General features: G+C 53.2%; 51 protein-coding genes and 2 tRNA genes (1 of these 53 cut by a window edge). 24 read left to right on the top strand and 29 right to left on the bottom strand.

The features are described 5' to 3' along the window. Positions 1 to 398: the 5' end (the start) of a DUF2652 domain-containing protein gene (locus FOE74_RS20570; protein ID WP_149100530.1), read on the bottom strand. It extends 745 nt beyond the left edge of the window; 398 of the gene's 1,143 nt are visible here — the first part of the coding sequence; the start codon lies at positions 396 to 398; its stop codon lies beyond the left edge, outside the window. A gap of 449 nt (positions 399 to 847) precedes the next feature. After that, positions 848 to 1,048 carry a hypothetical protein gene (locus FOE74_RS20565; protein ID WP_149100529.1) on the bottom strand — a complete coding sequence of 67 codons (201 nt, stop codon included), beginning with the start codon at positions 1,046 to 1,048 and terminating at the stop codon, positions 848 to 850. A gap of 371 nt (positions 1,049 to 1,419) precedes the next feature. Between FOE74_RS20565 and FOE74_RS20560 the strand changes: the two genes are divergently transcribed. Then, positions 1,420 to 1,491: transfer RNA gene (locus tag FOE74_RS20560), tRNA-Arg, on the top strand. Positions 1,492 to 2,424: 933 nt separating this feature from the next. Next, positions 2,425 to 3,018, top strand: coding sequence for a hypothetical protein (locus FOE74_RS20555; protein ID WP_149100528.1), 594 nt, complete (start codon positions 2,425 to 2,427; stop codon positions 3,016 to 3,018). 85 nt (positions 3,019 to 3,103) lie between these two features. Here FOE74_RS20555 and FOE74_RS20550 read toward each other — a convergent pair whose 3' ends face one another. Further along, positions 3,104 to 3,472: a T9SS type A sorting domain-containing protein gene (locus FOE74_RS20550; RefSeq protein ID WP_149100527.1), complete on the bottom strand. Its 369-nt coding sequence runs from the start codon at positions 3,470 to 3,472 to the stop codon at positions 3,104 to 3,106. A gap of 127 nt (positions 3,473 to 3,599) precedes the next feature. Here FOE74_RS20550 and FOE74_RS20545 point away from each other — a divergent pair, with 127 nt between their 5' ends. The 4 genes from FOE74_RS20545 (at position 3,600) to FOE74_RS20530 (ending at position 7,202) form a co-directional block, all read left to right on the top strand. Next, positions 3,600 to 4,745, top strand: coding sequence for an NAD(P)/FAD-dependent oxidoreductase (locus tag FOE74_RS20545; RefSeq protein WP_225840915.1), 1,146 nt, complete (start codon positions 3,600 to 3,602; stop codon positions 4,743 to 4,745). 257 nt (positions 4,746 to 5,002) lie between these two features. Then, positions 5,003 to 6,112 (top strand): type III polyketide synthase, encoded by a 1,110-nt coding sequence (locus FOE74_RS20540; protein WP_149100525.1) that lies wholly within the window; start codon positions 5,003 to 5,005, stop codon positions 6,110 to 6,112. Beyond that, positions 6,105 to 6,830 carry a methyltransferase domain-containing protein gene (locus FOE74_RS20535; protein ID WP_149100524.1) on the top strand — a complete coding sequence of 242 codons (726 nt, stop codon included), beginning with the start codon at positions 6,105 to 6,107 and terminating at the stop codon, positions 6,828 to 6,830. The genes FOE74_RS20540 and FOE74_RS20535 overlap by 8 nt, the downstream gene beginning before the upstream one ends. 153 nt (positions 6,831 to 6,983) lie before the next feature. Next, complete coding sequence (locus FOE74_RS20530; protein WP_149100523.1) at positions 6,984 to 7,202, top strand: hypothetical protein; 219 nt, start codon at positions 6,984 to 6,986, stop codon at positions 7,200 to 7,202. Between the two features lie 78 nt (positions 7,203 to 7,280). Here the strand turns inward: FOE74_RS20530 and FOE74_RS20525 are convergent, their stop codons facing one another. Further along, complete coding sequence (locus FOE74_RS20525; protein ID WP_149100522.1) at positions 7,281 to 8,183, bottom strand: histone deacetylase family protein; 903 nt, start codon at positions 8,181 to 8,183, stop codon at positions 7,281 to 7,283. A gap of 176 nt (positions 8,184 to 8,359) precedes the next feature. On the opposite strand from FOE74_RS20525, the gene FOE74_RS20520 reads away from it, so the two are divergent. Then, entirely contained in the window at positions 8,360 to 8,995 is a 636-nt protein-coding gene (locus tag FOE74_RS20520; protein ID WP_149100521.1) for a porin family protein, read from the top strand. A 150-nt stretch (positions 8,996 to 9,145) separates the two neighbouring features. Here the strand turns inward: FOE74_RS20520 and FOE74_RS20515 are convergent, their stop codons facing one another. Further along, complete coding sequence (locus FOE74_RS20515; RefSeq protein WP_149100520.1) at positions 9,146 to 9,703, bottom strand: type 1 glutamine amidotransferase domain-containing protein; 558 nt, start codon at positions 9,701 to 9,703, stop codon at positions 9,146 to 9,148. A 123-nt stretch (positions 9,704 to 9,826) separates the two neighbouring features. Between FOE74_RS20515 and FOE74_RS20510 the strand changes: the two genes are divergently transcribed. Continuing rightward, entirely contained in the window at positions 9,827 to 10,306 is a 480-nt protein-coding gene (locus tag FOE74_RS20510) for a TlpA family protein disulfide reductase (protein ID WP_225840914.1), read from the top strand. A gap of 4 nt (positions 10,307 to 10,310) precedes the next feature. Then, a complete protein-coding gene (locus tag FOE74_RS20505; RefSeq protein ID WP_149100518.1) occupies positions 10,311 to 10,937 on the top strand; it encodes a thioredoxin family protein in 627 nt (208 codons plus the stop codon). 87 nt (positions 10,938 to 11,024) lie between these two features. Here the strand turns inward: FOE74_RS20505 and FOE74_RS20500 are convergent, their stop codons facing one another. Beyond that, a complete protein-coding gene (locus FOE74_RS20500) occupies positions 11,025 to 11,378 on the bottom strand; it encodes a hypothetical protein (RefSeq protein WP_149100517.1) in 354 nt (117 codons plus the stop codon). 288 nt (positions 11,379 to 11,666) lie between these two features. Between FOE74_RS20500 and FOE74_RS20495 the strand changes: the two genes are divergently transcribed. From FOE74_RS20495 to FOE74_RS20485, 3 genes are all read left to right on the top strand, one after another. Next, on the top strand, positions 11,667 to 12,308 hold the full coding sequence (locus tag FOE74_RS20495) for a C40 family peptidase (protein WP_149100516.1): 642 nt from the start codon (positions 11,667 to 11,669) through the stop codon (positions 12,306 to 12,308). A 286-nt stretch (positions 12,309 to 12,594) separates the two neighbouring features. Next, positions 12,595 to 13,473 (top strand): YkvA family protein, encoded by an 879-nt coding sequence (locus FOE74_RS20490; protein WP_149100515.1) that lies wholly within the window; start codon positions 12,595 to 12,597, stop codon positions 13,471 to 13,473. Positions 13,474 to 13,677: 204 nt separating this feature from the next. Continuing rightward, positions 13,678 to 14,430 carry a M48 family metallopeptidase gene (locus FOE74_RS20485; protein ID WP_149100514.1) on the top strand — a complete coding sequence of 251 codons (753 nt, stop codon included), beginning with the start codon at positions 13,678 to 13,680 and terminating at the stop codon, positions 14,428 to 14,430. Between the two features lie 974 nt (positions 14,431 to 15,404). Here the strand turns inward: FOE74_RS20485 and FOE74_RS20480 are convergent. The 8 genes from FOE74_RS20480 to FOE74_RS20445 form a co-directional block, all read right to left on the bottom strand. Beyond that, a complete protein-coding gene (locus FOE74_RS20480) occupies positions 15,405 to 15,662 on the bottom strand; it encodes an acyl carrier protein (protein WP_149100513.1) in 258 nt (85 codons plus the stop codon). 34 nt (positions 15,663 to 15,696) lie between these two features. After that, positions 15,697 to 19,074 (bottom strand): efflux RND transporter permease subunit, encoded by a 3,378-nt coding sequence (locus tag FOE74_RS20475; RefSeq protein ID WP_149100512.1) that lies wholly within the window; start codon positions 19,072 to 19,074, stop codon positions 15,697 to 15,699. A 67-nt stretch (positions 19,075 to 19,141) separates the two neighbouring features. Continuing rightward, positions 19,142 to 20,272: an efflux RND transporter periplasmic adaptor subunit gene (locus FOE74_RS20470; RefSeq protein ID WP_149100511.1), complete on the bottom strand. Its 1,131-nt coding sequence runs from the start codon at positions 20,270 to 20,272 to the stop codon at positions 19,142 to 19,144. A gap of 33 nt (positions 20,273 to 20,305) precedes the next feature. Then, complete coding sequence (locus tag FOE74_RS20465) at positions 20,306 to 21,784, bottom strand: TolC family protein (protein WP_149100510.1); 1,479 nt, start codon at positions 21,782 to 21,784, stop codon at positions 20,306 to 20,308. A gap of 3 nt (positions 21,785 to 21,787) precedes the next feature. Continuing rightward, positions 21,788 to 22,402: a TetR/AcrR family transcriptional regulator gene (locus tag FOE74_RS20460; protein WP_149100509.1), complete on the bottom strand. Its 615-nt coding sequence runs from the start codon at positions 22,400 to 22,402 to the stop codon at positions 21,788 to 21,790. 343 nt (positions 22,403 to 22,745) lie between these two features. Continuing rightward, entirely contained in the window at positions 22,746 to 23,489 is a 744-nt protein-coding gene (locus FOE74_RS20455) for a LytR/AlgR family response regulator transcription factor (RefSeq protein ID WP_149100508.1), read from the bottom strand. Then, the gene (locus FOE74_RS20450) at positions 23,486 to 24,511 is read right to left on the bottom strand and encodes a sensor histidine kinase (protein WP_149100507.1); all 1,026 of its coding nucleotides are present in this window, start codon (positions 24,509 to 24,511) and stop codon (positions 23,486 to 23,488) included. The genes FOE74_RS20455 and FOE74_RS20450 overlap by 4 nt, the downstream gene beginning before the upstream one ends. 50 nt (positions 24,512 to 24,561) lie before the next feature. Continuing rightward, complete coding sequence (locus FOE74_RS20445; RefSeq protein WP_149100506.1) at positions 24,562 to 25,362, bottom strand: LiaF transmembrane domain-containing protein; 801 nt, start codon at positions 25,360 to 25,362, stop codon at positions 24,562 to 24,564. Positions 25,363 to 25,678: 316 nt separating this feature from the next. Here FOE74_RS20445 and pheS point away from each other — a divergent pair, with 316 nt between their 5' ends. The 3 genes from pheS (at position 25,679) to FOE74_RS20430 (ending at position 27,607) form a co-directional block, all read left to right on the top strand. After that, on the top strand, positions 25,679 to 26,704 hold the full coding sequence (pheS, locus tag FOE74_RS20440) for a phenylalanine--tRNA ligase subunit alpha (RefSeq protein ID WP_149100505.1): 1,026 nt from the start codon (positions 25,679 to 25,681) through the stop codon (positions 26,702 to 26,704). A gap of 204 nt (positions 26,705 to 26,908) precedes the next feature. Next, positions 26,909 to 26,982: transfer RNA gene (locus FOE74_RS20435), tRNA-Asn, on the top strand. Positions 26,983 to 27,238: 256 nt separating this feature from the next. Beyond that, positions 27,239 to 27,607 carry a hypothetical protein gene (locus tag FOE74_RS20430; protein ID WP_149100504.1) on the top strand — a complete coding sequence of 123 codons (369 nt, stop codon included), beginning with the start codon at positions 27,239 to 27,241 and terminating at the stop codon, positions 27,605 to 27,607. Between the two features lie 541 nt (positions 27,608 to 28,148). On the opposite strand, the gene FOE74_RS20425 is transcribed toward FOE74_RS20430, so the two are convergent. Next, positions 28,149 to 28,550 carry a GlcG/HbpS family heme-binding protein gene (locus FOE74_RS20425; protein ID WP_149100503.1) on the bottom strand — a complete coding sequence of 134 codons (402 nt, stop codon included), beginning with the start codon at positions 28,548 to 28,550 and terminating at the stop codon, positions 28,149 to 28,151. 596 nt (positions 28,551 to 29,146) lie between these two features. On the opposite strand from FOE74_RS20425, the gene kaiC reads away from it, so the two are divergent. The 3 genes from kaiC (at position 29,147) to FOE74_RS21645 (ending at position 32,390) form a co-directional block, all read left to right on the top strand. Continuing rightward, on the top strand, positions 29,147 to 30,598 hold the full coding sequence (kaiC, locus tag FOE74_RS20420; RefSeq protein ID WP_149100502.1) for a circadian clock protein KaiC: 1,452 nt from the start codon (positions 29,147 to 29,149) through the stop codon (positions 30,596 to 30,598). Between the two features lie 67 nt (positions 30,599 to 30,665). Then, positions 30,666 to 30,968, top strand: a complete 303-nt coding sequence (locus FOE74_RS20415; RefSeq protein WP_149100501.1) for a circadian clock KaiB family protein — start codon at positions 30,666 to 30,668, stop codon at positions 30,966 to 30,968. 729 nt (positions 30,969 to 31,697) lie between these two features. Next, complete coding sequence (locus FOE74_RS21645) at positions 31,698 to 32,390, top strand: helix-turn-helix domain-containing protein (RefSeq protein ID WP_149100500.1); 693 nt, start codon at positions 31,698 to 31,700, stop codon at positions 32,388 to 32,390. A 163-nt stretch (positions 32,391 to 32,553) separates the two neighbouring features. Here FOE74_RS21645 and FOE74_RS20405 read toward each other — a convergent pair whose 3' ends face one another. From FOE74_RS20405 to FOE74_RS20380, 6 genes are all read right to left on the bottom strand, one after another. Next, positions 32,554 to 33,828, bottom strand: a complete 1,275-nt coding sequence (locus tag FOE74_RS20405) for a DUF58 domain-containing protein (protein WP_225840913.1) — start codon at positions 33,826 to 33,828, stop codon at positions 32,554 to 32,556. 270 nt (positions 33,829 to 34,098) lie between these two features. Further along, entirely contained in the window at positions 34,099 to 35,094 is a 996-nt protein-coding gene (locus FOE74_RS20400) for an AAA family ATPase (RefSeq protein ID WP_149100498.1), read from the bottom strand. Positions 35,095 to 35,102: 8 nt separating this feature from the next. Further along, positions 35,103 to 36,287: a DUF4350 domain-containing protein gene (locus FOE74_RS20395; protein ID WP_149100497.1), complete on the bottom strand. Its 1,185-nt coding sequence runs from the start codon at positions 36,285 to 36,287 to the stop codon at positions 35,103 to 35,105. Continuing rightward, positions 36,284 to 37,009: a DUF4129 domain-containing protein gene (locus FOE74_RS20390; RefSeq protein ID WP_149100496.1), complete on the bottom strand. Its 726-nt coding sequence runs from the start codon at positions 37,007 to 37,009 to the stop codon at positions 36,284 to 36,286. The genes FOE74_RS20395 and FOE74_RS20390 overlap by 4 nt, the downstream gene beginning before the upstream one ends. 3 nt (positions 37,010 to 37,012) lie before the next feature. Further along, positions 37,013 to 37,903, bottom strand: coding sequence for a hypothetical protein (locus FOE74_RS20385; RefSeq protein WP_149100495.1), 891 nt, complete (start codon positions 37,901 to 37,903; stop codon positions 37,013 to 37,015). Then, entirely contained in the window at positions 37,884 to 38,846 is a 963-nt protein-coding gene (locus FOE74_RS20380) for a stage II sporulation protein M (RefSeq protein ID WP_149100494.1), read from the bottom strand. The genes FOE74_RS20385 and FOE74_RS20380 overlap by 20 nt, the downstream gene beginning before the upstream one ends. Positions 38,847 to 38,915: 69 nt before the next feature. Between FOE74_RS20380 and FOE74_RS20375 the strand changes: the two genes are divergently transcribed. Beyond that, positions 38,916 to 39,644: an RDD family protein gene (locus FOE74_RS20375; protein WP_149100493.1), complete on the top strand. Its 729-nt coding sequence runs from the start codon at positions 38,916 to 38,918 to the stop codon at positions 39,642 to 39,644. 219 nt (positions 39,645 to 39,863) lie between these two features. Here the strand turns inward: FOE74_RS20375 and FOE74_RS20370 are convergent, their stop codons facing one another. Together FOE74_RS20370 and FOE74_RS20365 are read right to left on the bottom strand one after the other, a co-directional pair. Then, positions 39,864 to 41,480 carry a family 43 glycosylhydrolase gene (locus FOE74_RS20370; protein ID WP_225840912.1) on the bottom strand — a complete coding sequence of 539 codons (1,617 nt, stop codon included), beginning with the start codon at positions 41,478 to 41,480 and terminating at the stop codon, positions 39,864 to 39,866. A gap of 578 nt (positions 41,481 to 42,058) precedes the next feature. After that, positions 42,059 to 43,498, bottom strand: a complete 1,440-nt coding sequence (locus FOE74_RS20365) for an arylsulfatase (RefSeq protein ID WP_225840911.1) — start codon at positions 43,496 to 43,498, stop codon at positions 42,059 to 42,061. Between the two features lie 495 nt (positions 43,499 to 43,993). Here FOE74_RS20365 and FOE74_RS20360 point away from each other — a divergent pair, with 495 nt between their 5' ends. The 5 genes from FOE74_RS20360 to FOE74_RS20340 all read left to right on the top strand — a co-directional run bounded on the left by FOE74_RS20360 (position 43,994) and on the right by FOE74_RS20340 (position 52,741). Continuing rightward, entirely contained in the window at positions 43,994 to 47,143 is a 3,150-nt protein-coding gene (locus FOE74_RS20360; protein ID WP_149100492.1) for a glycoside hydrolase family 2 TIM barrel-domain containing protein, read from the top strand. Between the two features lie 471 nt (positions 47,144 to 47,614). Beyond that, the gene (locus tag FOE74_RS20355) at positions 47,615 to 48,649 is read left to right on the top strand and encodes a LacI family DNA-binding transcriptional regulator (protein WP_149100491.1); all 1,035 of its coding nucleotides are present in this window, start codon (positions 47,615 to 47,617) and stop codon (positions 48,647 to 48,649) included. Positions 48,650 to 48,774: 125 nt separating this feature from the next. After that, the gene (locus tag FOE74_RS20350; RefSeq protein WP_149100490.1) at positions 48,775 to 50,412 is read left to right on the top strand and encodes a sodium/sugar symporter; all 1,638 of its coding nucleotides are present in this window, start codon (positions 48,775 to 48,777) and stop codon (positions 50,410 to 50,412) included. 62 nt (positions 50,413 to 50,474) lie between these two features. Then, positions 50,475 to 51,677, top strand: a complete 1,203-nt coding sequence (locus FOE74_RS20345; RefSeq protein WP_225840910.1) for a galactokinase — start codon at positions 50,475 to 50,477, stop codon at positions 51,675 to 51,677. A gap of 38 nt (positions 51,678 to 51,715) precedes the next feature. Next, the gene (locus FOE74_RS20340; protein WP_149100489.1) at positions 51,716 to 52,741 is read left to right on the top strand and encodes a UDP-glucose--hexose-1-phosphate uridylyltransferase; all 1,026 of its coding nucleotides are present in this window, start codon (positions 51,716 to 51,718) and stop codon (positions 52,739 to 52,741) included. Between the two features lie 302 nt (positions 52,742 to 53,043). Here FOE74_RS20340 and FOE74_RS20335 read toward each other — a convergent pair whose 3' ends face one another. The 6 genes from FOE74_RS20335 to FOE74_RS20310 form a co-directional block, all read right to left on the bottom strand. Further along, complete coding sequence (locus FOE74_RS20335; protein WP_149100488.1) at positions 53,044 to 53,682, bottom strand: class I SAM-dependent methyltransferase; 639 nt, start codon at positions 53,680 to 53,682, stop codon at positions 53,044 to 53,046. 58 nt (positions 53,683 to 53,740) lie between these two features. After that, positions 53,741 to 54,112 (bottom strand): VOC family protein, encoded by a 372-nt coding sequence (locus tag FOE74_RS20330; RefSeq protein WP_149100487.1) that lies wholly within the window; start codon positions 54,110 to 54,112, stop codon positions 53,741 to 53,743. A 136-nt stretch (positions 54,113 to 54,248) separates the two neighbouring features. Continuing rightward, entirely contained in the window at positions 54,249 to 54,671 is a 423-nt protein-coding gene (locus FOE74_RS20325; protein ID WP_149100486.1) for a hypothetical protein, read from the bottom strand. A gap of 83 nt (positions 54,672 to 54,754) precedes the next feature. Then, complete coding sequence (locus tag FOE74_RS20320; RefSeq protein ID WP_149100485.1) at positions 54,755 to 55,213, bottom strand: hypothetical protein; 459 nt, start codon at positions 55,211 to 55,213, stop codon at positions 54,755 to 54,757. Positions 55,214 to 55,313: 100 nt separating this feature from the next. Further along, positions 55,314 to 55,841 carry a hypothetical protein gene (locus FOE74_RS20315; protein ID WP_149100484.1) on the bottom strand — a complete coding sequence of 176 codons (528 nt, stop codon included), beginning with the start codon at positions 55,839 to 55,841 and terminating at the stop codon, positions 55,314 to 55,316. Positions 55,842 to 55,937: 96 nt separating this feature from the next. Next, the gene (locus tag FOE74_RS20310) at positions 55,938 to 56,669 is read right to left on the bottom strand and encodes a hypothetical protein (protein ID WP_149100483.1); all 732 of its coding nucleotides are present in this window, start codon (positions 56,667 to 56,669) and stop codon (positions 55,938 to 55,940) included. Positions 56,670 to 56,818: the final 149 nt, after the last annotated feature.

Below are 56,818 nucleotides of genomic sequence, written 5' to 3'. Positions count from 1 at the left end.
ACGCTGATGCGGCCGTAATGCACCACTATTTTAAGGGTGAGTTTGTTGTCAGAGAGCTTGGGGCCAGAGAGGTGATCATCGCGGTCCATGATGCGGAGGTAGTTCTGGAAGTCCAGGAAGATCTGCTTGCACTGGCTTACCAGCTGTTCAATGGCGGGTGGGTCGCCCAGTTTGTAGAACAGAATGGCGTCACCCTGAATCTCGCACACCTCCATGTTCAGGATATTGGCCTCAATGATGATCTCCAGCAGGTCAGCAATCAGGTTACGGCTGTACTGCACGCCGTTTTCATGCATGAAACGCGTAAAGCCGCTAATATCTGGAATGAACAGCAGCGCCGGCTGCGAATCATCCGCTCCCTGGGGTGCTAAAGAAATATTGGTTACTGTTGACTCCATGTAAAACAAACTAGGTCAGAAGCCGCTCAGTTGACATATTCAACCAATGCCCTCTTTGTTGGGTTACCTGCCAACGCCACATATACGTGAATAAGAACTATTCATTTGCCTTTCTGGGGCACTTGTTACAAAAATATTGCCGGCTTTCCGGCAGCCCCCCTCAGAAAAGGCGCCGGCCTCTGGCAAGGGAATGTAATAAGCGCACAAACCCCTTGTTTCCCAAACGGACCCTAGCGAGAAATGGCTATAAAAATACAGGTCATTCTCTCGGGCGCTGCCCGAGAAAGAAACACTTCCCGCACAACACTCTGGCCGAATATCGACTTTTAGGCTACACCTACTACCTCGGCCAAGGCTTTCCTCCAGCGGGTTAATTGGGGCATAAAAAAAGGAGGGAAGGAACCGTCACCGGCTATCCTTCACTCCTTTATGTGAAAGCAGGCTACTGCTTAGGAATTACCTTCTGCGTTCTTTGGCTTGCGGCCTCTTTTAGCGCCTTTTGGTTTGTTCAAAGAATCTGGAATTTGGTTCAGAGCCTCGTTCATTTGGCTGAAAATACCCAGCATCAATTGAACATCTTCTACGTTCTGGCAGTCACGGATTACCTCCATCTGCATTTTATCAAGCTTGCTTTTGAGTTGATCTCTCATAGTGATAAGGTGGTTATAGAATTAAGTGGGTGCAAAGATATAAATTCCGGTTAATGTTCAGCTATCAGCTGGCAATTGTTCCAATTAATTTATACTACGATAGGCTCTGAATTAATGGTGCCTTTCTTTAAAAATATCAGGGCTATTATTATTTATAATTACCTACTATTCTTTTAAAAAGCAAGCGCAGTTTACCTTATTAGCGTAATTAACAAATAGGTTTCTAGCTTAGCCTTTGCTCCCGGAACAAAAAGCAGGTGGCAGGCCGGGACCTTCCGGTGCACCGATGTTTTAAATAATAGCCCCTCTATTTCCTGGCACAGAAATTTGCTTTACTTTTGTACACCACGCCAAACTGCCTTGGAAAGCCTGGCCTTGTAGTTCAACGGATAGAATAGACGTTTCCTAAACGTTTGATCTGGGTTCGATTCCCGGCGAGGCCACAGAAAAGCCCTTTAGTCATCTACTAAAGGGCTTTATTTTTTTATCAAGGAAAAACTTAGCGCCTCGGCCCGTTAATGCATGCCGCGCCGGTTCCCGAATTCCGGTAAGCTCTTCGTCGCTGATTCACTTTACCTAACAGAGGGCCTCCTGTTTAATTCCCGCAAACCAACGGTTAGCATCTGGGTTGCCTTGTGCGCAAAACGTCTGGCTTAAGGCCGTTCTTCGCTATCCATCTTATTTCTGCAGAGGTCATTTAACGCCTTCCATTGAGAGCAGGTAATCAAAGCTTTCGTTTGGGCGAAGGCTTGGGCGCGGCTCAGTATATTTCCGCACCAGATCCGGTTCATTTCAGGCTGCTTTTTTCAGAATAAGGCAAAAACCGCCATCCAATTTCCCGTTGCCCCCCTATTTCTAATTTGGAACGAGAGATGGAATTACCAGGGTGTAATCTTTAAAACGCATGATCTTAAGCCAGGGCCAGCAAGAGTTTATTCCTGGGGTTACCATGTCTTGGCTTCGCCTCTATAGTTATTGTACCCATTCCAAGGAAACTGCTAATACAGCTGACTAAAATATAACCATACTGGTGCATAACCTTCTGTTGAACCTGTTTTCCTGTAATTAATATAACTATCTCTATTCCTCCTGCATTAAACTACTCATTACTAGAAGATTGACTAGCCTTTTTAAGTATCAATTCACCGCTTTTACTTTTGTTTACACCATGCTTTTGTCTTCGTTCTAATAGAACCATTGCTTTGGGAACAGAGGTTTTTAATGCTGTATCTGCATGATGAAAATCCCTTCCTGGGCTACTCTTAATTCCTCCCTCCTTTCCTTGAAAAACCTTGTAATAAAAGAGGCGCAACCGTTAACTAAATGAAAAACAGCTCGTTAGATTTATAAATAAAGGTCAATTAATCCTTAAAATTATGAAAACACCTTTACTCTTATTGATGTTAGTGCTGGGCACCGCCATAGGCTCGTTCGCCCAGACCATTACACCACCGCAAAGTACGGCGCCCGTGGCAAGCACCGCGATTCAGAAGGGGAACTGGGTGGTGGGTGCTGATATTGGCTCTATTGGCCATAACTTTAAATCAGAGACCTTCACGTTGGACATAAGGCCCAGGGCCGGGTTCTTCATCAGTGACAACGCGGCCGTAGGCACCCAGGTGCAGCTGGGACTCCAGCTCTATAACGGCGGCGAAGTGTTCAGCTATGGCCTTACTCCGTTTGTGAGGTATTACTTTCCTGAAGGGGCCGCCCCTACCCACCGCTGGTTTGGCGAGGCGCTGGTAGGGTTTGCGGGCAGCAACCTCAAAGACAACGAAGGTGATTCCTTTTTTTCGTCTGTGTATGGCGTGAGGGCCGGTTACGCACACTTCGTTGCCACTAACGTGTCTCTGGAAGGAACCCTCAACCTCACCCGCAGCCACGCCAACATTGATGTGGGTTCAGGCACTACCGGGTTGTCTTTGGGCCTGGCCTTCCAGATCTACCTTCCCGCCGGGGCTAACCGCTAAGGCAGCCGCTTCCTGCACAAAACAAACAGAAAAGGCAAAGCCTCTGCAAGCTTTGCCTTTTCTGTTTTTAAGGGGAATTAGGGAATTACCGCAAGATGACTTTCCGCACCTCGCTGTAAGACGGGGCTTCCAGTTTCACGTAGTACAGACCTTTGGCCAGTTTGTTCAGATCAATGGTTTTGAGGTAATGCGGGTCTGGGTTCTGGATCACTTCCCGGTACACCACATTCCCAATCACGTTCATGATGCGTAAGTCTGTTTTCTTCCCCTCAAATCCTTCCAGGGAAATAGTGATAACACCGCTAGAGGGGTTAGGGTACACAGACATAGACTGGTCTTCTACACCTGCCTTTGCCTCACTCTTCTGTTCTGTGGGGAGCGGCCGGGGTTTCACCTGGGCCGGTACTTTAGAGAAGCTGAGACAAATAATCACTAAGAGTATAAAGTGTTTCATGTGTTTTCTTTAATCTTGACTAAACTGTAAGGTGGTCTGGTACATCATCTTAACGAGCATAGGAGCACCTTGGTTTTGGATTTTATACGAAACCATTCACCAAAATTACGGTTTTAAAGTAGCCCAATTGAATAAATTGAACATTCTGCCACCCATGCACAACCGCAGCGCCATTATCATTGGAGGAGGATTAGCCGGTCTGGTGAATGCGTTGCAATTAGCAGGCCAAGGCGTGCAGGTAACCTTGGTAGAAAAGAAAAAATTTCCTTTCCATAAGGTCTGCGGTGAGTATGTCTCCAATGAGGTGCTTCCTTTCTTGAAGAGCCTGGGGGTAGAGGTAGAAGCCTTGCACCCCGCCCACCTTACCCATTTCCTGCTGTCTTCGCCCAAGGGGCGCACCCTGCAGACCCCGCTGGACCTGGGTGGCTTTGGCCTTAGCCGATTCACCCTGGACCACCATCTGTTCCAACTGGCCCAGCAGCGGGGCGTCACGTTTAAGCAACAGGTAAGCGCCACTGCGGTCTCTTTTGCCCAGGAGGCCTTCACCGTCACCCTCTCTACCGGTGAGCAGTTGCAGGCCCCGGTGGTGATTGGCGCCTACGGCAAACGCAGTGCCCTGGACCGCCATTTCAACCGCGGTTTCTTTGAGCAGCGCTCACCGTACCTGGCGGTCAAGTACCACCTACAGACCCAACTGCCCCGGCACGTCATCTCCCTGCATAATTTTGATGATGGCTACGCAGGCGTGTCGGCCATAGAGGAAGACCGGTACTGCTTCTGTTACCTCACCACCCGCCAGAACCTGAAAAAGCATGGCACCATTGCCCAACTGGAGGCGCAGGAACTCAGCAAGAACCCCTGGCTGCGGGACCTGCTGCGCAACAGCCACTTCCTTTACCCCCAGCCCGAGGTGATCAATGAGATCTCCTTCGCCCCCAAGGCCTGCGTGGAAGACCACGTGCTCATGAGCGGAGACGCCGCCGGCCTTATCACGCCCCTCTGCGGCAACGGCATGGCCATGGCCATCCATTCGGCCAAGCTGCTGTCTGAGCAGGTGCTGCTTTTCCTGAACGGGCACCAAACCAGGCTGCAGATGGAGAAGAACTATGCTAATCTGTGGCAGCGGCAGTTTGGGGCCCGGCTACAGACCGGTCGTCTGGTGCAACGCTTGTTTGGGCACCCAGTACTGTCTGAGGTGGCGGTGGCCAGCCTTAACCTGATACCCGGGGCCGTCAAGGCCATTATGCGGCAAACCCACGGCAAGCCCTTTTGAATTCCCCTGGCCTGGCCGTTTAAAGGCTCTTTTTCAATAACCGCCCCAGAATCATGGGTCTGCCTGCCAGAGGAAGGTTGGGCATAGCAGCAGCCCAGCTAGATGACTTGTGGCCTGGCCGAGGCTATAGATAACCTGAACCGCAGGTTAGCAGTATGAAAATAACAGCTGTGCCTCAGGGCTTTTCTTCTCAAAACGCCTGAAAAACATACCTGCCCCGTTAAACATCTTGCTGCTTTTTTGTTTATACTTAACATATGAAGAGTTACCTCTGCGCCATCGGCACGGCTAATCCACCGCATGCTTTCCCTCAGCAGCAAATTGCTGACTTCATGGCCGAGGCCCTTCAGTTAGGTGACCAGGACACCCGTAAACTGAAAGCACTGTACCGGGTCTCAGGCATTGACCAGCGCCACACCGCCCTACCCGATTATGGCCGCCAGAACGGCGAGTATGAGTTCTACCCCAACACGCCCGGCCTGGAGCCTTTCCCCACCGTGGGCGACCGCATGCAGCAGTTCCGCAAATCGGCGCTGCCGCTTGCCACTGAGGCGGCCCAGAAATGCCTGGCCCAGGTACCTGACCTGCCCCTTTCCCACATCACCCACCTGATCACCGTGAGCTGCACCGGCATGTACGCGCCGGGGCTGGACATTGAGCTGGTAGAGGCGCTGGGCCTGCCCACCCAGGTAGAGCGCACCTGCATCTACTTCATGGGCTGCTACGCGGCCTTCAACGCCCTGAAAGTGGCCGACACCATCTGCCGCGCCCACACCCACGCCCGGGTGCTCATTGTCTGCACCGAGCTTTGCACCCTCCATTTCCAGAAACAGGTCCAAAACGACCATCTGGTCTCCAACGCCCTCTTTGCCGACGGCGCCGCGGCGGTGTTGGTGAGTCCACAACCTTTGACGCCCCTGTCGTTGCGCGTAGATGCATTCCACTGCGACCTGGCACCATCGGGGCAGAAAGAGATGGCCTGGCACATCCATGATTTCGGGTTTGAGATGACGCTGTCATCATATGTGCCGGCCTTGATCAAGCAAGGCATTGGGCAACTGACCCAGTCGCTGTTGCAGAAACTGAACCTGAAGCTGGAGGAGGTGGACCTGTTTGCCATTCACCCGGGCGGGCGCAAGATCCTGGAGGTGATTGAGCAAGCCCTGGGGCTTACAGCCAAAGACAACCGCCACGCTTATGAGGTGCTGCGGAAGTTCGGGAACATGTCGTCTGCTACGGTGCTGTTTGTGCTGCAGGCCCTGTGGCACGAACTGCAGCCCCACCGCCATGAGGCCCCTATCCTGAGTTTCGCCTTCGGCCCCGGCCTTACCCTGGAATCCATGCTGCTCTCGGTGCACTATGTTTAGCCAGCGGTCTACCCTACCGGAGCTGATGGATGACCTCACGCTCGCCAGTGATGACCTGCGCCGGAACCTGCAGGAGTTGGAGTTCATCAACGAGTGGCTGGGCGGCCATGACGTGGTGCGCAACGGGCTAAACCAGCTTTTGAAACACCCGCTTTCCGTCTCTTTTCCGGAAAAGAAGCTTAAAATAGCCGATCTGGGCAGCGGCGGCGGCGACACCCTGCGCATGGTGGCCCGTTGGGCCCGCCGCCGGAACCAACCCGTGGAACTGGTGGGCATAGACGCCAACGCCTTCATGTTAAACTACAGTGCCGCCCATAGCCAGCCGTACCCAGAGATCAGCTACCGGCAAGCCGATGTCTTCTCCCCGGAATTCGCCCGCCAGGAATATGACATTGTGATCTGTAGTCTTTTTCTGCACCATTTCCCAGACCAGGCCCTGGCTTCTTTGCTGGCCCAGCTGCAAGGGCAAGCCCGGGTAGCGGTTTTGGTGAATGACCTGCACCGGCACCCGCTGGCGTTTTATTCCATCAAAACCCTGACCCAAGTTTTCTCCCGCTCGTATCTAGTCAAAAATGATGCGCCTCTCTCTGTACTGCGCGGCTTTTCGCGGGCCGACTGGCAGCGGATTCTGGAGCTGGCCGGCATCAGGAGCTACCGCCTGCAGTGGAAATGGGCGTTCAGATGGCAGCTGGTTTTCGGGCCATTTTGGGAGAAATAGCACCAAAAGAGAAAATATTTTGTAACTTACTAAAAAAGAGACACCTACCTTTTGCCTTCCCTGATTCACCGGTAAGAAGGCCAAGGCTCTTTGCCAGCGCAGGACCTCCCTATGGGTGGCACCCTGGCTTATTGTTTCACCAAACTTTTACCCATGGGCCGAAGTTCCTCCAAACACTCTATCCAATTCTGGCTACTTCTGGTAGCGTCTATCCTTTTATCAGCCATGGTCATCAGCCTGTTCCTGCACGTCATGAAGGTGATGATCTACCTCTTACTGGTGCTCTTGCTGGTACCCATCATCTACCTGGCGCTCAAGCGCTCGCTCCCCCTCTTCCGCAGCCCGGACACGAAACTCAAAACCCGAAATTGATATACCGTATCACGTAGCAGGTAGCACGTAGCAAGAATTTGAGAATCCTGATACGTGCTACCTGATACGTGAGACAATCTAAAAGAAGATCTGCTGCGCCAGCCGGAAGGTATTGGCGTGCGCCTCTACAATATCTGCGATGCGGGTGGAATAGCCGCCGCCCATGCTGGCTACTACAGGCACCCGGTTCTGATGGCACAACTCCAGCACCAGGCGGTCGCGTTCTTTGCAGCCGGCGTGGGTAAGGCCCAGCTTGCCTAGCTTATCGGTGGCCAGCACGTCTACCCCGCACTGGAAAAACACGAAATCAGGCGCCACCCGGTCAAAGAGGGCGGGCAGGTGCGCATGCAGGAGCTGGAGGTAGGCCGCATCTCCTATGCCATCGGGCAGAGGCACGTCCAGGTCAGAGGTTTCCTTGTGCAGGGGGTAGTTGTTGCCGCCGTGCATGCTGAAGGTGAACACCCGCGGCTCCTCGGCAAAAATCTGTGCGGTGCCGTTGCCCTGGTGCACGTCCAGGTCCACAATGAGCACCTGCTGCGCCTTGCCCTCGTCTAAGAGGGACTGCGCAGCCAGGGCATTGTCGTTGAGCAGGCAGAATCCCTCGCCCCGGTCAGTGAAAGCATGGTGGGTGCCGCCGGCTATGTTCATGGCCATGCCGAATTCCAGGGCATACGCGGCGGCTTCCACCGTACCCCCCATGATGATGATTTCGCGGTTCACCAGCTCCCGGGACAACGGAAAACCCGTCTTCCTGACTTCTGAGGGACTCAGTTCCAGTTGCCGAAGGCGCCGCCAGTAACCGGGTTCATGCACCCGCTCAATAACGGCATCTGCCAAAGGAGCGGGTTGGAAGAAGTTCTCCTGGGTTACGGTACCCTCATAGAGCAGCTGCTCTGGCAGCAGTTCATACTTGAGCATGGGGAACCGGTGGTTCTCTGGGAGGGGGTGCGCGTACTCTGGAGACCAGGCTATCTTAAGCATACCGGGGTATAGGTTCTTTTAGGATTATTTTTACTTCGCCGCCTGGGCGTTGATGGGCGCACCTACTGGGGCTCATGGCGCTACCTGCAACATTATAGGCAGGAGACAGTATAAGAGGAACAACCCGTTTTCTTGTAAAGGGTTTTCTTTTACCCAACCCAAATGTACTACCTACTATGAAAAAACTATGTTTACTCTTTATATGTGCTTTCCTGTTTGAGGCTGCTCAGGCCCAGGAACGCGTATTGAACAGGGGCATCATTAACCACAATGAAGAGTCTGGCGGCGGTGAACGCGCCAACAGCGGCTTCGGGGTGAAAGGTGGCGTGCTGTTCAGCTCCCTTCAGGGCGATGGCAAAGACATGCTGGACAACCTGAGAAGCTCCACCAACTGGCACGCCGGTTTTTACTCGCAGTTCAGCCTGGGCCAGGTGTTCTCCATTCAGCCAGAGGCCCTGTACACCCGCCGCGAGGTGAACGCTGATGACGCTGACCGCCGATTTGATTATATTGATGTTCCGGTACTAGCCGTGCTGAACCTCACAGACAATATCAGCGTGCATGCGGGACCGCAGGTGGGCATCATGCTCACGGCCAAACAAGACGACAAAGAGATTGACAAAGAAGGCCTGAACACGTTTGACTACGGGGCAGCCGCCGGGGTAGAAGCCAAGGTGTCTATCTTCAGGGTAGGCGGGCGTTACTACCGCAGTTTCTCAGACCTGGGCAAGTTTGATGCCGCCAACGCCAACCGCGCACTGAACGACATCAAAGCCGGCAACTTCCAGGTGTACCTGGGCTTCGGTTTCTAGGTCGTTTTAGCAAAACCAGCAGAAAAGGGTGCTTCTCTCCAAGAGGCACCCTTTTCTGTTTTGGGTCTCTTTTGGTAAAAAGGGCCTAAAACGGTCGGGGCCGGCAGCAGTACTGCCGGCCCCGACCGTTCTGGTTAGCAGAAGAACCGTTTAGCTTCGGTCGTGCTTGCCTTCGGCGAATTCCTCAATCATTTTCTTGTTGAAGGCCGGAATGTCCTCTGGTTTGCGGCTGGTGACCAACCCCTGGTCTGTGACCACTTCCTCGTCTACCCACGTGGCCCCGGCATTGGTAAGGTCGGTTTTGAGCGAGGGCCAGCTGGTCATCTTTCTTCCTTTTACGGCCTGGGCCTCTATCAACGTCCAGGGGCCGTGGCAGATGGCGGCAATGGGTTTGCCCGTGTCCTGGAAGGCTCGCACGAAGGCCACGGCCTGGGCATTGGCCCGCAGGTAGTCGGGGTTCATGACGCCGCCGGGCAGCAGCAAGGCATCATAGTCAGAGGCCACGGCCGCTTTCAACTCCTTGTCCACGGGGAATTCCTTTCCCCAGTCGGTCATGTCCCAGGCCTTGACGGTGCCCGCCTGCGGCGAGATAAGGTGGGTTTCCGCCCCTGCTTCTTCCAGGGCGGTGCGGGGCTTTTCCAGCTCCACCTGCTCAAATCCTTTTTCTACCAAAATGGCAATTTTCTTACCGGCTAATTTCTGTGCCATACTCTTCAAATTATCTATATGTTAAAATCGTATATTATTGTACATTGGGAGGGAAAGATTCGTTACATTGATATGAAATACCGGAAAAGTATGTTTTTACGCCTACCACTCTTCCTTGGCTTTATGCTATTCAGCGTACTGCTGACTGCTCGCGCCCAGGCGCAGGCGCCCAAGGTGCCGGCCGTGAAGCTGGCGCACCTGCAGAAATACCTGAATTCTACCGCAGACACCACTTACATCATCAACTTCTGGGCCACCTGGTGCAAACCCTGCATAGAGGAGCTTCCGCACTTTGAGGCCGTGCAGCAACAGTCTAAAGGCAAACCGGTGAAGGTGATCCTGGTGAGCATGGACTTTGTGAAAGACCTGGACAAGCGCGTGGTGCCGTTCGTGACCAGGAACAAACTGAAAAGCATCGTCTTCCTGCTGGATGAACCAGACCAGAATGCCTGGATTGATATTGTGGACCCTTCGTGGAGCGGCGCCATTCCGGCTACGCTTTTTATAAACAATGCCCGTAAGCAGCGGCTTTTCCTGGAGAAGCCCATGACCCTGGCCCAACTGCAGCAGCACCTAACCTCTACCCTCTCTAAAACCCCTTAACCTTATGAGAAAACCTTACTATTTCCTGCTCATTCTGAGCGTGCTCACTTTGCTGGGCACCTCAGCCTACCGTACAGCCGAAGGCGGCTACCAGGTAGGCGACACCGCGACTGACTTCAAGCTGAAAAACGTGAACGGCCAAATGGTGAGTTTACGGGACCAGAAAGAGGCCAAAGGGTTTATTGTCACTTTCACCTGCAATACCTGCCCCTACTCCAAGCTCTATGAAGACCGGCTGGTTCAGCTGCACCAGAAGTATGCCCCCAAAGGCTATCCTGTCATTGCCATTAACCCCAATGACGTGACCATCTCACCCGGTGATTCCTATGCCCAGATGCAGAAGCGGGCCAAAGACAAGAACTTCCCGTTTGTGTACCTGCATGATGAGACCCAGGAAGTGGCCAAACGCTACGGCGCCACCCGCACCCCGCACATTTACCTGCTCACCCGCAACGGTCAAGACCTGAAAGTCAGCTACATAGGCGCGATTGACGACAATTCTGGGGACCCTGAAAAAGTGCAAAAGCGGTATGTAGAAACGGCCTTGGACCACTTGCTCACCGGCAAGCCCGTACCCCAGACCAGCACCAAAGCCATTGGCTGCACCATCAAATGGCGTAACAACAGCTAAGGTACCTACCGGTAAAAGAGGGGCGCCGCTTCGGGTTTGTTTTTCATAAAACAGACCCGAAGCGGCGCCCCTCTTTTATGCACCCGCCTACCCTTGATGACCGGTAGATGCGCCTGATTTAGTTTTGGCCAGATGGGCTTCTTTTACCCCCGCCATACGGGCCTCCACCTCAAATTTGTTGTGATAATAGCCCATTCTAGCTGATTCAAGCAGGTAGAGCCATAAAAACCTCAGGTAGCCATGCTCCTGGAACTGACGCACATGGCACAGTTCATGGGCCACCCAGGCCGAGTCGCGCAGAAAATTTTCTTTGGAAACTCCGCTTAAGTGTATAGTTTTGCCCAACACCATGGCCACGTTGGAGCTCTTCAAGACCCACCGGGCAATGCGCGCAAACGGTGACCGCTCCACTATTTTCAACTTTTTTTCAAGGGGCTCCATCTTTTTTCTTTTGCCACTTTATACGGCATTCCGCTTTCTCAAGCTACATTCTCCCTCTTTCTGCTTTTTTCTTTTCCTGCCAAAATACTAAAAGGCGCCTTATACGAGTTTGGTTTTAAAAGGTTTCATATCTACCTTTGACTTAACGAGTTTATGTTGCCATTCAACTAAACTCCCAGTAAAAGGGCTTTCTTCCTGTTTTTCGGCGTCTTTGGCGCTTACAGTTGGAAGGGCCGCGAGTGGTCTCTGCTGCAGCCGGTACCACCCGATGTTTCACCATTAAAACAGATGATGAAAAGTTACATTCTGTCTGCACTAGCCTTAGGCTCTGCGTTTCTGTCCTTCTTCTATGAAGTACAACCTTCTTCAGCCAACACCTACTCTGAAGAAGCCTTCAACACTACCCCATCAGAACAAATCCAGGAATGGGCGTTGGAGCACAATCAATTCAATTTTTCTGAACCCGCCAATGAAGTGGCCAGAGAGAAGAGCCTCACCTTCAAAGACTCTCTCTTCTACAACTACTACTCCCAGTCATTGGGCCTGCAGCTTGATTTTGACGAGGACAAGGAACTGCTGGAAACCGTAGCCAACTGGATTGGTACCCCTTACCGCTCTGGCGGCAGCTCACAACGCGGCACCGACTGCTCCGGGTTTGTGAGCAAAGTCTACAAGCAGGTGTACGGCATCTCGCTTACCCACAGCTCCCGCTCCATGTTCCATCAGGTGAACAGAGTCTCTAAAAGCGCCATGGAAACCGGTGACCTGGTTTTCTTCCGCCGTGGCCCAGGCCAACCCATCTTCCACGTGGGCATTTACCTCAAAGACGGCAAGTTCATCCATTCCGCCTCTAACGGTGGGGTAATGATCAACTCGCTCATGTCGCCTTACTACAAGAAGAATTTCTACGCCGCCGGCAGAGTCATCTAACCACCGCGGTAATAGCCTATATCAAAGCGCCTGTTCCTTTTGCTGGAACAGGCGCTTTTCTTTTGCCCCTCCTTTTCTGAAAGCCGGCCTAAACGGACAGAAATACCTATTCCCACTTCTAACTATTTCCGGTAAAACCTAGTATAGAAAGTGTTACAGACCAGCACTGCGGCCGTCTGCTGCCCCAGGCAAATTCTTGTCGGTTTGCATCTCCTTTTTTTCGTTACTTCGTCCGGGGGCTGAAAGCCTCTGGACTTTACACCTGTTATTAAACGTCAATTTTTATATGGAAAACGAAACCCAAAATAAACAGAACGTGCATGAATCCTCGTTCTTCAAGCGCTTCCTGCAGAAAGCAGAAGAGTACATCCGGCAGCCGTTGCGCATCAAGCAACTCCTGAATGATGCCTATCAGAAGGCGAGCGAGAAAAAAGACTTCGGCACTATTGCCGCCGAGGTCATGGAGAGCGTGGGCACCCTTACCCGCATGATCAAAGCCGCCGTTTCCGGCGAATACAAAGGCATTCCCAACAACACGGTGGTGATGGGAGTGGCCGTGCTCATCTACTTCCTGTCGCCTATTGACATGATCCCCGACTGGATCCCGGTGATCGGGCTTTTGGATGACGCCACGCTGTTGGCTTGGTTCATGACCAGCATCAAAACCGAGATGGACAAGTTCCATGCCTGGGAGGCTACCCAACCCACCCGAACTACTGCCCAAGACCCGGCTGCTTCTGCCCCTCTGGCCCTGAGTGCTGATAACTCTGCCCATAGCCCTAAATACCAGAACGAGGCGGCGGGCCAATACGGCACCAGCACCCCCACGGCACCGTCTACCAGCGGCATAGGTTCTTCGGCGCAACAGCAGCACCACGGGCAAGGAGCAGGCAATATGCAGATGGGCAATGAGTCCTCTGGCTCCCAAGGCTCTACCGGGGGCATCATCTCTACCCAGCAGGACATTCCGGTGACCAGCCTCCACTCAGTGGAAGGCACGCCCATTCAGGAGATAGACCCCACCGCCACCCATGATGCCGCCCCTACAGATCATGGTGTACCAACCGGTTACGGAGAGCCCAATGTGCGCGCCTCTACCACCGACGGCACCCGGGTTCCCAACAGCAACAACTATGACATGGACCACGGCGGCAACGTGCGCTAGGTTTCATTGGGAGAATGAATGATTGAGAGAATGAATGATTGAGAGAATGGTAAAATGAAGGGGGATAATTTTCCTTCAGACTTGACCTAAAACCTATAAAAAAGACGTCTCTAGCGGGGCGTCTTTTTTATTGTTTTCGGCTTTGCAAAGCCCTGCTGTTGAATAAGGAAAAATAGCTGGGCAGGCTGTATCTTTGTTCTAGCTATGGAGAGGAAGAAAAGTACCCCCGCCCTTACCAAGGGGATTCTGGAGAAGGAGATAGATACCATTGGCCTGGTGCAGTTTGTGCCCAGCGCTACTGCCAAATACGTTAGAATCAGCATCAAGCCGGGACAGGGCGTACGGGTGACCCTGCCCAAACGCGCCACCCTGGCCCAGGCCGAAACTTTTGTGCAGGAGAAGGCTCCCTGGATCAGGAAGCACTTATCAAACCAGCAACAGGAACAACAGAAAAAGACGCTTTTCTCCCCGGACGTAGAGTTCAAGACCCGGTTCCACCAACTGCTGCTGCTCCCCCATCCCTTACCACAGGCCAAGAGCCGCCTCAAAGATGGTATCCTGTATGTGTGGTACCCAGAGCAGGTGGGCTATGAACACCCAGACGTGCAGGAGTACATCAAGCAAAGCGTGGAATACACCCTACGGCTGGAGGCCAAGCGCTATCTACCGCAACGCGTGGCGCACTTTGCCCAACAGTTCGGGTTCTCTTACCAGCAGGTGGCCATCAAAAACGCCAAGACCCGCTGGGGCAGCTGCTCCTACACCAACAACATCAACCTGAACCTCCACCTCATGCGCCTGCCGCCCCACCTCTGCGACTACGTGATCCTGCATGAGCTGGCCCACACCGTAGAAAAGAACCACGGCCCCCGTTTCTGGGCCCTTTTAGACAAAATAAGCGGCGACGCCCGCGGCCTTGACAAGCAACTGAAGGCCTATAGGCTGCAGGTGTACTAGATAGAGTTCTGAGTCTTGAGTTCTGAGTCTTGAGTGGGGAAAGAGGAAACCGTTTCGGCTCTGTTTTCTGGAGAACGGCCCTGAAACACCATTAGCTACTCCTTAGAGGAGGGAAATTACGGGTACGCCAACCTCTTCCTATCCGCAATACCGTCTGCTCAAAGACCTCGCAGCGTCCGGAGGTCCTGCGAGCGTCTGCGCCCAAGGCAGAAGAAGCCCTTGCCTGTGGTACGCGTTCTTTACGGCCGAACTATTGAGACAAGGCATGCCTTGTCTCTACCATCAACAAACGACGAGCACCAGGTAACAGCGGCTTTCCCCACCAGTCCGCAGGACGAAGGAAGGCATTGCAACCTCTCCCAAGCAAGCATTTCACTTGTGGCAGGGCGGGATGAAGGCCTACGTGAGGCCGAGGGACGTCCTGCCGCACGTGACGAACGGCTCAAGCTAGTTAGACGCAAGTTTCCTATGAAATAAAAGACGGTTGCCAGGTGGTACCGCACCGAAGCCCCGCCTGTCTGAACGTCAGCGAGTTCGGGGCTTCTTGATTCTTTTGATTAGGTTGAGCATCAAGGAGAAAAGTGACAAACCTCCAAACGGAGGAACAAGCGGTAGAGATCAAGTAAGAAGGTAATGAGGGGTAAAAGCTTTGAACTAAAGGAAATTACTTGCTGATGCTAAGCCCTTGACCGCCTTTCCTGAGGCTGTCGCCTCACTGAAGTTGCAAACTTCAGATCATTTTAGGTCCAAGTCACAGACTTGAACCAGGAGAGCAAATGGAAGAAATTCCCCCTTGTACCTAAATTTCCTAAAGGTTTCAGGGCCAATTTTTCTAAAATTGGGCTAAAATGTCGCTCACCCTTTTTCGCTTCCGCGGCGTCTCTTAAACCCACCTCCTCCTACATGAAGAAAGGCAGAAGGAAATTCCCCCTGCCTTTCGAGATCAAAAATGAGCAATCTTATAAATAAAGGGGTTAGCTGGCTTGGCGAATGGTGTGGGTAGAGACGTAGTTTACAAAATCACCCACGGTGTTCAAAGGCACTTCATCTGGGATGACAATCTTGAAGCTCTTTTCCAGCTCCAGGATAATGTCTACCACATCAACGGTGTCAAACCCAAACTCTTTGCTGAGGTCGGCAGAGACCCGCAGGCGCGACGGCTTGATCTCTTTGGTCTTACTGATGATTTTAACGACTTGCCGGGTAACAGATGGGGTATGTGCAGTAATCATATAGGTAAAAAATTAAAGTCCTTGGTCAAACAAATCAGCTTACTAAAACCGCCTTTTTGGCGCGGCGTTCAGGAAGCACCCGGTTCTTGATTCTCTCATTGATCAGGTACATCATAGGCACTACCAACAGGGTCAGGAACGTGGCAAAGCTCAAGCCAAAAATGATGGTCCAAGCCAGAGGTCCCCAGAAGGTCACGTTCTCGCCGCCCAGGAAAAAGTGCGGGTCAAACTGGGTGAACAGGGTGAAAAAGTTGAAGTTCAACCCAATGGCCAGCGGAATAAGACCCAGAATGGTAGCGGTGGCGGTCAGCATCACCGGGCTCAGGCGCGTTTTACCGGCCATCACAATCGCCTCCTCCAATTCCATTCCCTCTCCCAACAGCACATCAGTGAATTCCACCAACAAAATCCCGTTTTTCACCACTATCCCGGCCAGGGCTATGATCCCAATTCCGGTCATCACAATGGACATATCCATATTGAAGACAGAGAAACCTAGCAATACCCCTATCACCGAGAAGATAACTTCTGATAAAATTATGAGCGACTTGGAAACGGAATTGAACTGCGTCACCAACACCAAGAATATCAAGCCCATAGAGGCAATACCGGCCAACGAAAGAAAATCCATGGTCTCTTTCTGGTCTTCCTGCTCGCCGCCCATCCTGATCTCATAGCCCGCCGGCGTAGGGAAACGGTCCAGCGCCGTCTGGATATTGGCCACCACCTCATTGGGGTTGTAGCCACCCAGTACGTTTGAGGAAAGGGAGATCACGCGCTTCAGGTTCTTGCGTTTGATGCCGCCGTAGGTGGTGGAATACTTGATAGTGGCTACCGCCGACACCGGCACCTGCCGCACCATGCCTGCCGCGTCTCTAAAGGTGAGCACCATGCCCATGAGCTGGTCAATGTTCTTGCGGTACTGCTCGGCTAACCTGATCTGGATGGGGTACTCGTCTTCGTCTTTCTTGAATTTAGAGGCTTCTTTCCCGAAAATAGCCGTTCTAAGCTCAGCGCCAATCTGGGCTGTACTCACGCCTTCGCGGTTGGCGCGCACGCGGTCAATCTCAATGGTGATCTCTGGGTTCTTGTCCTCCAGGTCGGTGCGCAGGTCTTCTACCCCGGCAATCTGCGCCGAATCTAGGTACCGCTGCACGTTCTTGGAAACCTGGATCAAGCCGGCAAAATCTTCGCCCGCGATCTCCACCAGAATAGGCTTGCCCACCGGCGGGCCGTTCTGCTCCTGCTCCACCGTGATCTCAGCCCCGGGAATGCCCTTTACCGCCTCCCGAATATCATCTAAATACCTGGCGGTGCTCACGCCCGGCTCCCGGTCTTGATACTCCACAAACGCCACCGTCACCCGCCCCTTGTTAGACTCGGCCTGCCTGCTGCCTGCCATGGGGTCACCCGCGCCCACCGCCACGTTGGAGATGATGGATTCCACGTTGGGATTCTTCTGGCCTACCACCTGAAACACCCGCCGCTCCACCACCCTGGTAATGGAATCCGTCACCGATTGGTCTGTTCCCACCGGCATGCTGATGTAGGTGTAGATAAAGTTAGGGTCACCCTGCGGGAAGAACACCACCTTGGGGGCTCTTAGGGCGGTGATGATAAAAGACCCGAAGAGCAGCGCCACCACCAACCCCAGCACCTTGTAAGGGCGCCGGCCAATCAGCATCCAGCGTAGCAGGCGCTCATACCGACTCATGAAGGCGGGCAAGACCTTGCGCTGGAATTTATTGATCCAGCCGGTGAACACGAACTTGTTCAACGCCACAAACGCCATGAGCACCACCACCAGGTTGCCAATACCCAGCCAGCCCACCAGATAACTCAACAGGGCCAACCCTCCCATAATCAACATAGACAGCCGGAACGTTTTCCTCTGCTGCGCTGGATTGCTCTCGCGGCGCATAAAAGACACCGCAAACACCGGGTTGATGATAAAGGCCACCACCAACGACGCCATCAAGGTGATGATCAAGGTAATGGGCAGGTAGAACATGAATTCACCCACAATACCCGGCCAGAATGCCAGGGGTAAAAAAGGCGCCACCGTGGTGAGCGTTCCCGCCAGCACCGGCAGAAACACCTCACCGGCCGCCATCTTCGCTGATTTGGCAATGTCCCAATTGGTCTCATGGTAAATGCGGTGCGTGTTCTCAATGACCACAATGGCGTCATCTACCACAATTCCCAAGGCCAGCAGGAACGAGAAGAGCACGATCATGTTCAAAGAGAATCCGATCATGGGCATGATCAAAAAGGCGATGAACATAGAGATGGGCACCGACAGCCCCACAAACAAGGCGTTGGTAGTCCCCATGAAGAACATCAGGATCAAGGTCACCAAGATAAACCCGATGATGATGGTGTTGATGAGGTCATTGAGGGTATGGCGCGTGCTGGTAGACTGGTCACCGGTCACCGTGATTTTGAGGCTCTCTGGTAATTGGGTGCCGTGGGCCTGGTCAATGATGGCGTTGATCTTGTCAGAGGCCTCAATCAGGTTCTCGCCGCTTCGTTTGACCACGTTGAGTGTGATCACAGGGTCATTGTCTAGCCGGGCGAAGCTCTCGCGTTCCTCAAAGGTGTCAGTTACCTGGGCGATGTCGCGCAGGTAGATGTTGCCGCCGTCCAGGGATTTCACCACAATGTCGCCAATGGCGGTGGGATCGGTGTACTGGCCCACTACGCGCACGGCCCGTTTCATGTCGCCTACCCGCACGGTACCGCCTGAGATGGTCATGTTCTCCGTGGCAATGGCCCGCTCAATGTCCATGAACGTAACCCGCGCCACCTGCATCTTGTACATGTCCAGGTTCACCTGCACCTCCTGCTCCAGCGCGCCCACAATGTCTACGCGGGTGATCTCCGGCAGAGCCTCCATGCGGTCTTGCAAATCCTCAGCGAACTGTTTCAGTTTCTCGGCACTGAAATTCCCCGAGAGGTTCACGTACATGATGGGCATCTCAGAGAAGCTGATCTCCTGCACATCCGGCGCCTGGTCTAAATCGGTGGGCAAATCGGTTTTGGCTTTGTCTACGGCGTCTTTCACGCGCTGTTTGCCTACTTCCACGTCTACCCCGGTGTTGAACTCCACGGTGATCATGGCAAAATCCTGCATGGAGGTAGACGTCACTTTCTTCACCCCGTTCAATGACTTGATCTGCTTCTCAATGGGCCGCGTGACCAGGTTCTCCATGTCTGAGGGCGAGGTACCGGGGTACACCGTGGTCACGATCATGGTGGGGATCACAATGTCTGGGAAATTCTCCTTCTGCAGGCGGTTGTAGGCCAGAATACCCACCAGGGCAATGATCAGGGTGATGATGTAGATACTGGTGCGGTTGTCTATGGCCCAACTGGTAGGCTTGAATTCCTTGCTATTGTTTGACTGTTCCATAGGAATGAGATTGTAGGAAGCCCTAAGGTGCCGCGGCACGTTTTAGCCCCTTTTTTTGAAAAACTCCTCAGAAAACCACCGGCTGACCCTCGTTCAGGTTCTGGGCCCCGGCCCGGATGACCTGGTCCTGGGCGTTGAGACCCGTGCTCACTTCCACTTTGCCGCCGTAAGAAGCACCGGTGGTGATGGGGCGTTTGACTGCCACCCGCTGCCCGCCTTTCTGTTCGGCCACGTACACAAAGTTGCCTTGCTCGTCTTTCTGCACAATATCCAGCGGCAGCGAGAGGGCGTTCTCTTTCACGTAGTCCTGGATGCGCACCACGGCCACCATGTTAGGCCGCAGGTTCACCTTGCCCTGGTCGGCCGGCTTCACGCCCAGTTCCACCGTGAACGACCGGTTATTCGGGTTGATGTTGCTGCCCACCACCCGTACCGTAGTCCTGATCTCCTGGTTCAGGTCAGGAAACATGACCAGCGCCTCATCCCCTTTCCTGATCTTGCTGGCATACGCCTCAGAGACCTCGGCCACGATCTTGCCGCTGTTGGCATTCACCAACCTGATGATGCCCATACCGGGCGCCACCGCCTCCCCGGACTTAGGCACCACCTGGTCTACCTCCCCCGAAATAGGGGCTTTCACAATGTACTGAGCCCGCGCGGCCTGCATGGCAGCCAACTGGCGCTCCAAGCTCTCCACGTTGTTCTTGGCTTGCAGGAACTGGATTTCGGTGCCGATTTTCTGATCCCAGAGGTTTTTCTGCTTTTGGTAGATAGTGCGGGCCAAATCCAGGTTAGGGCGAAGGGCAGCTATCTGTTGGTCCAGCGGGCCGGCGTCAATGGTGGCCAGGGTCTGGCCACGGCTCACTCGGCTTCCCGGGTCTACCCGCAGGCTGGTGAGCACGCCTGGCACCTTGGGGCTTACCATCACGTTCTGGTCGAAGTCCACGCGGCCCTGCACTTCCAGGTAATGGCGGAATGTCTCAGGCTGCACGGTTACCACCGTCACCGGCACAGCGGTTACTATGGGGGCACTGCCCTTGCCTTCCTTCTGCAGTTCGGTTTCCAATTGGGTTATCTGGCTGGCTAGTTCGGCCTGCTGCTTTTTCAGATCTGCCAGTTGCGCCGACTTATCTTTCTCGCCACAGGCGGAAGACAAAAGCGCCATGGCGACAAAACCGGCAATGAGATGCGTTTTCATAAGTCTAAAGATGAGATGAAGAGGCTTCTTAAGTTATTTCAGGAGTAAGGCCCCGGTAGCCCGGTCAGCGTCTACCTGGGCAATAAGGGCGTCATAGAGGGCACTGTAATAGCTGGTCTGGGCAGCCCGCAGGTCGGTCTCGGCGGTGATCACTTCCAGGTTGGAGCCTACGCCCTGCTGGTACTTGATGCGCGAGACCCGGGCGATCTCCTCAGCTAGTTCCAGGTTCTGGCGCTGGGCCCGCAGCACGCTCAAGGTATTTTCCAGGGTCACGTCTGACTGCCGCAACTCCAGGTCTATGGCTTGCTGCAGCTGTTCAAAGCCCAGCTTCACGTTCTCCAGCTGGATCCGGGATTGCTGCACCTGGTAACTTTTGCGCAGGCCGTCAAAGAGGGGTACCTGCAAACTCAGGCCCACCACGCCGAAGTCAAACCAGTTGCGGGTGGTGGTGTTATTGGCGCCCGCCCGCACGTCTAACAGCCGCGAGAACGTTCTGCCCACCCCGTTGTAGCCGTAGTTCGCGTTGAGCAGCAGCCGCGGCCAGTACCCTGCTTTGATGTTCCGCTGGTTCAAAAGCGCCAGATCCCGCTGGGTTTCCAGAATACCGTATTCAATGCGGTTTCCGTACGCGAACCCGGCGTAGTTGCCCATGGGTTTGGCGGTGGCCAGGCTGTTCTCGTTCAACTGGTCGGTGAGCAGGATGGGCTGCGCCTGCGGAAAGCCCATCTGGAACTTGAGCAACTGTTGACTCAGCGCCAGCAGCCGCTGTGCTTTGTCATGGTCTATCTTCAGGTTGTTGTAGCTGACCCGCAGGCGGTCTACGTCCAGTTTTTCCACAAACCCGTTCTGGTTCATGATGATGGTCTGCCGCAGCAGCGTGTCCAGGCGCCGGAGGTTCTGGTCTAGCAGCTTGATCTGCTCCCCGGCCACCAGCACACTGTAATAGGCCTTGCTCACCTGTTCGGCCACCTCTATCTCGCCTTGCTGGGTATTCTTTTTAGAAAGCTGGGTATAGGTAGAGGCGGCCCGCAGGCCGATGAGGTACGACCCGTCAAACAACAGCTGGGAAGCAGAAAGGGCCGCCGCCCCCGTCCAGGGCTGCACGAACGTGATGGCCTGCGGCCCGGGCACGCTGTCGGGTGCGGAGTAAGAGGGCGACAAGACAATGTCCTGCCCAGACCTCAGCTGCTGCTGCGTGATGGTGAAGTCGTTGAGCTGCGAGGCTCCGCCGAACTCGCTGAAATCCACGATGGACTTCTGCTGAATGAAGTTGTTGTTGATCTCTACCCCAGCGTTCACCTGCGGCAGCCCGGTTGCCCGCACCTCGCCCACCCGGGCTTTGTCTATCTGTTCCTGGTTGCGCAACGTTTTGAGGCTGGGCCGGTTCTGGAGCGCGTACTGAATGGCCTGGGGCAACGAAAACGCTTGTTCCTGGGCCGAAACCAAATGGGGCGCCTGCAAGAAAAACAGCCAGCTTACCAGAAGCCAACTGACGTAGATGCGCTTTTTCATACCTTATTCGTCTTCTATGATCTGTTTGTATTGGTTCACCAATTTATGTCCTTTGAGCGTAGCTAGGCCCAGAATGAAATGCTCCAGCAGCGCCACCTGTACTTTCTGCAGGTCAAACTGAGTTGCCGGGAAGTTCTCTGAGTCAAACCCCAGCTCCACCTCGGCCAGCCGCAGCCGGGCCAGGATCTCCACGTCTATGTCTTCCCGGAACAGTTTTTCCCTGATGCCCCGCTGCATGTGTTCTTTGGTCTGCTCCAGGAAGAAATTGTTCTTATGCTCCTGCCAGAGCCTCCAGGCGGCCGGGTGGTATTTCTGCAGGTCATAGAAAATGCTGGGGTGCATTTGCCGCATGATGTCCCGCACCATCTCCACAATCTGGAACATGGCCTCCATGGCATTGGCCGCCGACGCAATGGCCTGGCTACAGGTACCTTCCACCGCCTGGATGTACTGCTGCATGCTTTCCAGCACCACCTCATCTTTGTTGGCGAACCATTTGTAGAGGGTTTTCTTGGACACCCCCAGGTGCGCCGCCACGTCATCCATGGAGACCGCTTTGATGCCTTTCTGGAAGAAAAGGGCCCGGGCCTGGTGCAGGATCCTGTCTCTGGTTTCCATGGTTTTTCGACGATTCTGGGCCTAACCTAAGGAAACATTCAGTGTTTCCAAAGTTTCCAAACCAAATACAAAAATCATGTTAACACATTGAATTACAACAAAATAAGATTCGTTTGATTTCTAAAAAAGCAGCCAATAAACCGCCTAAACTCTGCACTATTCCCAGCGTTTTTCTAACCCGAATGCTGCAGGCAGGAAGTTGAAGAGGAGAATTCCTGGCTGCGGCTTTTCCTGTTTCAGGGCTGGTTTAGGAAAAAGGGGTGCTAAAGGGCACAGCAAACCCGGCTTCCGCCGAGGCCCGGCAGAAAGGGTACAATTCTGTTTTTTTATTTGCGTTTAGCGGTTAGATTCCTAAAACGGCCTTCAATCTGGCATACCCGGTTTTGCTGAGGGGCAGGCGGGTACCGTTGCGCAGCAGGGCCACGTGGGTTTCTTTCTCCAGCGGCTCAATGCGGGTGAGCTGGTCCAGGGCCAGCAGGTACGAGCGGTGCACGCGCACAAACTTGCTCTTCTCCAGGGTTTTCTCATAGTAGCCCATGGTTTTCTTCTTCAGGTAGCAGCCAGAGGCCGTATGGACTTTCACATAATCGTCATAGGCCTCCAGGTAGTGGATGTCGTGCACGGGAATGATCCGGATGTCGTTGTGCACCTTCACCACAATGCGCACCTGTTCTTCGGGCTGCTTGGCGGGGACTTCCTCCAGCACCTTCACCGCTGCCTCCGGTACCGGCTGCTGCTGTTTCTGCCGCCATTTCTTTAAAGCGGCGTCAAAACGCTCCTGGGTGAAGGGTTTGAGCAGGTAGTCTACGGCGTTGGTCTCAAAGGCTTTGATGGCATACTCATCAAAGGCGGTGGTGAAGATCACGCCGGGCACGGCCTCTACCAGTTCCAGCATCTCAAACCCGTTGATCTTAGGCATCTGAATGTCCAGAAACACCAGACCGGGCTGGTGCTGCAGAATGGCTTTCACGCCCTCGAAACCGTTGCTGCACTCCTGCACGATCTCCAGGTCTGGGTGCTTCTGCAGGTACTCGCAGACAATGCTGCGGGCCAAAGGTTCGTCATCAATTACCAGGCACTTGATCATGGCTTCTGTGGGATTTTAACCGTGGTGATAAAAACGTTGTCTTGCTGATGGGTAGAAAGCAGGTCTGTGCGGGCGTACAACAGGTACAGGCGTCGGCGCACAGACTCCAGCCCGAATCCGGTGCCCTGCTTGTGTTGCAGCAGCGCCGAGTCAAAAGGGTTCTGGGTGCTGATGACCAGCAGGGAGTCCTGCCGGGTGGCAGTGATCTGGATGAGGATGTCGTCAATGGTGTCATAGAGCCCGAACTTGATGGCGTTTTCCACAATGGGCTGCAGCAGCAGGTACGGCAACTGCAGCGGGAGACTCTCCTCCTGGTAGTCCACCTGGGTCTGCAACCGGTGCCCGAAGCGTACTTTCTCAATCTCCAGGTAAATCTGCAGGTGCTGCAGTTCATCCGCCAAGGGTACCATGGTCTGGTCGTCTTTGCGTAGCGTGCCCCGCAGGAAATCTGAGAGTTGCTGCACCATTTTCTTAGCCTGGTCGGGCTGGGTTTTCACCAGTGCACTGATGGAATTGAGGCTGTTGAACAGGAAGTGCGGCTGCAATTGCTGGCGCAGGTTGAACAGCTCCGCCTCGCGGGCCAGTTTCTCGGTGGCGGTTTTTCGCTCCTCGGCTTCCTGCTTTTCAAGGGCGTAGAAACAGAGCCAGTTCTGCAGCACAATGAACAGGATCATAAGCCAGGCAAACGCCAGCCGCACAAAAAAGGTCTGTTCTACGAAAGCCAGATACGCTTCCTGCGGACTTAATAGGTACTCCATTCCTGTTTCCCAAAGCACCAAGCTGATCATGGCCACCCCCAGGCTCCAGCCCATCAGGTACACCACCTGTAGGCCCCCCGGCCGGTAAAAGCGCAACGCCAAAGACATCACGTAGCCGCTGCCCACCACCAGGCCACTGCTCAGGGAAGCGTCTTTCCAGGCCAGGCCCACCGGGTAACCGGCCTCTTGGATCACCAGGGTCTGCACCACCGCCCAAAGCAGGGCCCAACCCAGGTACAGCAGAATCACCTTAAGAGAAGACATACACGAGACAGCTTTTTGAAAACAGGTGGAAAGACAGGTAGGTAAGCGGTTTAATAACTTTTGAGCTCAATACCGCCAAAGAACACGGTTCCCTTGAGGATCAATACTTTGTCAGATTCCAGGGCTGCCTCTACAAAGGCTCGTTTGTCGTCAATCCCGCCAAACACCGTCACCACCTCAGAACGCACTTTCCAATGCGGCGGAATGATGAGGCTCACTCCCCCGAACACCTCATTGATGTTAATGATGACTTCGCCCTGCAAGTCAGCGTGCGTGAGGTTGTATTCGGCGCCGCCGCAGAAGGTCACAATGTCCCCCCCCTTGAAGTCTTTCGTGAAAACGTTCTTTTTAATGCCCCCGAAGATGGCCGTGGCTTTGAGAAAATCATCATGGCTGGCGGTGGCGTTGTAGGGGGCACTCTGGGGCGGAGGCTGGGGTCCGCGGAACCTGGTTCCCATGGGTCTTCTGTTCCTGAAATTCTCCTCAAACGGATGCCGGGGCTTGAAAATGAGCCAGAGTCCTCCGGCCATGATAATGGCTGGCCAGATGTACCGCTTGATGGAGACGCCCGGCAGCAGGTCTTCCAGCAGGAACACACCGCCAATGAGCACCGGAAAGATCCACCCCGGGTTGCGGAAAGAATGCCGGATTCCGGAAATCAATCCTATCACGATGATCAAGACCTTCCAGGAGAACACCCACCGCGGCAACACAATCGCGTTTAGCTGGTAGGCCAGCAACACAGCCCCTATGCCTACCACCAACAACCCACCGGCTACCCGGCCTCCTCGGGTGGTGGTGCCTCCCCATCCCTGGCAGCTCCCGGTTCTTTTTATGTGTTGATTTTCCATAACCTTGTTCTGAAGTATGTCCCAAAAGTAGAGGGTCGCTTGTCGTGGCACAACGGGAAGTAGGCCAAGGCCCACAGAAAGTAGGTGAACGGCCGGTTGCCGTAGGTGAATGAAGAAATTGATTCCGTTTACCTACCATCTTACTTCAAATTTTGAGCGTATTCTCTGACTCAAAGAAAGCATTTTACGGCTGATTTTCAGAAAATTAGCCTAAAAGGATGGTGCTTGGCGCCTTCCGCCCGCGGGCGAAAACCCAGCCGGAAGGTCTTGCCTACAAAACGGTACACAATCTCTATTACTTCTTTATCTTTGCGCCATGCTATTGGAGAACATCAAACGCCTGACCCAAGAGGTAGAGGCTTATGCTATAGAGAACAAAGAGCACCTGGAAGCTTTTCGGAACACCTACGTGAGCCGCAAAGGCCAGATTGCCGCCCTGTTTGACGAGATGAAGACGGTGGCGCCGGAGCAGCGCAAACAGGTAGGCCAGGAACTGAACCAGCTCAAGCAGCTGGCCCAGCAGAAACTGGACACCGCCCAGGAAGCCCTGGAGCAGAACGCCACGCCAGACGCCCTGGCCGGCCTTGACTTCACCCTGCCGCCGGTTCCCCATGCGTTGGGCGCCCGCCACCCGCTGTCGCGCGTGCGCGAAGAGATCATCCGTATTTTTGAGCGCATCGGGTTCAACGTGTCTGAAGGCCCCGAGATGGAAGACGACTGGCACAACTTCACGGCCCTGAACTTCCCCGAGAACCACCCCGCCCGCGACATGCAGGACACGTTCTTCCTGAGCAAAAACCCTGACATGCTGCTGCGCACGCATACCTCAACCGTGCAGGTGCGCGTGATGGAGCACCAGAAGCCGCCCATCCGTACCTTGTCGCCGGGCCGCGTGTTCCGCAACGAGGCCATCTCGGCGCGGGCGCACTGCATGTTCCACCAGTTTGAGGGACTGTACATAGACCGCGGCGTGAGTTTCAAAGACCTGAAAGACACCTTGTATTACTTTGTGCAGGAGCTGTTCGGACCAGACACCAAGATCCGTTTCCGGCCTTCTTTCTTCCCGTTCACCGAGCCCAGCGCCGAGATTGACATTACCTGCCACATCTGCAAAGGCCAGGGCTGCAACATCTGCAAGCAAACGGGCTGGGTAGAGATTGGCGGCTCGGGTATGGTAGACCCCAATGTGCTGGAGAACTGCGGCATTGATTCCAAAGAGTTTTCCGGCTTCGCCTTCGGCATGGGCATAGAGCGGATCACCATGCTCAAATACCAGATCAAAGACCTGCGCCTATTCACCGAGAACGATGCCCGGTTTTTGCGGCAGTTTGAGGCGATCTAAGGCGTTTCAGATACGGGGAGAGGAGCAGTAGCCAGGGTTTACCGACTGTTTTTCAAAAAGTGGCCGGTAAACAGAAATTTTCTGGTTTCATTTTCAGAGACTTATCAAAAAAGATAAAATTTTTCTGACTCAACACTTGCGTACTACGCCTGCGGCCCCTACTTTTGCATCATCATTTAAGGCTACCCGCCTAGGATGATAAACTCCTCCTTAGCTCAGTCGGTTAGAGCACATGACTGTTAATCATGGGGTCCTTGGTTCGAGCCCAAGAGGGGGAGCGCTGGAAATAAGCCACTTACGAGATAAAACTTGTGAGTGGCTTTTTTTATTTGCCTACAGAAGCCCTCCACCGGGAAAGCAAGGTACTGGATAGAGCAGGACTCAACTCCACTATAATGACTCCTCTAACATAAGAGAACCCAAGCCAAGCCTCACAAAGCTAAAAGAATTAGCAAACCACAAGCTTTTTCAATATTATTCAGTAACCAATGGGCTTAATATGCGTATTTTATTAGCAAACAAAAGGAAAAGAATATGAAACTGAAGATAGAAGAAAAGCCCTTTTTGGCGGAAGGCCGTCACGTAGTAACGGTAACGGAGGTGGAAGAAGGAAAGAGCGAGAACAAGGATATCCCCTTTATCAACTGCCGCCTGGAGAATGAGGAGGGTTTCGTGAATCAGCGCTTCTACCTAAGCGAGCCGGGACAGCCGATTCTGGCTTCCTTTCTGAAAGCCCTGGGGATAGAAAAAACTGAGGTAGACACGAAGGAGTTGAAGGGAAAAACCCTTTCAGTAGAGGTGGAGGAACGCTCTTATGAGGACGCCGAAGGGAAAGGGAAAACCATCAAACAAGCGACGCACTTTGAACCGGCAGGAAAAGCCAACACCTCAGACCGCATCTGACAACTCCCTTCCCAGGGCTTTCCTAATAATTTCTTGCTTCAGGCAGGGTAAACAAGCAGCTCTAAAGCAGTAAAGGGTAATTGTCATTCTCCGGTGACATAGGCAGCAAAGATTGAAGAAAACTTTAAGGGGCAACTACTGCGGTGGTTGCCCCTTAATCATTTTGCGCTGTAGCATTTTATGGGGTTGAATTACGCTGGGTAGCCTATTCAACAACGAGCCACGGCCGGCCTCTTCCCTACCCTTGGCTTCCAGGTAACGGACACAACATGTTCAAACCTGACCCAAACCTAAGTATAAAGGTCCAACGCAACCAAACCTCAAAACGGAGATTCTTATTGGAGGGGGAAATGGACCATAAAGCCCCAAACTATCTCTTTAGCTGGTGCCGCATCAGAACCATCCCTGTCCTAGGTGATAAGTTGTAATCGTTGGTTCAGCCTATTTACCATAGCCTTTTATTACAATTCAGTTAAAAACAAAAAGGCCCCTCAAGTTGAAGGGCCTTGCCAGAGGAAGATAACCTCAGATCACACTATTGTTAGGAAATGGCCTTCCTACCGGCCTCGGCCACCGTATGGTCATTCTCCACCGTGCTTCCAGACACCCCAATAGCTCCAATGACCTCTCCGTTTTCCCCCATGATCGGGAGCCCTCCGGGAAAGGTAATGAGTCCGCCGTTGGAGTGCTCTATGTGGTAGAGCGGACCGCCCGGCTGCGAGGCTTGCCCCAGGTCGCCGGTGGGCATGTCAAAATACCGAGCCGTTCTCGCCTTGCGGATGGCGATGTCTATGGAGCCCAGCCAGGCACCGTCCATACGGGCGAAAGCCGTCAGGTTCGCCCCGGCATCCACCACGGCGATGTTCATCTTCAGGTTCAACTCCTGGGCCTTCTCCAGAGCTGCCCGTATGGCCTTATCGGCCTGTTCCAGTGTTATACCCATAAGAATGCTGTTTATTTAGTTAGACAGATAATTCAGATGCATGATCTGATATGTACTCCCGGCAATGGGAAAGGTTGGTGAAGACAGGGTTTTAGGTAAACACCCGGCTTTTCTGCTAAGAGGGTTACACAAAAACTGGGGAAAACATCTCCTTCCTCTTTTCAGGAGTTTCGTTATCAGAACAAGGGGAAATCCTAAGAGGCCCTTTTTCTAAAAATCCAACTTAAAAGCAGGTCCTCCATCCTTATTCTTACTACAGAAACTACCCTTGCCCACACCTAAGCTCTCCCTCCTTTAAAAAACACGCTGCCCCTTGCGGCTGAACTTATCTCTGGAGGCCTTTATTAGCCTAACCTAGCATAACTTACTTAAAGCATCCCCTTTCTATCAAGGCAAAGAAAACCCTCCCTTCTTCAAAAATCCCGGACTGGAAGCGCAGCCTCTTTCCTCAGTTCTCCTCTCTGCGAAGCTTCCCTAAATTCTGCTGCTTTTCTTTTATTGGCGTTCCTTTCCTACTTTTACCTCCAGACACGGGCAAACCAGTCCGTTTACCCCTTGCCACCTCACCCCCAGCCTTCACTTTTAGCCATCCATTTATGAGCATTCCCAAACTTCAGACAGGTATTGACGCCTTTGACCTTATTTCAGAGGGTGGTTTGCCTGTGGGCCGCACCACCCTCTTAGCTGGCAGTTCTGGGAGCGCCAAAACGTTGTTCGGCGCTCAGTTTCTGGCCATGGGCATTCTAAAGTTCAACCAGAAAGGGGTATTTGTGACTTTTGAGGAGCAGGTAGAAGACATCAGGAATGACCTGAAAGGGTTTGGCTGGGACATAGACCAATGGGAGTCTGAAGGGAAATGGACGTTTATAGACGCCTCTCCCAAGGAAGAAGATGTCATTACCATTGGTGAATTTGATTTAAGCGCTTTCAGGATACGGCTGGAAAGGGCGATCACTAAAAACAATGCCCAGCGGGTAGTCATTGACTCTATTGGCAGCATCTTCACCCACTTTCCTGAGCATAACATCATCAGGCAGGAAATGTCTAAGGTGACCATGACGCTCAGACGCCTGAAAGCCACCGCCCTCATCACCACGGAGCGCACAGAGGAATATGGTTCCATTTCCCGGTACGGGGTGGAAGAGTTCCTGGCCGACAATGTCATGATTCTGCGCAATGTACTCACCAATGAGCGGCGCAGGCGCACCATTGAGATCCTCAAATTCAGGGGCAGCAACCACGTGAAAGGCGAAAACCCTTTTACCATTGTTCCCCACCATGCCATTGTGATCGTTCCTATCTCAGCCATGAAGCTAACCCAGCACGCCTCCAACCTGCGCGTATCATCTGGGGTACCGGAACTGGACCAAATGTGTGGCGGCGGTTTCTTCAAAGGTTCTATTATCCTGGTCTCTGGGGCCACCGGTGCAGGCAAAACGTTATTGGCCGCTAATTTCATAAACGGCGCCAAAGAGAAAAAAGAGCGCAGCCTGCTCCTGGCTTTTGAAGAAAGCAAGGAGCAGATTTTCAGAAACGCCCAAGGATGGGGCCAGGACCTGGAGCAGCTGGAGGCAGATGGTTTCCTGAAGGTGGTCTCTACGTATCCGGAGGTTTCCTCCCTGGAAGATCACCTGATCTCCATCCAGGAGCTTATCAAAGAGTTCAAACCTGACCGCATTGCCCTTGACAGCATTTCGGCCTTGACCCGGAATCCGTCAGAGAAGGGGTTTCAGGAGTTTGTGGTGGCGCTCACTAATTTTCTGAAGCACGAAGGAATCACCACCCTGTTCACCGCCACCACCCACATGCTCACCGGCGGCGCTTCTATCACGGAAGGAGACATTGCCACCATCACAGATACCATCATTCTATTGAGATACGTGGAACTGACCGGTGAAATGCAACGGAGTATCACGGTGCTCAAGATGCGTGGCTCCAGACATGACGCCTCTATACGGCGGATTTTAATTGACGCGGAAGGAATGCAGATTGGCCAACCCATTACCGGCATAAGCGGCCTGCTCTCACATACCCCAATAGTAGCCTAGCCAGGCTCTCTTATTGAGAGACAACATTGGTCTGAGAGAAACTGCGAAGGCCCTAGATGAAGAAATAATGACTAATTATTGGATACAACTGTATATAAATAGAAACAGCACTACCTCTGTAGGCGCTGAAGAAAATTTAAATGCTATCCTTAAAAAATACTTCCCCGGTGATTTCCAGCTTGAGATAATTGACATTCAGGAACACCCAGACAAAGCCGAAGAGGCGGGCATTCTGGCCATTCCTACCCTGATCAGGAAATGGCCACAACCAGAGGTGCGCTTAATTGGCGCTTTAACCGTTCAAACCCGCGTATTGGCAGGCTTAGGCATTGCCAATGTAGACCATTTGCTTAAACAGAAAGAAGAGTAGTGCACCATAGTTCTAGACTATTGTGCCAGGTAGGCAGACCCGGCTTTTGCAAAAAAAACCACCCTTTTTAAACAGCCCAGAAACAGCGTTTTCCTGCCTTTATAATGGAATTTAGGCCTTTCCTGCTTTCGGTTTCTTAAGGATTCATTGGCCAGGACCAAAAGGAGCATAAAAAAGAGCCACTACAAGTAAAAACTGGGAGTGGCTTTTTTTTACGCCGTTTCCTTTTCAACCCTTCCATCACCTTTGAACTTGTTCTGAAAGGGCAGCATTGGTTTGACTAAGGCCCTAGCATACGGCACTTTCGTCACGCTAAGTTTGGAACCGATAATTCAGGTGGCCTCCCATCTGCCTGGGAGCTCTTCGTGACCGGTATTCTACCTCCTCTATCCAGACAGGACAAACCTTCCTCCTAAAGACTATATTGGTTAAACCTTTGACTCAGTACTGTTTATTATTTAATATATAAATTTTATTATATCTGATGACTGCTTTATTAAGCAGTTCCTCTTTTAAAAATATAAGTAAAGATTCAGCTTCACTGGTCATTTTACCCTTACCTGCACAGACACCATAAAGGATAGGCCATAAAACATGCATTTTTCAGAAAAAGCCTCTTAAACAGGTATTTTCAAGGTTTATCTCGCATATAAATTATAAATTTACTTTGATTAAATTATATTAAATCCCTTCTTTGTACCTCAGGAACTTAATAAAAGGAAGAGCAGCATGAAAGATCCTCAATCATTGTGTCTTCAGCAGGGAATCAAAGAGAGGATAGCAACCATAGCGGCAATAGCCGATCACTTGCCAGGAGTGGTGGTGGTCCACAACATCAGGAACAACCTTTCTGTGGAGTATATGTCGGCCAGGGGATTGCAGCAAATCGGGGTCACGCTAGACCAGTTGCAGGAGATGGGCCGGGAGTTCCATTCCCGCTTTTTCAATCCCATAGAGTCCGCAGACTATGTTCCTAAGCTGCTCCATGGCCTGCTTACCAGGAACGACGAAGACGAGATCATCTCCTTTTTCCAACAGGTGCGGTTCCAGGAGCAGGAAGATTGGATGCTGCACCTGAGCACCATCAAGATCTTCATGCGCGACGAGGAAGGCCTCCCGTTGCTCACCATCTCCCTGGCCATCTGCCTGGACCCCATGCACCACATCACCGCCAAGGTTAACCGGCTGCTGGAGGAAAACTCGTTCCTGCGGCTGCATTACCAGAAATTCGCCCAACTGGGCCTCCGGGAGCGCGAGATCCTGAAACACGTCTCCTTAGGGAAAAGCTCCGTGGAAATAGCCGAGGAACTGTTCATCTCAGAGAAAACCGTGAACACGCACCGCCGCAACATCAAAACCAAACTGGGAGCCCATTCGTCATTTGAGCTGTCACAGTACGCGCGGGCCTTTGACTTGATTTAAACCAGCTGACCTTTCGCTGATTTCCCCTCCTTTTTAAGAAAACGCCGTGGAATCGGCTGACAAGCAAGCAGGTGCTTGGAACCAAAGCCCCGTTCCCTGAAGATTACTGTAGATAAGCCAAGGGAGGGTTTGGAAGCCAGGGCTTTTTCCTGAACCATTGGTTTTACAGCAGCCCCCGCGCTTTGAACTCCAGGTATTTGTTGATGGCGTTCACGGTGAGCTGGTCGGGTGGGGTTAAGATGGAATGGATGCCGTGCGCAGTGAATTCCTTCACAATCTGGCGCTTCTCATAGGCGAATTTCTCCGCCATGGCTTTAAGATAAATCTCCTCCAGGTCCTGGGCCGGTTTGGCGAGCAAGTCATTGGTTTCTGTGTTCTCGAAGAAAACCACCAGCACCAGGTGGTGCCGGGCCAGTTTGCGCAGATACGGCAATTGGCGCTGGGCCCCGTTGAGCGTCTCAAAGTTGGTGAACAGCAGCAGCAGGCTGCGCTGCTTTATCTTGCTCCGCACGGTCACGTACAGCCGCTGGAAATCCGTTTCCTGGAACTTGGTGGTCTGGTGGTAGAGCACCTCCAGAATCTTCTGCAACTGGGAAGTTCGGCGCTCGGCGGGCAACACAGAACTGATTTGGTCAGAGAAGGTGATCAGGCCCGCTTTGTCTTCCTTGCGCAGCGCCACATTAGATAACACCAGGGTGGCGTTGATGGCGTAGTCCAGCAGGCTCAGGCCGGCAAAAGGCATTTCCATGACCCTCCCCTTGTCTATGAGGCAATATACCTGCTGTGCTTTCTCGTCCTGGTAATGGTTCACCATCAGTTCGGCTTTGCGCGCCGAGGCTTTCCAGTTGACGGTGCGCGGGTCATCGCCGGGCACGTAGGACCTGATCTGCTCAAACTCGGCGCTGTGCCCCACCTTGCGCATTTTTTTGATGCCCATGGCTGAAAGGTGCTGCGAGGCGGCCAACAATTCATACTGCCGCATCTGAATAAACGACGGGTACACCGCCACCTCCTGCCCCTGCCCAAACCGGTACCGGCGGCGCGCCAGTTGCAAAGGGCCGTTCACCAACACGTTGGTGGCCCCAAAGGAATACACCCCGCGCCGAACCGGCCGCAACTGGTACTCGATCACGTGCGTCTCGCCGCGGGGCACCTGCACGGCAAAGCTGGCATCGCGCTTCTGGAACTGGAACGGCAATTCCTCCAGCACCTCCAGCCGTACCGGGAAGGCATAATGGTTCTCTACGTACAGGTACACCGGGTTCTCGCTACCGTTGGAGAGTTTCTCCTGCATACTGCGGGAGGCCATGATCCCCTGCCGGGGCTGGAACAAGGCCACCAAGTCCAACAGCACGCACAGCACCAGCACCCCCAACAGCACCTTCACCAGAAACAGGAACGCCGGGAAAAAGAAGGACAGCACAAACAAGCCCACCACCGCAGAGACGGCGTAGAAAAAGTACCTGGTGAAATAGAGGCGGTGGAAGAAGGCTATCAGGGCTTTCAGGTGAACGGCGTTTTAGGGTTGATTCAGGGAAAACGGGTTAAAAACAGGCTGGATGTTTCAGCTTGGCAGTAGAGGTTTATTGCTCTTTGAGACGCCTTGTCCTACCCCTTTGAAGGGGCACGGAATGCGTATCTATTGATGTAAGGCATGTCTGCCGATTCAAGGGGAAAAGAGCAAAATATGCAGCGAAGCGGATCATCGTTACCGGGGCACCTCAATCTTCTGGATAATCTGTTTGATTACATCATCTGGGGTAGCGCCTTCCATCTCCCGTTCCGGGGTAAGCAAGATCCGGTGCCGCAGTACCGCCGGGGCCAGTTCCTGCACGTCTTCGGGGGTCACGAACGAGCGGTTACGCAGGGCGGCCAGGGCTTTGGCGCTGCTCAGCAAAGCCAGTGAAGCCCGCGGGGAAGCCCCCAGGTACAGCGACTTGTTCGCCCGGGTCTGCACCACCAGTTGGGCAATATACTCCAGCACGTTGGCCGCCACATGTACCCCTTGCACCTGCTCCCGCAAGGCGGAGATTTGAGCGGCAGAAAGTACGGGCTGCACCTGCTCCAGGCCCTGCTGCGCCGACGGCCGGTGGTGGTGTACGCCCAGAATGGCCACTTCTTCCTCTAATGACGGGTACTGCACCAGAACCTTGAACATGAACCGGTCCAGTTGGGCCTCGGGCAGCCGGTAGGTTCCCTCCTGCTCAATGGGGTTTTGGGTAGCCAGCACCATGAACGGGGCATCCAGGTTGTACTGGGTACCGTCATGGGTGATCTGCTGCTCTTCCATCACCTCAAACAACGAGGCCTGCGTTTTAGCCGGGGCGCGGTTGATCTCGTCAATCAGAACGATGTTGGAGAAGATGGGCCCCTGCTTGAACTGAAACGTGGCCGTACCCGGGTGGAACACAGAAGTGCCCAGCACGTCAGAGGGCATGAGGTCTGGGGTGAACTGGATGCGGCTAAAATCTACGGCCAGGGTGCGGGCCAGCAGTTTGGCGGTCAAGGTCTTGGCAATACCCGGCACCCCTTCAATGAGCACGTGCCCTTCGGCCAGCAGGGCCACCAGCAACAGTTCTATCAAGGCTTCCTGCCCAATGATCCGTTTGCGGAGCTCGTTCTTGATCTGCTCTACAGCTTCTTGCAAGGCCGAGAAATTGGCCGTGGGCTTCAAGTCTAACGCGGTGTCTTCTTGTGGTTCCATATAGTAGGTTAGCGGCTGGCTTGCCGGTAAAAGCTTTCCAAATGTTTGTTCAGTTGCCACAAGGGCTGTTCTTTCAGGCGGTCAACCGCACGGGCGTAGTGGATGAGGCGGAACAGCTCGGCCACGGCCGATAGCGCAACCCCAGACTTGGCCGCTACCCGCTCCTGCAGTTCTTCGTCCAGCACGTTGGTGGTCTCATGGTAGTGCAGGCGCAGGTACTCCAGAAAGTAGTTGATCTTCTTTTCGGCAATGACGCCGTGGTCACGGTAGTTAAAATACAGGTTGCCCATGACACGCACAAACTCCAGGGTGGTGTTGCGGGGTTTCTCCCAGACCGGAATAATACGCTGGGTGCGCTTGCTCTCAAACAGCACAAACAACAGCAACCCAGCCAGCGTGATGTAATACGCCCAGGCCAGCGGCTCATGGCTCAGCAACACCCGGAACACCGATTTGTCCCCCACCGGTCCCTGCTTCTGGTATTCATCCCACCAGACGGCCTGCACCGGCAAATGAGACAGCGCCTGGGAGGCGTAGGCGGTCTGCGTAGGGGCAGGGACGTGGTAATTGGTGAAGGCCATAGGCGCTGAGTGCAGAAAGAAACTGCCCTTCCCGAAGGGGATCTGCACGAAGTTGGCGTCACCGGTGGTGTTCTGCCCCAGCACACGCGCCTGGGTGCCGGCCTTTATGACCAGCGTGTGGTTCACCTTGGCCCAGGCATAGAGCACGGGTTTGTTTTTCTGCAATTGCGGGTGGGTGAAGGTGAGCCCCAGCGCCTCCCCTTTGTCCTTGGGCGAGGTTTCCGTGGTGAAGCCCAGGGTATCCTGCAGCCGACGGGAAAAGGAATGGGCACTGATGAACGCGTTATTCCCTTTACCCACAAACGTCAGTAGGGCCCGCAGGTCCAGCGAGTCTACCCGGAAAGAGGCGTTCACAAACACGTAATTGGTGGGTTGTTTTTGGGAAGCCTCCTCTTCTACCTGGTTCATCACCGGCAACCGCACGGGCGTCACCGGCTGGCCGGGGAACAGGTCGGGCAGCAGGTCAAAGAGTACGTAGGTGCCGTACGGAATCTTGTCTTTGTTGGAAAAGGTCTCTTTCCAGTCAATAGGTTTGGGCCGGTAATACTCCACCACCACAAAACCGGTGAAGAGCACCCCTAGCAGCAGGGCGTAGAAGCGGTATCCTTTCATGCTGCTTTTGGTAAAGAACCGTTGAAATCATGGAACAACCGCCGCACCGCCTCAAAGGTGGGCTGGTCAACCCCTGCCCCACCGTACCACACGTACTCAAAGGACTGGGTAAGACGCTCAAAGGGCTTCCGGTAAGGGCCCTGGGGAATCTCAGAGACGTAGCTCCGGTTCGTTTTCCCGGGCCTCCAGTCAATGAGGCCCTGGTCGGTGAGGGCTTTGAGGGTACGCAGGTAGTGGAGCCGCACGGCCCGCCGGTAATCGCCCTGCGCCTCGGCCTCTTCCAGAAGGGTCTGGAAGTCTATCTCATGGATGTTCTCGCGGTAGGTCTCATAGGCCAGCGCGGCAGGGGCGGCCTTGCGCCCTAGAAGGCCGGTGAAATCCACCTGCAACAGCTTGAGCACCACAAATACCGTGGTCCCGATGGCGATGGCGTATACTACGTATTTCCAGAAACCTTGGTAAGAAGTACCCGCCAGCAGGTTAGACAGGAATTTCCCAATCCGGCGCCAGAAACGCTCCCAGAGCGATCTGTCTGGCCTGACATCCTGTTGGTACTGGAACTCCCGTTTCTCCCGGAGGGCTTGCAGCCGCTGCGGGTTTGGGTGGCGCACCTCTAAACGAGGTGGTGCGGCCGAAGATGGTACCGGCACCACCGCCCCCGTGGCGAAGGCCAGGAAACTGCCCCAGAACAGCAGCAGGAAGATGAGAATGGTGGACCGCACGTTTTACGCCTGGTTTTGGGGAATGTCTGAAAATCCGCTGGCCGGGCCGCCTATCTGGTTTACCTTCTCCAGCAGGCCCAGCCCGTCTTTGCGCTCCACCAGGTCAAAATACAGGAACCCGATGGCGGTAATGGCAATCACGTACAAGACCAGGCCTACAATAGTGGTGAAGGAACTGGCCAGAATCAGGAGCAGGTCGCTTTCGCCGCCGGGCAGGTGCAGAATCCGGAATACGTATACCACCAGGGCGGGCAAGGAGGCGGCAAACCCAATGATGCCCTGCAGCATGAACGTGATCAACAGAAACCCAAAGCTGGCCCACCACCGGCCCTTGACCAGATGGAAGCAGCGTTCCAGGGCATCCAGGAAATTGACTTCCTCGGCCAGCATGACCACCGCGAACAAACTCAAGGGCACCATCACGTAAATACCCGGCAGCACCAACAGCAAGGCAGCCACGCCGCAAATCACTGCGGCGCCCACCGCAGAATACAGCAAGGGAATGAAGTTCCCCTTGATACGTTCCCAGATAGCAACATTTTCCACCTTTCCGCCCTGGGCCAGGTACTCCAGCATGTAGGTATACACCGTGATACACAGCAGCACCAAGCTGACCAGGGTAAAGAAAATACTTACCCAATAATGGCCAGAGTTTATGGTAGAAGCAAAGGCATAAGCCCCCAGAGAACCATACCGCACATTCCCTGACAGTTCTGCCAGCTGGGTACTCTGGTAAATACCCGAGAAGATACCCGCCAGAAGCGCGAAGGGCACCACGTACAGCAGAATACAGCGGGCGAGCGGTCTGTAGTTCTGCCGCAGAAACGCAAAGGTGGCGTTCAGTTTCTGCCCCAGGTCCCGCTCTTCGCGCAACTCAATCAACTGGTCTTTCATCAGATGCTTTGGCCTGCAGCCAATAAGGGTAATAGATAAAGTAAAACACAATGAGCGCGGCAGACCCCAGAATGATGGACAGGCTGGCGTACAGCGGCATATCAGTGTGGCGGGTCACAAAACCTTCCAGGAAGCCGGCCATAATGAAGATGGGCACCAGCCCCACCACTATCTTGAGGCCGTCTTTGGCCCCGCGCCGGAAAGACTCCATCCGGGAGAAGGTCTTGGGGAAGAGCAGGCTGTTGCCCATCACAAAGCCCGCGCAACCGGCAATCACAATAGCGGAGATCTCCAGGGTGCCATGGATCCAGATGGTAAGCACCGAGGTGGCCAAGATCCCCTGTTTATAGAAAAAATACTGGAATGCACCCAGCATGATGCCGTTTTGCAGCAGGATCCAGAAGGTACCCACAGACAGCAGCGCCCCCATGACAAAGGCGGTGAAGGCTACTTTGATGTTGTTAATGGTGATCATCAGGAACATGCTGGTCTCCCCGGTCTGCTTGTAGACGGCCATGGGATCACCTTTCCTGATGTTGGCCAGGGTCTGGTTCACGTAATTGTCGCCCAGAATGAGGCGCACAAACGTGTCATCCTGCGAGGCCGAGATAGCGCCTATGAAACAGGCGGCCAGGAAAATCAGGAAGGAGAAGAACAGCTGCCGGTGGTACTGCAGAAACAGCAAGGGCAGCTCCTGTTTCCAGAAAAGCACAAAGCGGTTGCCTTTCTCTTTCTTATTGCGGTAAATGGCCTGGTGCACCTTGCCCGTGAGGGTGTTGAGGTACTCGGTATTGTCTGACTGGGGGTAGAAGGTGCGGGCGAACGAGAGGTCGTCGGTGAGCTCAATGAACCGGTTGGCCAGTTCATCTGGGTTGGCCGTGGGCTCTGTAGCGTACCGTTTCCATTTTTGGGCGTTCTGTTTGATGAAAGCGGCCTCGCGCATGCCTCGTGCTTTTGTGTTCTTCCAAATATATCTAACTTAGAGAAGTAATTAAAGCAGATTCCCTTTTAAATGGACACCCTCAAGATCAGGACCACGCAGAACGTGGAGGTGGAGTACCCCATTGCCAGCGTAGGCGACCGCATACTGGCGTATCTGATTGATGCCGTGGTATGTTTCGGGTGGATGTTGATTTGCATTCTGGCCTTTGTCACGCTGCTGGCCCCTTCTTCACCCAGTACCACCACCATCGTGGTAGCCGTGGTAGCAGCCATGCTGCCCTACCTGTTCTACGACCTACTCTGTGAGATCTTCATGAACGGACAGACCTTGGGCAAAAGGGCCAAAGATATCAAAGTGATCAAGCTCAATGGCCAATCGCCCAGCGTGGGAGACTATCTGCTGCGGTGGGTTTTCCGGATTATTGATATCACCTTTTACGGCATTGTGGCCATTGCCTCCATCGTGATCACGGGCAAGGGACAACGCCTGGGCGACCTGGCCGCCGGCACCAGCGTGATCAAAACCACGACCGTGAAAAGACGCAACCCCTTTCAGGTGCAACTAGAGGAAGACTACCAGTTGGTGTTCCCTGAGGTGGCCGCCCTCTCAGACCAGGACATGGCCCTCATGCGCAAGCTTCTGGCCAAGGCCATAGAGCACCAGAACGAGGCTCTCCTCTCTAGCATCGCAGACCGCGCCAAACAGGTCATGGGCGTACAAACCCACCTGACCGACCGTGATTTCCTGAAAACCGTCATCAAAGATTACCACCACCTCACGGCAGGCATGGAGGCCTAAGCCACATTCCCGTTTTTCACCCGTTTTGGGGAAAGAAGCCTAAAAGCGGCGGCGCATTGCCATTTTCAACCCTTCTGACCTGGTGGAAGAAGCCAGCCTTTCAAGGTTTATTTTGCGCCCTAGTTGAACAGCAGCGGCGTCTGAAGTTTGTTTCTTGGAAAACAGGCTTCAAACGCCGCTGGTTATTTCTGCAGAAAAATGGTGGGTACCGCCTACATTTTAGTGCTCCAGCCGGAACCACTCATACGCCGCGGTGGCCCCCTGTGGGCCTTTGGCAAGAAGCCCTACCCGCACACCCCGGTCCCAGGGGGGCAGAAAATCCCCGTTGATGGGGTTTCCCTCCTGGAGGGGCGTCCAGGTGGACCCGTCTGTGCTCCAGGCGAAGCGCAGTTGGTCGCCTTTGGTAGTAGTGAGTTTGAAGTAAAGCAGGTCAGCTGGCGGGGCCGCTACTTTGGCGTGTACTGTTTCCTTGCCGTCTTTCACCGACCAGAGGGAAATCTCCTGGTTCTGCACCCAAACCCCCACCGCATTCCTGGGATCTCCTATCGCGGCCAGGCCGGCCGCCACCCCACTGCCCAGCTGCCGCTGGTGCAGGGCAGCCGTAGCGGTATAGTCCGCCTCTACGGTGCGTTTGCCCAAGACCGTTCCCACCTTCTCTGGCGAGGCCTGCAAGACCAAACGCCCGCCCTGCCCCGATTGCAGGGTATATTTTGGCTGCTGCTCCACAAACCACTGCCAGGTAGGAGCCAGTTGGCGCGTAGTGAATTCATCCCGGATGTCCAGTTCGTCTTTGGCGTTGGTACGGTAAGGAGCCAGCGCCGTCACGGAAGGGGCATTCCCCTGGAAGGTGGGCCACCCGTCGGTTCCCCAGATGACCTCGTCCAGCAGCCCCTGCCGGCCCGGGTATACCGTAGCATTGGCGCTGTAGGCGTGGTAGAGGAAAAAGTCGCGGCCTTTCTCATCGGTGACCACAGTGCCGTGGCCCGGACAGGCCCAGGTCTCGTTTTTCTTCATGATGGGGTTTTTAGGGTCCTTCTCCCAGGGCCCCCGCAGGTCTTTGGCCCGGGCTACGCCTACGCCATAGGTGCAGGCGCGGCCGCAGCAGGCATCGCCGGCGTAAAAGAGGTAGTAGTAGCCGTTGCGCTTCACCAGGGCCGGGCCTTCCACCAGGCCGCCTTCCCAGGTACCCTTCTCATTCCGGAAGAGCTCAAACTTCTCGCCGGTGAGGGCGGTTCTTCCCTCGTTCATGCGCTGGCCCCAGAGCGGGGTGGGCTTGCCTACGCTGTTGCCATCTTCTTTCCAGATGAGGTACAGCTCGCCTTTTTCATCCCTGATGGGGAAACCGTCAATAGAACCCACTTCCTGGCACACCAGGGGGCCATGGTCGGTGTAGGGACCGGTGGCTTTGGTGGCGCTGGCCACGCCTACGCACAGGTTGCCGCCTTTCTTTTTGGCGGTGTAGTAGATATAGTACTTGCCGTTGTCATAGGAGATCTCCGGTGCCCAGAAGTGCGCCTCGGCCCAACCGGGCGATTTATCGGGGAACACATGGCCCACCGTTTCCCAGTCTACCAGGTTGGTGGAGTGCAGAATGGGGAACAGGGGCGCCCACTCAGAAGAGGTGGCCGTGGCCCAGTAGTCTTTGCCCACGCGCACCACAGAAGGGTCTGCGTAGTCGCCGGGCATGACGGGGTTTCGGAAGGTGACGGCCTGGGTAGTAGTGGCGGCGGGAGTGCCGGAAGTTGTCTGAGAAATGGTGCCCCGGTCTACCTGGCAGGAGAAGGCCAGCGAACAGACCAGCAGGAAAAAGGAGATCCGGTTCATAGTTCCATTCATCTGGCGTGTCTGTTTTCCTGAAGGTTTACCGGCAGCTTGTGCTGTACCATAACCTAGTACCATCTTTGAATCCGTTCCAGGTTTACTTTTTAAAAATAGGGTTTTATGCAGACTTTGTTTATCAAGTCGCCAATAATTTACCACTAGAGGAGCTCTAGCTTTCCTAATTTTGAATTGCTTTAGTGACTCACTTCACCCTCAAGATAAGTTAAAGAAGCAAGCAGAGATGGGCCAAAGAGGAGGTTTTACCATGCTGATGGGGCTTATCAAATAAAAGCAGGAAAGCGCTTAGAGAAGGGCTTCATTCCGGTAGATGAAAAAGGTAACTAACCCCGCCTATCTCTTTTCTTCCTGGATCTAGAAAACAGGCGGGAAACGCCCTTCTTGTAGCTGAGGCCCGGAGCTGTTTTACCAGAAAACCAAGCCAGGAAGCATAGTCGCTGGTTCGCAGAAACCAAAGCGGCCCGCCAGGAAACCCGTCTCTTTGGGTTCTCCTGGCGGGCCGCTGGGTATTTTCCGTTTCCCGGGCTATTCTCAAAAATGGCCCGGAAACAAAGGGTCAGACTTCTGCCTGCGATTTACTTGATCTGGAACAGGCTGTTCTGGGGCGTGGTGTGCTGCTGGTCCATGAGCGCTTCCATTTCCTTTACTTTCTGGACATTGCTGGCTGCCAGATCCTGTTTCTCACCCAGGTCTTTGTCCAGGCGGTACAGTTCGGTGCGGGTGGGGCGGCCGTCTTTGTAGAACCGGATGGCCTTCCAGTCGCCCTTCCTGACGGCCTGCTTGAAGCCGCCTTCACCGAACTCCCAGTACAGCACCTCGTGCTGCTTTTTCATTTTCTTGCCCAACAGGTCTGGCAGGAACGACAGTCCGTCTATTCCGGCCGGCGTGGGGGCACCCGCCAGGGCAGCGAAGGTGGGCAAGATGTCCCAGAAGGCGCCTAGATAGGTACTGGTGGTTCCGGGTTTTACGTGCCCCTTCCAGGAAACCAGGAACGGCACCCGGATGCCTCCTTCGTACAGGTCCCGCTTCACCCCGCGCAACAGGCCGCTGCTCTGGAATACCTGCATAGCATCTTCCATCTTTCTTCCTCCTTCCACGTGGGTTCCGTTATCACTGGTGAAGATGACCAGGGTGTTCTCTGTGAGGCCGCGCTCCTCTAGCTTCCGCAGGATTTGCCCCACGTAGTCGTCAATGCTGGTGACCATGGCGGCGTAGGCGGCCTTGGGGAAGGGCTGCGCCCGGTAGTGCTGGCCCGCAGGGTGGGCTTTCTCTGGCGCGAACACGCTTTGGCCTTCAGCGGTGAGGTACGGCTGCAGGTACCGGTCCGGCACGCGCAACTCAGCATGGGGCAAGGTGTAGGAAACGTACAGGAAAAACGGGCTCTTTTGCTGGTCGTCCACAAACCGCAGGGCCTCCTGGGTGAACAGTTCATTCAGGTAGACGTCTTTGGCCACCGCTATTCTCTGGGATTTCCCCTCGCGCAGCGTCCACAGCGAGTCTGCCTGCTGGAAATGGCCTTCCAGGTGGTGCAGGTGCCCGGTGAAGAAATCCCAGCCCTGCTTCTCAGGGGCGCCCGTTGTTCCTTTGAGGCCTAAGCCCCATTTGCCCACCATGCCCGTGCGGTAGCCGCTTTTCTGGAGGAGTATGGGGAGCGATGCTTCCGTGGGGGGCAGGGGTACTTCGCCATTGCCCCTGATGTAGGTGTGCCCGGTGTGCTGCCCCGTCATAAGTGCCGCCCGCGAAGGAGCGCACACCGTGGAACCGGCATAGAACTGGGTGTAGCGCCTTCCGCCCGCGGCCAGTTGGTCCAGGTGAGGGGTCTTGATCTTGGTTTGGCCGTAGCTGCCCAGGTCGCCATACCCCATGTCATCGGCTAAGATGAAAATGATGTTCGGCTTGACGTAGGAGCTCTTCTTGCCCTGGGCCAGGGTTTGGGTCCCGTTTCCTAAAAATGACCCGCAAAACAGAAACAGGGCGAGGCAGAGCTGGGGCATTTGGAGGTGAAAGGTGCGCATATATGAAAGAATAGGCGGTAAGACAAGGAAAGGGCAGCAGGCAATTTACCCATAGTCAGAAAAGCAGGTGGCCAGAGTTGGAAACTGTGTTTTACCGGCGTTTTCTGTGAAACAGGGGCAAAACAGAAATCCATCTACTGCCAATACTACTCCAAACCCAATGGCAGCGCTTTGCTGCTTAGAGCTATTTACTTATAGTAAAAAAGAAATGCACTACATTTTCTCCTTTTTTTTAAAAGTTTAGGCAATTAAATAAAAATATTATAAACTTACTCGCTTAAATCAAAAAGATTCATCAGGCCTTTTACCTGGTAAGTTCTTAAGCCTTAGGCAAGGAACCCAACGGCTAGCGAAAAGGAGTCAATGAGAGTCTTTCTATAAGTTACCACAGGGGCGAGCCTCTGGTTATGCACGTTCATTCTATTTCACGCCCATACACCCACGGCAGGCGCTCCCTGCTTTCTAACAAACACTCTTTATCTCACCCCTTACCCCATGCGTAAATTTCTCACCCTCTTTTTTGCCCTCTCCTGGCTTAGTGGCGCATATGCCCAACAATTGCCTCCAGAGGTAGTCACCCCTGAGATTGTCTCTTTGAATCGAATGCCCATGCGGGCGGCCTCGTTCGCCTTTGAAAACCGGAAACTGGCCGAGCAACGCCAAAAAGAAAAGTCAGACTACTTCCTCACCCTCAACGGAACCTGGAAATTCAACTGGGTGCAAGACCCCAGGAAACGCCCTACTGACTTCTACAAGACCGGCTTCAATGACACTGGCTGGGATAACTTCCAGGTGCCTGCCAACTGGGAGGTGAACGGGTATGGCCTGCCCATCTATGTAAACCAACCCACGGAATTTGCCGGCCATGCCAAACGGGCCGGTAAGCTGAACCCTCCGCATGACATACCGGAAGACAACAACCCGGTAGGCTCTTACCGCAAGAAATTCACCCTGCCGCAAAGCTGGAACGGCCGTCAGGTGTTCATCCACCTGGGGGCGGTGAAATCAGCGTTCTATATCTGGGTAAACGGCGAGAAAGTAGGCTACAGCGAAGACAGCAAGCTGGCCGCGGAGTTTGACATCACCCCGTACGTGAAACCCGGCGAAAACCTGGTGGCCCTGCAGGTGTACCGCTGGAGCGATGCCAGCTATCTGGAGTCGCAGGACATGTGGCGCATCTCCGGCATTGAGCGGGACGTGTACCTCTACGCCACACCCAAGCTGGACATCCGGGACTTCAAAGCGGTGGCCACCCTTGACCCCACCTACACTCACGGTGTTTTTAATCTGACCACTGAGATCAACAACTACAAGATAGACCAGAAGACCCTGCACAGCAAAGCAGACACCTTCGCCGTGGAAATTGAGTTGGTAGACGCCGCGGGCAAATCTGTCTTCACCGACAAGGCCCAGGGCCGCGTGTTGGGTAACTACAAGACGGACGTGACCTTCAGCAAGACCGTGCCTAACGTGAAGACCTGGTCTGCGGAGCTGCCCTACCTCTACACCCTGTACATCACCCTGAAAGACAAGAAAGGCCAGGTAGTGCAGGTGGTGCCCCAACGGCTCGGGTTCCGGTCAGTAGAGATCAAAGACAAGAACTTCCTGGTGAACGGCAAGCGCGTTTTCCTGAAGGGCGTGAACCGCCACGAGCACAACGCCACCAAAGGCCACACCCTCAGCCGCGAAGACATGCGCAAAGACATGGAGATGATGAAGAAGCTGAACGTGAACGCCGTCCGGCACTCCCATTACCCGCCGCACCCGTACTGGATGGAACTCTGCGATGAGTATGGCCTCTACGTGGTGGAGGAAGCCAACATTGAGTCGCACGCCATTGGCTATGACCTGCAGTACACCCTGGGCAACAAGAAAGAATGGCGCAACGCCCACTTTGAGCGTATTGCCCGCATGTACGCCCGTAGCAAGAACTACACCTCGGTGGTGACCTGGTCCCTGGGCAACGAGGCCGGCAACGGCGTGAACTTCTACGAGGCCTATGACTGGCTCAAGAAGCAGGATTACCGCCCGGTGCAGTATGAACGGGCCGAGTGGGACTACAACACCGATATGATCGTGCCGCAGTACCCCCACCCTAACTGGATGGTCAAATACGCCCAGAGCAACCCAGACCGCCCGCTCATCATGAGTGAATACGCCCACATCATGGGCAACAGCCTGGGCAACTTCCAGGAGTACTGGGACGTGATTGAGTCGCAGCCCAACCTGCAGGGAGGCTTTATCTGGGAATGGATAGACCAGGCCATTGACACCGTGAAAAACGGCAAGCGCATCATGGCCTACGGCGGAGACTTCCCCTTGAGCGGACCGGTAGACGAGAACATCAGTGACAACAACTTCAGCGTGAAAGGCGTGGTCACGGCCCACCGGCAATTGACCCCCATGGCCATTGAGGTGAAGAAAGTCTACCAGCACATCAAGACCAAACACACCGGAAACCACCAACTGGAGGTAAGGAACGGCTACTTCTTCCGAGACCTGGGTAATTTCCAGCTGCACTGGGAACTGGTGGAGAACGGCAAGGTGGTGGAGAAGGGCGTGGTGCAGGAATTAAAGGCAGCCCCGCAGCAGAGCATGACCCTGGCGCTGCCTATCAAAAGAAGCCAGAAACCAGGCCATGAGTATTTCCTGAACGTGCGCTACCGCCTGAAACAGGCAGAGCCCTTCTTAGACAAAGGCTACGAGCAGGCCGCGGAGCAGTTCTCCCTGAGCCCAACCATTGCTCCTTTCACCGCCACGGCGGGCAAAGGCAACCTGCAGGTAGCTGAGAAAGACGGCAAGGTGGTACTGACCGGAAAAGACTTTACCATCACCTTTGACCAAACCACCGGCACCCTGAGCAGCTACGTATTAAAGGGCCAGCCTCTGCTGCTGCAAGGACCGTCCCCTTCTTTCTGGCGCGCGCCTACTGACAATGACATTGGGGCCCGGTTCAACCAGTCTATGCGCATGTGGCGCAACGCCTATGACGGCGGCAAACTGGTGAAGGCCACGCACAGCAAAACCCCACAGGGATACCAGGTCACTTTTGAAAAAGAGCTGGTAAACGGAGATGCCCTCACCCAGCAGGTGTTCACCGTGCACCCAGACGGCACCGTGAAGGTAGACAACCAGATCAAGCCTATCAAAGGCAACCACAAGCTGCTCTTGCGCGTGGGCAACGACCTGCAGATAGACAAAGCGCTGGACAACATCCAGTGGTACGGCCGCGGCCCCTGGGAGAACTACTGGGACAGAAAGACTGCCTCCTTTGTGGGCCAGTACCAGCAGCACCTGAATGAGCAGTATTTCCCGTACGCCCGTCCGCAGGAAAGCGGGAACAAATCTGACGTGCGCTGGGCAACGTTCACAAACAAGAAAGGCGATGGCCTCAGAATAGAGTTCGCGGATAGCCTGCTCAACTTCTCGGCGGTGCCCTATAGTTTAGATGACTTAGACCCGGAGCAGGAAAAGAAACAGTACCACTCCGGCGAGCTGGTGAAGCGCGACCGCACCTACCTGCACATTGATTTGCAGCAAACGGGCATGCAGGGCATTGACAGCTGGGGCAGCCAGCCTTTAGAAGAGTACCGCCTGCCCTACAAAGCCCACCAATACAGCTACTGGATCAAGCCGTTGCGGTAACACCCTCCAGCACTTTCCTTATTCTAATTTATTCAAAGGCCGAGGTAGAAGACCTACCTCGGCCTTTTTGTGCCGTTCCCTCAAAAGCAGGCCTGAAACAGGCAGTTACTTAAGCATACCTCTGCACATAAGTACTTCCGCTTCATCCTCTACCCACCAACTGTCTGCTGCTGGGCTTTCTTTTAGATAAACACATACTTTTCACCCGGCTACCTCATCATAAGACCTGCAAATCGCTCTTTTTACGTAATCGATTACATATTGCGCCAGTGGAGGCAGAATCAAGAAGACCAGAACTGTTTAGAAACTGATTTTGAGAAATCGCCGCCAAAACCCTGCTTTCATGCTAGCCGTCCCAAGCAACTAGGTGATCTATGGCTGAAATTTGTGATTTTCATAATTCACTTCCTCGGAAACACGATAGGAATTGGGATTTATATTTTTATATATTTACGTAATCGATTACGTAGCATGAGCAGAACCACCATCCATGACATTGCCAGGGAGCTGAAGACATCTGCGGCTACGGTATCGCGCGCGCTCAATGACCACCCTTCCATCAGTACTGCTACCAAGGAAAGCATCCGGAAGGCGGCCCAGAGGCTGAATTACCGCCAGAACCGCACGGCCTCTTCATTGCGGTCAGGCAAGACGTTTGTGGTGGGCGTGATTGTGCCCAGCGTGCAGATCAGCTTCTTCGGTTCGGTGATCCACGGCATTGAGCAGGTGATCAAAAACCAGGGCTACAACGTGCTGCTGTTCCAGACCAATGAACAGTATGAAGACGAGGTACAGGGTGTGCAAACGCTGCTGCAGTCAAACGTAGACGGCATTATTGCTTCTATTTCCAAGGAAACCATTAAATACGACCACTTTCTGGAAGTCAAGCACCGGAACATTCCCCTGGTTCTGTTTGACCGTTCCATTGATGAGCTGGAAGTGCCGGCCGTGGTGATAGACGACTACAAAGGAGCCTTCATGGCCACGGAACACCTGATTCAGCAAGGCTACAAACGTATCGCGCACATCTCGGGGCCTCAGCACATCCGCATCTTCCATGAACGGCTGCGCGGCTACGTAGATGCCTTGAAAGCGTACGGCCACCAGGTAGACGGCGACCTGATCACCTACGGCAAACTGTCCATTGACAGCGGCCGGGCCTGCACCCAGCACCTGCTCCGCCTGGCCCACCCACCAGATGCCATTTTCGCGGTAGAGGATTTCTCGGCTTTGGGCGCTTTACAAGTTATAAAGGAGTCTCCCTGGTCCCAACCCGGCCAGATTGGCTTGGTAGGGTTTGCCAACGAGGCTTTCAGTGCCTACATCACCCCCAGCCTCACCACCATTGACCAGCAGACCGCGCTGATGGGACAGGAAGCCGCTACCATCTTCATGAACCTGCGGCAGGAGGAAAGCAACCCGACCGGCCCTCCGCAGAAGATCGTGCTGGAGCCGACCCTGGTGGTGCGGCAATCTTCGCTTAAGAGGCAGGAAACCATTGATTAAAAAATTTAGCGGCTACCTGCCTTCAAAATAGATAAAATACTCACCAAAAAAGATAACTTCACCTTTTGCACTTACGCTAATTTGCACTTACTCTAACCTAACTAACAAACTGAAACACCTCTACTATGGGCCTAACAACCATTGACTACATTGTCTTCCTCACCTACTTCTTCATCGTGTCGGGGTACGGGTATTGGATTTACCGGCAGCGGGAAACCAAGAAAATGGATTCCAAAGAGTACTTCCTGGCGGAGGGTTCCCTTACCTGGTGGGCTATTGGGGCTTCCTTGATCGCCTCCAACATCTCGGCCGAGCAGTTCATAGGCATGTCCGGCTCGGGCTTTGCCATGGGACTGGCCATCTCTACTTATGAATGGATGGCGGCGGCCACGCTGATTGTGGTAGCCGTGTTCTTCATTCCTATTTACCTCAAGAACAAGATCTACACCATGCCGCAGTTCCTGTCGCACCGCTACAATGACGCGGTGAGTACGATCATGGCGGCTTTCTGGCTTCTGGTGTACGTGTTTGTGAACCTTTCCTCTATCCTGTACCTGGGGGCGCTGGCCATCCAGACCATCACAGGCATTGACTTCTATTACTGCATGTACGGTTGCGCCATCTTCGCCATTTTCATCACCCTGGGCGGTATGAAGGTGATTGGCTACACAGACGTGATTCAGGTGTTTGTATTGGTGTTGGGGGGCTTGGCTACCACGTATCTGGCCCTGGACCTGGTTTCGCAGCAATTGGGCGGCTCCGGCGCCTGGGACGGACTGGTGCACTTGCGCCAACAGGCCGGTGACCACTTCTCCATGATCCTTTCTGAGGGCGAGATCATGATCCCCAACGGCGAAGGCGGTACCCGTGACGCGTACATGGACTTACCCGGCCTTTCTGTGCTGATTGGCGGGATGTGGATTGTGAACCTGAACTACTGGGGCTGTAACCAGTACATCACGCAGCGGGCCCTGGGCGCCGACTTGAAGACGGCCCGTACCGGTCTTTTGTTTGCCGCTTTCCTGAAACTGATGATGCCTATCATTGTGGTATTGCCCGGTATTGCGGCGTACGTTCTGCACAAGAACGGCATGTTCCAGGCCGAGATGGCCAACGAACTGGGCCACGTGAAACCAGACCATGCCTACCCGGTTCTACTGAACCTGCTGCCCAGCGGTCTGAAGGGCCTTTCCTTCGCGGCCCTTACGGCTGCCATTGTGGCCTCTCTGGCCGGTAAAGCCAACAGTATCTCCACTATCTTCACCCTTGATATTTACCGCAAGTACTTCAACAAGAACGCCTCTGAGACCAGATTGGTAGCATTTGGAAAGTTAACCGTGGTGGTTTCCTTTATCATTGCCGTGTTGGTAGCCCCGGTGTTGCGTAACCTGGACCAGGCGTTCCAGTACATCCAGGAATACACCGGCTTTATCTCGCCAGGTGTGTTCGCTATCTTCGTGCTGGGCTTCTTCTGGAAGCGTACCACCTCTCCCGCAGCCTTGACCGCCGCCGTCCTGACCATTCCGCTTTCTACGTTCCTCAAGTTCATGTTCCCTGAGATTCCGTTCCTGGACCGGATGGGCATCGTGTTCGTGGTCTGCGTGCTTTTGATGGTGATCATCACCCTGCTGGATCCTAAGAGCAAGCACAACCCCAAAGGGCTGGAGATCGACTCTACCATGTTCAAGACGACCACCGGGTTTGCCGTGGGTTCCATCATTATCTGCGGTATTCTGGCGGCCCTTTATATCGCCTTCTGGTAGAAGTACCCATCAAAAGAAACTTGTTTACGTTTACCCTAAAGGCATAGCATTTCTACAGTGCTATGCCTTTAGCCCTTAACACCCCATCAACCATGGTAGAAGACATTGTATCTAAATTCAAGCAACTGTACAGAAGTGAGCCCATTGTGGTCCGGTCCCCGGGCCGGGTAAACCTCATTGGCGAGCACACCGATTATAACGAGGGCTTCGTGCTGCCGGCGGCCATCAACAAAGAGATCTATTTCGCCATTGCGCCCAACGGAACCCAAACCATGCGCGCCCACGCCTATGACCTGGAGGAAAGCGCTGACTTCAGCCTGGAGAACGTGCAGCGTTCTCAGATTGGCTGGGCCAATTACCTGCTGGGCGTGGTGGCGCAGCTGCAGAAGGCAGGCCACCAAGTAAAAGGCTTTGACGTAGTATTTGGCGGCAATATTCCCATTGGGGCCGGGCTTTCCTCTTCGGCGGCCGTGGAATGCGGGTTGGCCTATGGCCTGGACTACCTGTTCGCCTACAACATTGAGAAATTCACGCTGGTGAAGATGGCCCAGAAGGCCGAGCACGAGTATGCTTTGGTGATGTGCGGCATCATGGACCAGTTCGCCAGCATGTACGGCAAACGCAACCACGTGGTAAAACTGGACTGCCGCTCTCTGGAGTACCAGTACTACCCGTTTGACATGGCCGACTACCGCATTGTGCTCTGTGACACACAGGTAAAGCATTCCCTGGCCTCTTCTGAGTACAACACCCGCCGGCAGGAGTGCGAGACCGGCGTAGCGCTGCTGCAGAAACATTACCCCGAGGTACACAGCCTGCGGGATGCCACCTTAGATATGCTGGCGCAGCACCAGGCGGAGTTTGACCCGGTGGTGTACCGCCGCTGCACCTACGTGGTGCAGGAGAACCTGCGCGTAGAGGAAGCCTGCCAAGACCTGGAACGCGGTGATATGACGGCGTTTGGGCAGAAGATGTTCGCCTCGCACCAGGGCCTGCAGCATGACTACGAGGTAAGTTGCCCAGAACTGGATTTCCTGGCTGATTTGGCCAAGAAGTCTGATGCCGTGCTGGGCGCCCGTATGATGGGCGGCGGGTTTGGCGGCTGCACCATCAACCTGGTGAAACTAGCCCAGTTGGAAGAATTCACCCGCCAGATGACCCAGGCCTACCAACAGCAATTCAACATCACCCTCAAGACATACGTGGCAGAGATTGTGGACGGCACCCGTCTGGTTCCTATTGACTTCTCTAAAAAGAAGGCTTAAACCCAGCCCCATTCTCACCACCCTTACCTCAGAAAACTATGAGTACATTTGATATCACCGAACACTCGCACCGCCGCTTCAACCCTTTGCTGGGCGAGTGGGTGCTGGTGTCGCCGCACCGTTCCAAGCGCCCCTGGCAGGGACAGCAGGAGACTACAGAGAAAGACACCCGCCCTGAATATGACCCTGGCTGCTACCTCTGCCCCACCAACGTGCGCGCCAACGGCGAGACAAACCCAGACTACCCGTCTACCTTCGTGTTCGTGAACGACTTTGCGGCGTTGCAGGCCGAGAGCCCCGCCGGTTCATTTACCAAACAAGGCTTGTTGCAGGCCCAGAGCGAGCGCGGCATCTGCAAGGTGATCTGCTTCTCGCCGCGCCATGACCTCACCCTCTCTGACATGGAGACCTCTGAGATCAGGAAAGTGGTAGACCTGTGGCAGGAGCAGTATCTGGAACTGGGCGCCCTGGACTACATCAGCTACGTGCAAATCTTTGAGAACAAAGGCAGCGTGATGGGCAGCAGCAATCCGCACCCCCACGGCCAGATCTGGGCCCAAAGCTCGGTACCCGGTGAGCCCGCCAAGGAAACCGAGCAGCAGGAAGCCTATTTCCAGCAGAACGGCCGCAGCCTGCTCTCTGATTACCTGGCCATAGAACTGGAAGAGAAAACTCGTCTGGTAGTGGAGAACGAGCACTTTGTGGCCTTGATCCCGTTCTGGGCGGTGTGGCCGTTTGAGACCATTATTATCCCCCGCCGGCACTTCGGGCACTTGGGCCAGATCACTGACGAAGAGAAAGACGCTTATGCGGACATCATGAAACGGCTCTCCTCGGTGTATGACAAGCTTTTTGATACCTCGTTCCCGTATTCCGCGGGTATCCACCAAAGCCCCACCGACGGAAAGGACTACCCGGGCTGGCACCTGCACATGCACTTCTACCCGCCCCTGCTGCGCTCCGCCACGGTGAAGAAGTTCATGGTAGGCTACGAGCTCCTGGGCGATCCGCAACGGGACATCACTCCCGAGAGCGCCGCTGAGCGCCTCAGAGGCTTGCTGTAACGTTGGCGATTTAGCGGCAGTTTTTGGCAAAACAGCCACTAAACACCGTTTGGTTAATTTACTGTCATTAAGAAACCGGCCCCAGAACATCTTCTGCTCTGAGGCCGGTTTTTTCTTCTCCCTCTGCCTCATGGGCCTGCCCAGGTCTTCCGCCCGGCCAAACCTTTATCGGCTAAAACCAGAGCAACTTCTTTTAGCTTTAGTTCTCTAAAAACAGCGGAAAAACGCTTGAGCAGCAGTTGCGGCAATTTGTAAACGGGATACTGACTAATAGTGCAAAGTGGGCCGCTGTCTAAGCGGGATTAGGCAGCCGTTTTCTTTGCTATTACTATGGTATGTATTTCTTTGCTGCTTTTCGTTTTCAAGTAATCTTTGCGCACTATGTGAAGCACGCTAAACTGGTTCTTTCCCAGTAGAGTCTTCAGGTCAGCCAGAGCATGGTAATAGAAATAGACCCTGTCGCCGCTACTTCCCACCTGAAACCCCGATTTACTGGGATCGCCTTCCACAAAACTCAGATACAGTACCCCATCCTCTAAAAGCAAATTGGAAGCATCTGCCAATAGTTTGGCAGCATCTGCTGGAGATAGATATGGCAAACAGAATCCACAGATGATGCCATGATAGGTTGAATCAAGCTCAGCCAGCCGCCTGCCATCCATCACTTTGAAACTCGCTGTAGGGTTGTTGCTTTGCGCGAGCTGGATCATGTTGGGCGCTACATCTATTCCGAGTACCTGGAAGGTGGGATCTTTAGACAAAAGGTACCTGGTGATGTTGCCGGGCCCACAACCCACATCTACTATTCTTGCCTGGTCATGGGTGATGGCTTCGCAAAAGAGATCATACGTGTCATCATACAAGGCCAGGTCCATGAATTTGGCTTGATAGGCTGAAGCCACCTTATTCCAGGTTTCAAAGGTCTCTTTGTACTTGCCCATTTCGCTCTAGTCGTGGTAGCAGCAGATAACTTTTGGCAGTTCCTTCTTGCAAGCTGCCTTACCTATGCTGGTCCAGCAGAATAACATTTCCGTCTGGGTCGGTTAACATGAGGCTGGCCGGACCGGAAGTATTTTCGTCCGCTTCAGTGGTCAACGACAGGCCTTTGTTTTTAAGCTGCTTTTGAATTTCCCTGATGTCATCAAACTCCTCCAGGTTCTGGCCGTTTTCGTCCCAACCTGGATTGAACGATAGCATATTGCCTTCAAACATTCCCTGAAACAAGCCGATAAGGGCGTTCCCATTTTTCATGATGAGGTAGTTTCGCTTGATGTCTCCCGCGAAGGCGGTAAAACCCAGGTTTTCATAAAACTCCTTGGAAGCGTTAATGTCCTTTACACTAAGGCTTACTGAAAATGCCCCTAATTTCATATGGTCTGATTTTTATTTGGTGTACTTATGTAGGCTAGAAATACATGTATTAATTAAAGGTAACGTTCTAGTATAAACGGCGGGTGGGACTGTCGGCCGAAGGCTGGCGTTTTCACGTTGTTGGCAATTGTCCTTTTTACTTTTTCTTGAATATTATGAATTGCTTTAAAACAGGGCCAATGTAGTTCTTGTCAAGCGATATTGTCCTGATGTCCAGTTCTATTTTATTTTTTATCGGGTCATTCCATTGTCCGTCCCAGCAACAGTAGAATTCTAAATCTTCCTTGTCGGTCCGCTCATTTATGAATTCCAGTAGCTTAGTCGGTGACTTTTTGTTGTCCTGCTCATCTGGATTATCGAATTCATCCGAGTCGAATACCAATCCACATGAGCAATTTGTATCTGAACCGATATAATAGAGGAATGGGTTCTTAAACTTTGGCCGAATACCTTTTTCTTCCTCTTCTGATAGCTCCTCAAAGTATATATCCGTTTCATTTGGCACGAATTTGCCTACTTCTTGCTTCTCTGTTGTTCCTATGTATACAGAATAACACATTTATTTTATTTCTATGAATTTCGGCTATCGTACTTGTGTAAACGGTGACGAGGCCGTTGGCCGCTGCTGGCGTTTACATGTGATTAGCTGCTGCTTTTCTTTATAAGTACTGTTTCCGTTGAGTGCATGAGCCATTGCTCCTGTCCGTCGAAGTAGTTTTTCTCATACTCATACCTGACGTTTATTCCATAGTCTTGCTTCCCAAGAGCCTCTAGGCATTCTTTTGCCCATTCCCTCACTTTTATCCAGTCGCTGTGAGTTTTGACGCCTTCCCAGAAATCTAGATGTTCTTGCCCAGAGCGTTCGTCGAAGAAAGCCTCAATGGAATCAAGTTGAGATTCTTGCTCATGGTTAATTAAGCCATACTTCAGGTATTGTTCCTTTTGAAGAATGTAATAATTCTCAAAATCAAGGGCAAGTTCGTCTCCAGTGTCCCCTCCTCCAATATATTCTTTCTGGTAGTCGGCAGGTAACGATAGCACAATTAAATGCTTTATCAATTCGTCAAATAGCTTACGAACTAGCTCTTCCTCTTCTGACATTTGATTTTATATAAGTTGTACCTCAACGGACTCGTGTAAACAACGTGCGAAGCCGTCGGCCGACGCATGATGTTTATACAATGTTGGGCGGAGTAATTCTTTAAAAGTATTTCTTGAGACTCTGCAAATATTGTTTTGTGTAATTTCTTTTAAACTTGGAATCCATCAATACAAAAAGACGGGTTATCAAATCATGATTATTAGTACCAGCTTGAGGAGACCAAAATGAAAAGTCGTTAGTGGTAGAATCATTTTGCCACTTTCCTTTTACCGTTATTCCATCGTTTCCAAATGATATTCTATGAGCTGTTACTTTTTTGCCATTCCTAACAGTTTCATAAGTCCCTAATGTATCGATGCTTCCTTTAAACTTAAATTCGTAGCTAGATAGAAAGCCCGACAATGTTTTCATTTCTTCTTTATCCACCGACTTTTTTTCTTGCTTTAAAATTGAGCCATCTTTCTCTAAAGTCTGGAGTATAATGGTCGAATGTTTACCAAGTTCTGTAATTGTCAAGATACTATGCTTGGCAAAGGATGGCTCAAAACTTATTGTGAGTTCCTTTTTTTGAGCTTTAACAGCAAAGCTTAAGAAAATAAGTACAATAATTAAAAACTGATTTTTCATAAATCTTATTACGCATAATTGTTAGTATAAAAAGCGTGCAAAGCCGTCGGCCGAAGCATGATTTTTATACAATGTTATGTGGCGTTATTTTTTCATTTAACAACCACGGGCGTAATACCATACATTAGGCTCCCCGTTGTCATCTACTATTTTAACCCAGCCCTCCAGTTCATAATCAATTATTTCTTTCTCGCCCAAGTCGCTTGTGCATGGGTGCTCCTTGAATTTTTTCACTTTGACCTTGACCCATAAACCCTTACTTTGTGTAGTCGGGGTAATCTCAAACAGGTCGCCTTTTAGTTTTTTCAGGACTTTCCCATTGACAGAAGGCGCGTCCCTCAGGTTAAGTCCAGGGTCATTGGCGTAAAAACCTAGTACCTGCCCAGCATTGGCCGATAAATACTTCTGCCACTCTGTTACCTTGAATTTATTAGCGACAATCTCCTTTTCACTAATCCAGTAATTGTCCGATTTGTCTAAAACCCGTATGAATCCGTCTCTTCTCTCAAAATACTTAATTGCCCAAACCTCTGAATCAATTTGCTCAAAAAATGAAAGGTCTAATTTTTTTGCGGCTTTGTCAGAGTTGAGGAGAAGGTAAATCCTGTAAGGTGCCTGGTCTCCCGTGTTTTCCTTTACTTTCCTTGTCAGCTTTCCAATTTTGTCTCCATTCGGGTTGCTGTAGACCGTAAATCCGTCTTTTGGTGCGTAGATACAGCATATTTCTGGACTGTCCGTTGAAAGAGGTAAAATCAGTCCGCTCTGTTTTGTTTGTCCAAAACAAATAGTGGTTAGAAAGGAAAGACCAAGAATAGAATACAGTCTCAATTTTATTTTTTTAATGCCACATAACTTCTATATAACTCCCCTAAGCGGCTTCCTTTTTCAGTTCAAAGAGCCTCCGCTCTAGGTATATTATCTTCGCCTGCCTGTACTTTTTCTGATAGGCAGTCAGCTCAACAGGGCTGAACTCCTGC

Source organism: Rufibacter glacialis (assembly GCF_008271745.1).
Lineage (GTDB): Bacteria > Bacteroidota > Bacteroidia > Cytophagales > Hymenobacteraceae > Nibribacter > Nibribacter glacialis.
Note: the sequence above shows the minus strand (reverse complement) of the source record. Positions and strands in the feature narration are given on the sequence as shown.

Excerpts from the sequence above, each read along its gene's own strand:
- FOE74_RS20555 (WP_149100528.1), top strand. The coding sequence starts at position 2,425 with ATGAAAACACCTTTACTCTTATTGATGTTAGTGCTGGGCACCGCCATA.
- kaiC (WP_149100502.1), top strand. The coding sequence starts at position 29,147 with ATGAGCATTCCCAAACTTCAGACAGGTATTGACGCCTTTGACCTTATT.
- FOE74_RS20515 (WP_149100520.1), bottom strand. The coding sequence starts at position 9,703 with ATGGCACAGAAATTAGCCGGTAAGAAAATTGCCATTTTGGTAGAAAAA.
- FOE74_RS20505 (WP_149100518.1), top strand. The coding sequence starts at position 10,311 with ATGAGAAAACCTTACTATTTCCTGCTCATTCTGAGCGTGCTCACTTTG.
- FOE74_RS20500 (WP_149100517.1), bottom strand. The coding sequence starts at position 11,378 with ATGGAGCCCCTTGAAAAAAAGTTGAAAATAGTGGAGCGGTCACCGTTT.
- FOE74_RS20510 (WP_225840914.1), top strand. The coding sequence starts at position 9,827 with ATGCTATTCAGCGTACTGCTGACTGCTCGCGCCCAGGCGCAGGCGCCC.
- FOE74_RS21645 (WP_149100500.1), top strand. The coding sequence starts at position 31,698 with ATGAAAGATCCTCAATCATTGTGTCTTCAGCAGGGAATCAAAGAGAGG.
- FOE74_RS20345 (WP_225840910.1), top strand. The coding sequence starts at position 50,475 with ATGCCTTTAGCCCTTAACACCCCATCAACCATGGTAGAAGACATTGTA.
- FOE74_RS20535 (WP_149100524.1), top strand. The coding sequence starts at position 6,105 with ATGTTTAGCCAGCGGTCTACCCTACCGGAGCTGATGGATGACCTCACG.
- FOE74_RS20455 (WP_149100508.1), bottom strand. The coding sequence starts at position 23,489 with ATGATCAAGTGCCTGGTAATTGATGACGAACCTTTGGCCCGCAGCATT.
- FOE74_RS20335 (WP_149100488.1), bottom strand. The coding sequence starts at position 53,682 with ATGGGCAAGTACAAAGAGACCTTTGAAACCTGGAATAAGGTGGCTTCA.
- FOE74_RS20540 (WP_149100525.1), top strand. The coding sequence starts at position 5,003 with ATGAAGAGTTACCTCTGCGCCATCGGCACGGCTAATCCACCGCATGCT.
- FOE74_RS20360 (WP_149100492.1), top strand. The coding sequence starts at position 43,994 with ATGCGTAAATTTCTCACCCTCTTTTTTGCCCTCTCCTGGCTTAGTGGC.
- FOE74_RS20370 (WP_225840912.1), bottom strand. The coding sequence starts at position 41,480 with ATGAATGGAACTATGAACCGGATCTCCTTTTTCCTGCTGGTCTGTTCG.
- FOE74_RS20450 (WP_149100507.1), bottom strand. The coding sequence starts at position 24,511 with ATGTCTTCTCTTAAGGTGATTCTGCTGTACCTGGGTTGGGCCCTGCTT.
- FOE74_RS20375 (WP_149100493.1), top strand. The coding sequence starts at position 38,916 with ATGGACACCCTCAAGATCAGGACCACGCAGAACGTGGAGGTGGAGTAC.
- FOE74_RS20550 (WP_149100527.1), bottom strand. The coding sequence starts at position 3,472 with ATGAAACACTTTATACTCTTAGTGATTATTTGTCTCAGCTTCTCTAAA.
- FOE74_RS20380 (WP_149100494.1), bottom strand. The coding sequence starts at position 38,846 with ATGCGCGAGGCCGCTTTCATCAAACAGAACGCCCAAAAATGGAAACGG.
- FOE74_RS20445 (WP_149100506.1), bottom strand. The coding sequence starts at position 25,362 with ATGGAAAATCAACACATAAAAAGAACCGGGAGCTGCCAGGGATGGGGA.
- FOE74_RS20530 (WP_149100523.1), top strand. The coding sequence starts at position 6,984 with ATGGGCCGAAGTTCCTCCAAACACTCTATCCAATTCTGGCTACTTCTG.
- FOE74_RS20475 (WP_149100512.1), bottom strand. The coding sequence starts at position 19,074 with ATGGAACAGTCAAACAATAGCAAGGAATTCAAGCCTACCAGTTGGGCC.
- FOE74_RS20465 (WP_149100510.1), bottom strand. The coding sequence starts at position 21,784 with ATGAAAAAGCGCATCTACGTCAGTTGGCTTCTGGTAAGCTGGCTGTTT.
- FOE74_RS20430 (WP_149100504.1), top strand. The coding sequence starts at position 27,239 with ATGAAACTGAAGATAGAAGAAAAGCCCTTTTTGGCGGAAGGCCGTCAC.
- FOE74_RS20325 (WP_149100486.1), bottom strand. The coding sequence starts at position 54,671 with ATGTGTTATTCTGTATACATAGGAACAACAGAGAAGCAAGAAGTAGGC.
- FOE74_RS20350 (WP_149100490.1), top strand. The coding sequence starts at position 48,775 with ATGGGCCTAACAACCATTGACTACATTGTCTTCCTCACCTACTTCTTC.
- FOE74_RS20525 (WP_149100522.1), bottom strand. The coding sequence starts at position 8,183 with ATGCTTAAGATAGCCTGGTCTCCAGAGTACGCGCACCCCCTCCCAGAG.
- FOE74_RS20470 (WP_149100511.1), bottom strand. The coding sequence starts at position 20,272 with ATGAAAACGCATCTCATTGCCGGTTTTGTCGCCATGGCGCTTTTGTCT.
- pheS (WP_149100505.1), top strand. The coding sequence starts at position 25,679 with ATGCTATTGGAGAACATCAAACGCCTGACCCAAGAGGTAGAGGCTTAT.
- FOE74_RS20385 (WP_149100495.1), bottom strand. The coding sequence starts at position 37,903 with ATGAAAGACCAGTTGATTGAGTTGCGCGAAGAGCGGGACCTGGGGCAG.
- FOE74_RS20315 (WP_149100484.1), bottom strand. The coding sequence starts at position 55,841 with ATGAAAAATCAGTTTTTAATTATTGTACTTATTTTCTTAAGCTTTGCT.
- FOE74_RS20565 (WP_149100529.1), bottom strand. The coding sequence starts at position 1,048 with ATGAGAGATCAACTCAAAAGCAAGCTTGATAAAATGCAGATGGAGGTA.
- FOE74_RS20340 (WP_149100489.1), top strand. The coding sequence starts at position 51,716 with ATGAGTACATTTGATATCACCGAACACTCGCACCGCCGCTTCAACCCT.
- FOE74_RS20365 (WP_225840911.1), bottom strand. The coding sequence starts at position 43,498 with ATGCGCACCTTTCACCTCCAAATGCCCCAGCTCTGCCTCGCCCTGTTT.
- FOE74_RS20400 (WP_149100498.1), bottom strand. The coding sequence starts at position 35,094 with ATGGAACCACAAGAAGACACCGCGTTAGACTTGAAGCCCACGGCCAAT.
- FOE74_RS20395 (WP_149100497.1), bottom strand. The coding sequence starts at position 36,287 with ATGAAAGGATACCGCTTCTACGCCCTGCTGCTAGGGGTGCTCTTCACC.
- FOE74_RS20485 (WP_149100514.1), top strand. The coding sequence starts at position 13,678 with ATGGAGAGGAAGAAAAGTACCCCCGCCCTTACCAAGGGGATTCTGGAG.
- FOE74_RS20330 (WP_149100487.1), bottom strand. The coding sequence starts at position 54,112 with ATGAAATTAGGGGCATTTTCAGTAAGCCTTAGTGTAAAGGACATTAAC.
- FOE74_RS20320 (WP_149100485.1), bottom strand. The coding sequence starts at position 55,213 with ATGTCAGAAGAGGAAGAGCTAGTTCGTAAGCTATTTGACGAATTGATA.
- FOE74_RS20460 (WP_149100509.1), bottom strand. The coding sequence starts at position 22,402 with ATGGAAACCAGAGACAGGATCCTGCACCAGGCCCGGGCCCTTTTCTTC.
- FOE74_RS20425 (WP_149100503.1), bottom strand. The coding sequence starts at position 28,550 with ATGGGTATAACACTGGAACAGGCCGATAAGGCCATACGGGCAGCTCTG.
- FOE74_RS20520 (WP_149100521.1), top strand. The coding sequence starts at position 8,360 with ATGAAAAAACTATGTTTACTCTTTATATGTGCTTTCCTGTTTGAGGCT.
- FOE74_RS20480 (WP_149100513.1), bottom strand. The coding sequence starts at position 15,662 with ATGATTACTGCACATACCCCATCTGTTACCCGGCAAGTCGTTAAAATC.
- FOE74_RS20490 (WP_149100515.1), top strand. The coding sequence starts at position 12,595 with ATGGAAAACGAAACCCAAAATAAACAGAACGTGCATGAATCCTCGTTC.
- FOE74_RS20355 (WP_149100491.1), top strand. The coding sequence starts at position 47,615 with ATGAGCAGAACCACCATCCATGACATTGCCAGGGAGCTGAAGACATCT.
- FOE74_RS20415 (WP_149100501.1), top strand. The coding sequence starts at position 30,666 with ATGACTAATTATTGGATACAACTGTATATAAATAGAAACAGCACTACC.
- FOE74_RS20495 (WP_149100516.1), top strand. The coding sequence starts at position 11,667 with ATGATGAAAAGTTACATTCTGTCTGCACTAGCCTTAGGCTCTGCGTTT.